Raw genomic sequence first — 57,671 nt, 5'->3', positions numbered from 1 at the left:
GCTCCCATCGTCGTCTGGTGGCCGACGGGCGGACCCGACGACCCGTCGGCGGACCCGATGGGCGCGATGGCCCAGCGCCGCATCACGGACACGACGACGGCGGCCGACCCGGTCGCCATGCTGCACCGCCTCGCCGGCACGTTCAGCCCCGGCGACACCGACCTCGCGTGGGCGCGCGTCACCCTGTGGCGCGGGCTCATCGCGGCGGCGGTGGAGCAGCCCCCGTTCGAGCCCGTCACCGCGGTGACCGTCGAGGGGCAGCAGCAGCACACGTCGCTGGACCTGCTGGCGGCCTGGCTCGGGCAGCGCCTGCGCTGCCCGGCCACGGTCGTGCGCACGGACAGCGACGACGCCATCACGCGCGTCACGCTGGAGCGCAAGAGCGGGCCGATCGTGCTCGACCGTCCCGACGGCCGCGTCGTGGCGATCACGCAGCCCGAGAAGCCGGAGCGCCGCATGGCGCTGCCCATCCGCGCGCTGAGCGAGGCCCTCATCGAGGAGCTGCGGCGCCTCGACCCCGACGAGCTCTACGGCGAGGTCCTCACCAAGGGGCTCGCGCGGGTGGAGACCGTCGGCGCGAAGGCGAAGGTCAAGGCGTGAGCGCGCCGCTCGTCGTCGTCCACCCGGACCCGGCCGTCCTCGCGGAGGCGGCCGCGGCCCGGCTCCTCACCCGCCTGCTCGACGTGCAGTCGGTCCGCACGCCGGTGCACGCCGTGCTGACGGGCGGCACCGTGGGCATCAAGACGCTCGAGGCCGTGTCGGCGAGCCCGCTGCGTGACGCCGTGGACTGGTCCGGGGTGCACCTCTGGTGGGGCGACGAGCGGTTCCTGCCGGACGGCGACCCGGACCGCAACGAGACCCAGGCCCGCGCCGCCCTCGTGGACGCCCTGGTCGCGGACTCCGGCCTGCCCGCCGAGCACGTGCACGCGATGCCGGCCCGCGGCGCCGTGGTCGACGGCGCCACCGTCGAGACGCCGGAGCAGTCGGCCGCGGCCTACGCGGCCGAGCTCGCGGCCTTCGCCGCGCCTCCCGCGACCGGCTCGGCCGACGCGCAGGAGCCGGCCGTGCCGGAGTTCGACGTCCTGCTGCTGGGCATGGGGCCGGACGGGCACGTCGCCTCGCTGTTCCCCGGGCACGACGGGCTCGCGGCGCGCGGAGCGACCGTCGGGGTGCACGGCTCTCCCAAGCCACCGCCGGACCGCGTCTCGCTCACGTTCGACGCCCTGCGCCGCGCGCGCGAGGTGTGGGTGGTCGCGGCCGGCGCCGAGAAGGCGGCCCAGGCCGCCGCGGCCCTCGCCGGCGGAGCCGTGACCGACGTGCCGGCCGCCGGCGCGCGCGGCACCGAGCGCACGCTGTGGCTGCTGGACGCCGCTGCCGCGGCACCCGCCTGACCGGCAAGGTTCACCAGGCGGTGCCGGGCTTCACGACGCACTGAACAGGCTCCGGAGCTCGTCGATGTTGCGCTCGACGTCGAAGTCCCATCCCGAGAAGAAGGCCTCGCGCGACCACCCCTCGTCGGGCTGCGGCACGTCGCCGGCGCTCCACAGGAAGTGCAGGTCGCAGTCGAGCAGCAGGGAGACGACGTACTCGTTGCGCGCGGTGTACCCCTCCTGGTTCAGGACGATCACCGTCTCGACCCGACGGGCATAGATCAGGCTGAGCATCCCCGAGCCCCCGAACCCCGCGATCACCTTCGCCTGCGCGAAGGCCGTCGCCTGCTCCTCCAGCGAGAGCAGCTCGGGGTAGATCACGGTGAACCCGAACCCTCGGAAGAGCTCCTCGACCTCGCCAGTGTTCCGGCACTCGCGCTTCAACCGGCCGGCCGGGCGCGAGACGAAGATCCGCTCCCCCCGCCCCTCGGCGTCCGGCCGCACGAGCGCCCCGGCGAGCCGGTCCCAGGTCGAGATCACCGAGGGATGGATCGAGTAGGGCTCCGTGTAGTGCAGCAGCGGGCTCGCCCCGGCGAGGCGGTCCACCCGCACCGGCCCGTCGACCATGACGATGTCCTCGGCGTCGATCCCGTAGGCACCGAGCAGCCGGCGGTCGAGGGTCGTGATGCGGTCACCGGGGGTGCGCGCCTGGAGGATGACCTTGGCGTCGGGGCGGAGCACCTTCACGCGGTCCCAGCCCCACAGCCGGGCGACGGTCTCCATCATGAGGTGACCGAAGTGCGAGGCCAGGAACGGGTCCAGGTGGAAGTACGTGCCGGGCAGGTGCCTCGTGGCGACATGGCGGGCGGGGACCCGTGCGAAGGCGGCATCGACGTCGTCCGCCCCGGGACTGGTCAGCGTCGCGGCGTACGGGTACCGGAACGACTCCGGCAGGATCATGCCCGCGGCGTGCACGAGCCCGCGGGGGGCGACGGTGACCGGCCCCTCGTACATGCGGACGGTCGCCTCCGGGTACGGCACCGATGTGGCGAGGCCCTCGCCGTCCCGCGGGAGCGCTCCGTGCACCCGCGTGGCCGACTCGAGCGTGCCCGCCGCTCGCCGTCCCACCACCTGTGCGACGACGTCGCCCGACCGGCCCGTGACGACCTTCCCCACCTCGTGCTCGCGCACCTTGAGGTGGTGCACGCCGCGCTTGACCACCGCCGTGTGGGTGGGAGCGAGGGTGGCCGCCTCCACGGACGTCGCGAGGGCCCGGTCACGGGGGTCGGGCAGCTTCTCCACCACCCCCCGACCGACGGCGCCGACCACCCGGTGCACGACGCGGGCGCACGAGTCCTCCAGGAGGCCCGTCCCGCCACGGTGTCGCGCCACGTGGACGCCGCCCTGACGCAGGTTCAGGAAGCCGCGGCGCCACACTCGGGCATGCACGTCCTTGCCGTCCTCGGTGAGATCGATGACGAGGTCGGGAGCGGGGAGCCGCCGGGTCACGCTGGCCCAGGCCGGCAGGCTCGGGACGTCGACCACGGTGACCGAACCGCGCGCGGCGTCACGATCGCGATCCCGCGGGACGCCGACCCGGACGACGGTCACGTCGAACCCGTCGAGGAGCGCTGCGAGCGCCTCGACGGCCGCCATCCCGCCCGAGGTCGGATCGGCGAGGATCATGGCGCGGTGCTGCTGCTCGTCGCGCGGTCCGACCAGCCGCACGGCCGCGTCGACCACGTCGGGCGGGAGCGGGAGCACGACGTCCTGCCTGAGGCCCGGTCGAGGGCCGCGCGAGAGGTCACGTGCCACACGTCGAAGGAACGAACGCACGAGGAACCTCCACGGCTGCACCCGCCGGCCCGACGGCTCGGACGGCATCGCTCGTCGGACAGTAGGCGGCAGCCCCTCCCCCCGCAGCGAACACCGCACGAACACCCGGTGAACCCTTCCGGGCCCGGCACCCGCCGAGAGAGCCGCCCTAGCTCGCCGACCGGTGCCGGTCGGCGAGGAGGCGGCCGGGCGTCTCGTCGTCGAACTCGGCGAAGAACTCCCCCACCCGCTCGGTGAGCTCGCTCATCCCGTCGCACGCGAACAGCGTGGGCTGGTAGTGCGAGATGTCGTACTCCACGGTGCCCATCGAGTAGAAGTCGAGGGGCAGGATCGTGGCGCCGCGGAACTCCTCGATCTCGCCGTACGACGACAGCAGCCCCGCGCCGTACGCGCGCAGCTCCCCGTCCTCGTACATGACGCCGAACTCGATGGTGAACCAGAAGACGTCGGCCACGAACTGGAGGCCCTCGGCCGTCTCGCAGCGCCGCGCCGCCTCGCCCGCCCGGCGCTTCACGTCGGCGATCGCCGGGTTCGCGAGGAGGTTCCCGTGGCCGACGACCTCGTGGATGATGTCCGGCTCGGGAGTGTAGAGGGGCTGCGACCCGTGCCGCAGGTACTGCGTCGAGTGGAAGACGCCGTCGGCGAGCGACCCGTAGAACTGGTCCAGCGGCACCAGCCCCGCGGCCGGGTGCAGGCGGAAGTCGCTGAGCGGCTCCAGGCCGGCGCTCACCTCGTCGAGCTGCGGCACCCGGTCGGTCGGCAGGCCGAGGGCCTCCTTGCCCTCGAGGTACCCGCGGATCGCCAGGCGCTCGTGCTTGGGCGCGAGCTCGGCGCACACGGTGCGCCAGATCTCGTTCTCCGCGTCGGTGTACTCGACGCGGGGCACCGGATCGCCCGGCGACCAGCGCAGCGCGGGTCCGGCGATGACCTCGCGCCGACGCCGGTACTCCGGGTCGTTCGCGCCGGGGTGGTCGTCCGTGAGGTGCACCGTGACGCCGTGCTCGTCCTCGGTGACGGGGGCGTAGAGCTGTCCTTCCTCGAACATGCGGCCAGACTACGCCCGGCCCCACCGTCTCGACAGATGGACATCCGAAGCCGGTGGAGCCTGCTCCGGACCCGGGCCCGCCCCGTCAGCTCGCCTGGCGCAGCCCCGTCCGGCGTGCCCGCAGCGTCGCGAGCGCCTCCTCGAGCAGGGCGGCGCCGTCCTCCTCGGAGCGGCGTTCCTTCACGTACGCCAGGTGCGTCTTGTACGGCTCGTTCCGCACCGGCTCCGGCGGGTTGGCCGCGTCCAGCCCGGCGGGGAAGCCGCAGCGCGGACAGTCCCAGAACTCCGGAGGCTCGACGTCCTCGTTCGCCGAGAAGCTCGGCGTCGTTTCGTGCCCGTTCGCGCACCAGTACGAGACCCGCACCCGGGGTGCCGCCTCGCCGCGCTCGGACTCTCCCAGCGGACCCGCGCCCACGCGCGAGCCCCGGATCGCATGACCGGCTGTAGCCACGTCCTGTCGTCCTCACCTTCGACTCAGTGGGCGTACGCCCACGGACGATCTTCGTGAACCGTCGGGCCGGGCTCGCACCCGGTCCCGTTGCCCCCGCACCGGTCCGGGCCTGCGCCTCGCCGGTGACGGTCGCGGTCGTGCCGGCTCAGCTCACCTTCGTGATGAGACCCAGCAGCACGATCACGACGAACCAGACGAGCGCGAAGCTCACCGTGATCCGGTTGAGGTTGCGCTCGGCGACGCCGGAGCTGCCGGCAGCGCTCGAGATCCCCCCGCCGAACATGTCGGACAGCCCGCCGCCCTTGCCCTTGTGCATCAGGATGAGCAGGGTCAGGAAGGCGCTGGTGATCACCAGGAGAACCTGAAGGATGATCTGCAAAACGTCCACGGTGTCCTCGGCTGTCCTCGTTCGTCGTCCGTCCCGCGGGGCGGGCTTGCGTTCGTCACCCGGCCAGGACGTCGTCCCGGCCGGGTCAAGAGTAAGTGACGAACGCCTCCCGAGGCGAACACCGATGTTTCCATCGGATGACGATCCTCGGGAGGCGTCCGTCCGGCGGGCAGGGCCCGCCGTGGTGGTGCTTCTGGGTGCTCGGTGGCGCTCGGTGGGGTCGCGTCAGGCGACGTGCGACTGGTACCGCGCGATCTTCGCGAACTCGACGGGGTCGAGGCTCGCGCCGCCGACCAGGGCGCCGTCGACGTCGGGCTGCGCCATGATCTGCGCGACGTTGCCCGACTTCACCGAACCGCCGTACAGCACCCGCACGCCCGCGGCGAGCTCGGCGTCGTACAGCTCCGCGAGGCGACCGCGGATCGCACCGCAGACCTCCTGCGCGTCCTCCGGGGTCGCGACCTCGCCCGTGCCGATCGCCCACACGGGCTCGTAGGCGATGACGACCTGAGCGGCCTGCTCCGCCGGCACGTCGGCGAGGGCAGCGTCGACCTGCGCGAGGGTGTACGACACCTGCTCGCCGGCCTTGCGCACGTCCAGCCCCTCACCGACGCACAGGATCGGCACGAGACCGTGCTCGAAGGCAGCGCGCACCTTGGCGTTCACCAGCGCGTCGTCCTCGGCGTGGTACTCGCGGCGCTCGGAGTGCCCGACGGCCACGTACGTGCAGCCCAGGCGGGACAGCATCGGGCCCGAGACCTCGCCCGTGTAGGCGCCCGACGCGTGCGTCGACAGGTCCTGCGCGCCGTAGCGCACCTCGAGCTTGTCGGCGTCCACGAGCGTCTGCACCGACCGCAGGTCCGTGAACGGCGCCAGGACGGCTACCTCCACGGCCTCGTAGTCGTGCTTCGCGTCCTTGAGCGTCCACGCGAGCTTCTGGACCGCGGCGATCGCCTCGGTGTGGTCCAGGTTCATCTTCCAGTTGCCCGCCATCAGGGGCGTGCGGGTGGTGGCCACGATGGGCTCCTCGTTCTCTCGTGCTGGGTGGGAAGGTCGGTCGGCTGTCAGTCCGCGAGGACGGCGAGGCCCGGGAGCTCCTTGCCCTCGAGCAACTCCAGGCTGGCGCCACCGCCCGTGGAGATGTGGCTGAAGCCCGCCTCGTCGAAGCCGAGGGTGCGCACGGCCGCGGCCGAGTCGCCGCCGCCCACGATCGAGAACGCGCCCGCCGTGGTCGCGTCGACGATGCCCGCCGCGACGGCGCGGGTGCCGGCGGCGAAGGCGTCGAACTCGAACACGCCCATCGGGCCGTTCCACACCACGGTCTTCGCGTCCGCGAGCCGCGCGGCGAACAGCGCGCCGGACTCGGGGCCGATGTCGAGACCCATGGTGCCGTCGGGGATCTGGTCCGCCGGCACGGTGCGGTGCGGCGCGTCGGCGGCGAACGAGTCCGCGGCGACGATGTCGGTGGGCAGCACGATCTCCACGCCCGACTCGGCGGCCTGGGCGAGGTAGCCCTTCACGGTGTCGACCTGGTCGGCCTCGAGCAGCGAGGAGCCCACCGAGTGGCCCTGCGCGGCGAGGAACGTGAAGACCATGCCGCCGCCGATGAGCAGGCGGTCGGCCTTCGTCAGGAGGTTCTCGATGACGCCGAGCTTGTCGGAGACCTTCGAGCCGCCCAGGACGACGGCGTACGGCCGCTGCGGGTCCGTCGTCGCACGCGAGAGCGCCTCGACCTCCTTGAGGACGAGGTCGCCGGCCGCGGCCGGGAGCAGCTTCGCGACGTCGTAGACCGACGCCTGCTTGCGGTGCACGACGCCGAACCCGTCGGAGACGAACGCGTCCGCCAGCGCGGCGAGCTCGCCCGCCAGCTCCTCGCGCTCCGCGTCGACCTTCGAGGTCTCGCGGGCGTCGAACCGCACGTTCTCCAGGAGCGCCACCTGGCCGTCGGCCAGGGCCGCGACGGTCTCCTGCGCCGACGGGCCGGTGACGTCGGCCGCGAGGGCGACGTCCTGGCCCAGCAGCTCGCCGAGGCGCGCGGCCACGGGCGCCAGGGAGTAGGCGGGGTTCGGCTCGCCCTTGGGGCGGCCGAGGTGGGCCGTCACGACGACGCGGGCGCCGGCGTCGACCAGGCGCTTCAGCGTGGGCAGCGCCGCCTTGATGCGGCCGTCGTCCGTGATGGTCGTGCCGTCGAGCGGCACGTTGAAGTCCGAGCGGACGAGGACGCGCTTGCCGCGCAGCTCGCCCAGGGTGTCGATGGTCTTCATGGGGCACACCTGTCCGTCAGGGCCCGGTGCGTGCGGCGCGGCCGTGAGGCGTCCGCACGTCCCCGGACCGGGTGATCTGGTCCGTACATGACGACGTCCGCGTGCGCGGCCGGAGTTCGGCGCGCACGCGGACGTCGTGACTCACGCTCGAGCGGTGTCGGGCGCCGGAGTCGTCAGAGCTTCTCGCCGACGTGGACGGTCAGCGCGACGAGCGAGTTGGAGTAGCCCCACTCGTTGTCGTACCAGGAGACGACCTTGACCTGGTTGCCGATCACCTTGGTGAGCTTCGAGTCGAAGATGCTCGTGTGCGGGTTGGTGACGATGTCCGACGACACGATCTCGTCGTCCACGTACTCCAGGGTCCCCTTGAGCGGGCCCTCGGCGGCGGCCTTGACCGCGGCGTTGACCTCCTCGACCGTGACCTCCTTCGGGGCCTCGAAGGTGAGGTCGGTGGCCGAACCCGTGATGACCGGGACGCGCAGGGCGTAGCCGTCGAGCTTGCCCTTCAGCTCCGGGAGCACCAGGGCGACGGCCTTGGCGGCACCCGTGGTGGTCGGCACGATGTTCTGCGCGGCGGCGCGGGCGCGGCGGAGGTCCTTGTGCGGGCCGTCCTGCAGGTTCTGGTCGCCGGTGTACGCGTGGATCGTCGTCATGAGGCCGCGCTCGATGCCGATCGAGTCGTTGAGGGCCTTGGCGAGCGGCGCGAGGCAGTTCGTCGTGCAGGACGCGTTCGAGATGATGTGGTGCGCGGCCGGGTCGTACTGGTCGTTGTTCACACCCATGACGAAGGTCGCGTCCTCGTTCTTCGCCGGGGCGGAGATGATGACCTTCTTGGCGCCGGCGTCGATGTGCGCCTTGGCCTTGGTGGCGTCGGTGAAGAAGCCGGTGGACTCGATGACGATGTCCGCGCCCAGCTCGCCCCAGGGGAGGTTCGCCGGGTCGCGCTCGGCGAGCGCACGGATCTTCTGGCCGTCGACGATGATGTTCTCGTCGTCGAAGTCGACCGACTTCGGGAAGCGGCCCAGCACCGTGTCGTACTTGAGCAGGTGGGCCAGAGTCTTGTTGTCGGTCAGGTCGTTGACGCCGACGACCTCGATGTCCGCACCCGACTCCACGAGAGCGCGGTAGAAGTTCCGTCCGATCCGACCGAAGCCGTTGATCCCGACGCGGATGGTCACGATTGCCCTCCTCAGGGCGCGCCGGTGAGATCCCGGCGCACACGGTTGATGCCGACTTCCGCACGCCGCGAGGGGCGTGCTGATGATTCACGTCGTGACCCCGGAACCACCCGACGTTCTTCCACCGGGCGGTCAGCCTCGGGTCACGTCGTCGTCACCTGACGGAATGAGCCTATACCCGAACGGGCGGTGCCGCTGACCCTCGCCGACACCGTGAGACATGTGGTCTGACCATACGGACGCACCCGTCGCCGACGGGGTCAGAGGTCGAGCAGCTCCGGGCTCAGGCCGGACTCGGTGTCCGGGATCCCGACCTCGAGCGCACGCTTGTCGGCCGTCGACAGGAGGCGCCGGATCCGGCCCGCGACGGCGTCCTTGGACAGCGGCGGGTCGGCGAGCTGACCCAGCTCCTCCAGCGAGGCCTGCTTGTGCGCCAGCCGCAGCTCCCCCGCCTGACGCAGGTGCTCCGGCACGTCCTCGCCCAGGATCTCGAAGGCGCGCTGCACCCGGGCGCCGGCCGCCACGGCGGCCCGCGCCGACCGGCGCAGGTTCGCGTCGTCGAAGTTCGCGAGCCGGTTCGCCGTGCCGCGCACCTCGCGCCGCGCGCGCCGCTCCTCCCAGATCTCGCGGGTGCGCACCGCGCCCATCCGCCGCAGGATCTCCCCGATCGCCTCGCCGTCGCGGACGACGACGCGGTCCACGCCCCGCACCTCGCGGGACTTCGCCTGTACCCCGAGGCGCCGCGCGGCACCGACCAGCGCGAGCGCAGCCTCGGGCCCCGGGCACGTGACCTCCAGCGCCATCGAGCGACCCGGCTCCGTGAGCGACCCGTGCGCGAGGAACGCGCCGCGCCACACCGCCTCGGCCTCCGCGACGCCCGCCGAGACCACCTCGGGGGCCAGGCCGCGCACCGGCCTCCCCCGGGAGTCCAGCAGGCCCGTCTGGCGGGCGAGCGACTCGCCGTCGCGCACCACGCGCACCACGTACCGGTTGTTCTTGCGCAGGCCCCCGGCCTGCACCACGATCAGGTCGCTCGTGTGCCCGTAGAGCTCCGTGATCGACTGCCGCAGCCGCGCCGCGGCCGCCTCGTCGTCCAGCTCCGCCTCGATCACCACGCGGCCCGAGATGATGTGCAGCCCGCCGGAGAACCGCAGCGTCGCCGAGACCTCCGCCTTGCGGCACGACGTCCGGGTCACCTTGATCCGCGCGAGCTCGTCCTTCACCTCTGCCGTCAGCGCCATGGCGTCATCCTGCCACGCGAGGCAAGCACCCTCAGCCGTCGGCCGGCTCCCCGCCGGAGGGCGGTCACACGTCCCCGTAGACGCCCTCGAACACGTCCCGGTAGGCCGCTGCGAGGCGCAGCGGGTCGTGCAGCGCGGTTCCGTCGCCGCGGCGGACCTGACGCATGAGGAGCCTCGCGCCCATGGCCTGGGCGGCGTCGGCGAGCTCGTCCACGTCCTCGACGGCCGACGGGTCGGCCAGCACCGCGTCGACGCGCAGCCCGGGCGCGTGCCGGTGCAGCGCCTCGAGGTGGTCGGTCGCGGTGAGCCCCTGCGTCTCGCCCCGCTCGGCGGCCAGGTTGAGCGTCACGCACACCCGCGCGTCCGTCTCGTGCAGCGCCGTCGCGAGCTCCGGCACCAGCAGGTGGACCAGCACCGACGAGTACCAGGAGCCAGGCCCGAGCACCACCCAGTCGGCGGCGCGCACCGCCTCCACCGCCTCGGGGCACGCCGGCGGGTCCGCCGGCACCAGGCGCAGCTGCTCGATCCGGCCCTCCGTCACGGCGACGCGGCTCTGGCCGACGACGGTGTCGAGCGTCGCGACGCCGTCGCGACGCACGTCCGCCTCGACCACGAGAGGCACCGACGCCATCGGCAGCACGCGACCCCGCGCGCCGAGGAGCCGGCCGACCCAGTCGAGCCCCGCGACGGTGTCGCCGAGCTGCTCCCACAGCGCGACGATCAGGAGGTTGCCCATGGCGTGCTGGTCCAGGCTGCCCGCGGACCGGAACCGGTGCTGCAGCAGGTCGCTCCAGGTGCGGCCCCACTCCGAGTCGTCGCACAGGGCCGCGAGCGCCATCCGCAGGTCGCCGGGCGGCAGCACGTCGAGCTCGTCGCGCAGCCGGCCCGACGACCCGCCGTCGTCCGCGACCGTGACGACAGCGGTCAGCCGGTCGGACATCAGCCGCAGCGCCGACAGGCTCGCGAACAGCCCGTGCCCTCCCCCGAGCGCCGTCACCGCCGGGGCCCCCGGGCTCACGACCGGCGTCGTCACTCCTTCCCCAGGTCGCGTGCCGTGAGCGAAACGCGCTGGCCCGCGTCGCGCAGCCGCTGGGCGATCTCCCCGGCGATCGCGACGGAGCGGTGCTTCCCCCCGGTGCACCCGACGGCGATGGTCACGTACCGCTTCTCCTCGGCCAGGTAGCCGGCGAGGACGGGCTCGAGCGCCGCGACGTACCGGTCCACGAACTCCTGCGCGCCGGGCCGGGCGAGCACGTACTCCCGCACCGGGGCGTCCCGGCCCGTGAGGTGGCGCAGCTCGGTGATCCAGTACGGGTTCGCCAGGAAGCGGACGTCCACCACGTGGTCGGCGTCGAGCGGGATGCCGTACTTGAAGCCGAAGGCGAGCACGTTGATGCGCAGCGCGTCGGGGGCGCCGTCCGCGACGGCGGCGCGCACCTCGCGCGCCAGGTCGTGCACCGACAGCTCCGACGTGTCGATGACGACGTCGGCACGCTCCGCGATCGACGCGAGCGCACGGCGCTCCTCGCCGATGCCGTCGAGGATCCGCCCCTCGCCCTGCAGCGGGTGCGGGCGGCGGACGCTCTCGTAGCGCCGCACCAGGGTGTCGTCGCGCGCGTCGAGGAACAGGATCCGGTAGTTCACGCCGGCGTCGCGCAGGTGCTGCAGCACCCGGGTGAGCTCGGCGAAGTACTCCCGCCCGCGGACGTCGACCACGACGGCGAGCCGCTCGACGGACGAGCCCGCGCGGGTCATCAGGTCGACCAGCGGCACGATCATCATCGGCGGCAGGTTGTCGACCACGAACCAGTCGAGGTCCTCCAGCACGCCCGCCGCGCGCGACCTGCCGGCGCCCGACATGCCGGTGATGATCAGCACCTCCGGCTCGGCCTGCTCCGGGGCGGGGGTCGTGGCCTCGATCTCGGGGATGCCCTGCGGGACGGTGATGGGGTCCGGCTCGCTCATGCGCCCAGCATGCCAGGGCCCGCCGCGTCCTGGCTGGTCGGCGCGCTGCTCCGGTCGGCGGTGGCGTCCGCCGAGGTGTCGTCGGCGGCGTCGGCCGAGGTGGCGTCGGCGCGGGTGGCGGGCTCCGACGCGTCGGAGCTCCCTGCGGCACCGGGGCCGCCGCCGAGCGCCCCGACGACGGCCTCGGCGGTGCGGCGACCCATGCCGCGCACCTGGGCGATCTCGTCGACGCTCGCCGCGCGCAGCTTCTTGACCGAGCCGAACGTGCTCAGCAGCGCCTTGCGCCGCGCCGGTCCGAGGCCGGGGACGTCGTCCAGGACGGACGCCGTCATGCCCTTGCTCCGACGCCGCCGGTGCTGCGTGATGGCGAACCGGTGCGCCTCGTCCCGCACGCGCTGCAGCAGGTAGAGACCCTCCGAGGAGCGCTGCAGGATCACCGGGTAGTCGTCGCCGGGGACCCACACCTCCTCGAGCCGCTTCGCGAGCCCGCACAGCGCGACGTCGGTGACCCCCAGCTCGTCCAGGGCGCGCTGGGCCGCCGCGACCTGGGGCGGGCCGCCGTCGACCACGACGAGGTTGGGCGGGTAGGCGAACCGCTTGCGCTCCCCCGCCTCCCTCGCCTCCTCCGCGGGGACCTCGCCCGACCGAGGGCGGGCGACCTGGGGCGGGCGCCCGTCCTCGTCGCTGTCGTCGAGCTCCACCTCGCCCGACGCCAGCCGGTCGGCCAGGTAGCGGCGGAACCGGCGGGTGATGACCTCGTGCATGGCTGCCGTGTCGTCCCGCGCACCGTCACCCTCGGGACCCCGGACCGAGAAGGTGCGGTACTCGCTCTTGCGCGGCAGCCCGTCCTCGAAGACGACCATCGACGCGGACTGGTAGGTGCCCTGGGTGTGCGAGACGTCGTAGCACTCGATGCGCAGGGGCGCCGACTCGAGGCCCAGCGCCTCCTGGATCTCGCGGAGCGCCTGGCTGCGTGTGGTGAGGTCGCCGGCGCGGCGGGTGCGGTGCAGCGCGAGAGCGTGCTCCGCGTTGGCCCTGACCGTGGCGGCGAGCTCGCGCTTGTCGCCGCGCTGCGGCACCCGCAGCTCCACGCGAGCACCGCGCAGCCCCGTCAGCCAGGCCGTCATCTGCGCCGGGTCGGGGGGAAGCACCGGGACCAGCACCTCGCGCGGGACGGCGTCGCGCGCCTCGCGGCGTGCCGCCGCGCGTCCCTCGGCGTCGAGGTCCGTCGCGTCCGCCGCAGCGCGGGCGTCCTCGACGGCGCCGTACACCTGCTGCAGCAGGTGCTCGACGAGCTCCGCGTCGGTGACGTCCTCGACCTTCTCCACGACCCAGCCACGCTGGCCGCGGATGCGGCCGCCCCGCACGTGGAAGACCTGGACCGCGGCCTCGAGCTCGTCGCCCGCGAGCGCGAAGACGTCGGCGTCGGTCGCGTCGGGGAGCACGACGGCGTTCTTCTCCGTCGCCCGGCGCAGCGCCTGGATGTCGTCGCGCAGGCGGGCGGCCTGCTCGTACTCCATGGACGCGGCGGCCTCGTTCATGCGCGCCGTGAGGCGCCGCTCGAACCGCTGCGTGTCTCCCGCCATGAAGTCGCAGAAGTCCTGCGCCAGCTGCTTGTGCTCGTCGACGCCGATGCGGCCTACGCACGGCGCCGAGCACTTGTCGATGTAGCCGAGCAGGCACGGCCGGCCCGTCTGGTGCGCACGCTTGTACACGCCCGCCGAGCAGGTGCGGATCGGGAAGACCCGCAGCAGGAGGTCGAGCGTCTCGCGGATCGCCCAGGCGTGACCGTACGGCCCGAAGTACCGGGTGCCGGGGCGCTTGGCACCCCGCATCACCTGGGCGCGCGGTACCTCGTCGGCCATCGTCACCGCGAGGTACGGGTAGGACTTGTCGTCCCGGTACTTCACGTTGAACCGCGGGTCGTACTCCTTGATCCAGGAGTACTCGAGCGCCAGCGCCTCGACCTCGGTGCCGACGACCGTCCACTCGACCGACGCCGCCGTCGTGACCATGCTCTGCGTGCGGTGGTGCAGGTGCGCGACGTCCTGGAAGTAGTTCGACAGCCGCGCCCGCAGGTTCTTCGCCTTTCCCACGTAGATCACGCGGCCGTGCGCGTCGCGGAACCGGTAGACGCCGGGCGACGTGGGGATCTCCCCCGGCTTCGGGCGGTAGGTCGCTGGGTCGGCCATGCCGTCAGCCTAGGTCAGGCCACCGACGGTCCCCGTCGCCCTCCGTGCCCCTCTGTGCCCCTCTGTGGCGCGCGGGACCTACTTCATCGTGCCTGCCGACACCGACCCCTGGAGCTGCCGCTGGAAGATCAGGTAGGCGATCAGCACCGGCACGATCGTCACCACCACGGCCGCGAACATCGCGCCGAAGTCCACCGCGTACCCCGCCGACGACACGAACGCCGCCAGGCGCTGGGAGAGCACGTAGTTCTCCTGCGCCGGGTTCAGCGCGATCGGCAGGATGAACTGGTTCCACAGGCCGAGGAAGTTGAAGATCGCGACGGAGGCCATGCCGGGCGTCGCCATCGGCAGCATCACCTGGAAGAACGTCCGCCAGTTCCCGGCGCCGTCGATCGCCGCGGCCTCGGCGATGTCGTCCGGCAGCCCGCGGAAGAACGCGTAGAGGAAGAACACCGTGAACGGCAGCGCGAAGGCGACGTAGACGACGATCAGCCCCGGGAGCGTCCCGAGCAGCCCGGCGTTCTGGAGCACGAAGAACAGCGGGACGATCGCGAGGAAGACCGGGAACGTCAGCCCGGCCAGCATGAGGTAGTAGATCGCCCGCCGGCCGGGGAACTCGAAGCGGGCCAGCACGTAGGCGCACATTGCCCCGAGCAGCATGACGAGCACCAGGGCGGTCCCGACCACGATGATCGTGTTCACGAAGGCGCGGCCGATCTGGGCGTCGACCCAGGCGTTCTCGTAGTTCGTGAAGGACCACTCGGACGGCAGCGAGAACGGCGACGCGAAGATCTCCGCGCTCGTCTTGAACGACCCGATGAACACCCAGATCATGGGCGCGATGACGAGGACGCACCAGATCACGAGGACGGTGTGCGACACGCCCGCGGCGACGCGGTCGCCGCGGCCGGCCGCGCGGGCGGCCCTCGTGCGCGGGACGGCGCGGGCCGTGCGGGGCATCGCCTGGGCGTGGGCGGTCATCGCCGTCCCCTCTCGTTGCGACCGCCGGCGAGGCGGTTCACGGTGAACACCAGCGCGGCGAACACCAGGGTGACGATCGCCATCGCCACGCCCATCGCGCTGGCGTAGCCGAACTTCCCCTCCGTGAAGGCCGAGCGGAACAGCTGCTGGGACATGACGAGCGTGGAGTTGTCCGGGCCGCCCTGCGGGTTGAGCGCCTGGACGTAGACGAACAGGTCGAGGGCGATGATCCCGAGGTAGATGTAGGCGGTCTGCACGTTGTCCCGGATCAGTGGGAGGGTGATGGACCACGACGTGCGCCACCGACCCGCGCCGTCGATCCGCGCGGCCTCGTAGATTTCCGACGGGACGCCCTTGATCGCCGCGATGAACAGCAGCATGTAGAAGCCGACGAACCCCCACACGACGACGAACATCGTCACCGGCATCGCGGTGCCCACGTTCCCCAGCCAGGCGAACGACTCGAAGCGATCGAGCCCCAGGCCGGTGAGGACCCCGTTGACGAGACCGTTGCTCGGGTCGAGGATCAGGCGCCACATGATGCCGACCGCGATGGCCGGGATGACGTAGGGGAAGAGGGAGACGACGCGGTAGAAGCCCGCTCCCCGCACGCCGCGGACCTGTCCCTTGCCCGACCCGCCGACCGTGATGAGGATCGCGAACGTCAGGGCGATGGCGATGGTGACGAGCGGGATGAACAGGCCGAACATCACGCTGTTGCCGACGGCGTTGACGAACCTCGGGTCCTGCAGCAGCGCCGTGAAGTTCGCCAGCCCCACGACGTCGAACTCGGCGCTGAACCCCGACCAGTTCGTCAGCGCGTAGAACGCGGCCTGGACGAACGGCCAGATCACGAAGACGAGGAACAGCGCGAGGGGCAGGCCGAGGCAGACGACGAAGAAGCTCACCGTGTCGAACGACCACCCGCCGGCCCGCCGCCGGCGGGGCCCGGTGCCGGGCCCCGCGGCGGCTCCCTCGTCGGCGGGCAGGATCTGCCCGGCGCCGGGGATGGCGGTCATGACACCTCGATCTTGTCGATCGTGTCGTCGTTCGCGATGCGGTCGGTGATCGCCTGCAGCTCCTTGGTGAGGTCGGCCACCGACTTCTTCCCGTCCAGGAAGGAGTTCCAGATCGGCAGCTGCTCCTGGTTCATGCCGTACGTGTTGACGAAGTTGAACGTGAAGATGTCCGTCCCGGCCGCGCTGAGCATGTCCGTCTGGGACACCAGCGCGGTCGACCCGAACCCGTCGGCGGGGACGATGTCCTTCACGATGGTCGGGGCCAGCTTCGTCTTGGAGAAGTTCGTGGCCGCCTCCTTCGAGAGCATGACCCGCAGGAGCTCCTTGCCGCCTGCCACGCTCTTCGCCTGCGACGGGACGATGAAGGGCTCTCCTGCCGTGGAGTGGAGCGCCGTGGCCGGCATCGCCGGGTTCGCCGTGACCGAGAAGCTCGGCACGCCCTTCATCTGGAAGTCCGCCGCCGTCTGGTCCTTCATCTCGTTCTCGATCCACGACCCCGACGGGTAGAGGAGCGCCTCCTGCTTGTTGCTCCACTGCGCCTGGGCCGCGGTGAACTGCGTCCCCGACCCGCCCGGCTTGAAGTACCCGGCGTCGACGATCTCCTTCATGATCGTGAACGTCGCCTGGAGGGCGTCCTGGGACCAGCAGTCGGGCTCGAGGTTCTCGAGCGCCAGCCGGACCTCGTCGCCGCCCTCCTTGATCGCCGACTCGATCGCGAGGGTCTGGTAGTACGTCGCCGCCTCGGTGCCCCACAGGAAGAGGTACTTCCCGGCCTTCTTCGCCTCCGCACCGAGCGCCTTGGCCTCCTCCCACGTCGCCGGCGGCGTCCAGCCGTTCTTCTCGAAGAGGCTGCCCGAGTACCAGACGCCGTACACCGTGAGCACGTAGTTGAGAGCCGCGAACTTGTCCCCGTAGGTCCCCGGGGCCAGGACTCCCTCGTACAGGGTGTCGCGGATGGTCGTGCCCTCGACGTTCGGCGCGTCGATGACGTCGGTGAGGTCCTCGAGCTGGTCGAGGATCGTGTTGAAGCCCATCGACTGGGCTCCCGAGTTGTCCACCAGGTCGGGCGGGTTCCCGCCCACGAACCGTGGTTGGAGCTCCGTCGCGATCTGCGTGGAGGGCGAGACCTTGACCGAGGAGCCGGCGTGCAGGCCGGCGAGGACCTTGCCCGCGAACTCGACGTAGTCGACGCCGTAGCCGCCGTCGAAGATCACCGCGTCGATCGTGGTGTTCTCCGCCATGCCGAAGGGGTTCTTCGCGTCGGTGCTGCCGGTCGCGGCGCTCGTGGTCGCCTCGCCTCCGCCACCGCCCGTGGCGCATGCCGCGAGCGGGAGGCCGAACGGGACGGCGGCGGCCGTGTACATCACGGCGCGGAGCACCGACCGACGGGAGGGCTGGGGGGTGATCTTGCTCTGGTCAGTGGTGAAGTTGCTGGTCATCGTCGTTGATGCCCTTCGTGTCAGGGTGCGCCCGAGAGCGCCCCGTCAACCGTGCTGCTGTGCCCGCTCGGGCCCTGCGCCGACCTCCTCGTCTCGCGCCGCGTGAGCCGTTACGGCGGGTTCCGCACCGCTCACGGAAATATCTCCCATCCACCACAGGGATGGAGTGGAAAATATTCACGCCAGGTCGCCACGTCAACAGCCGACACGACAGTGTGACCGGACTGGTATAGATCACCCGCGCGCGTGCGGGTGGCCCCTTACGAGGCGGGCGTCGCGAGCCGGACCGGCGCCGGCTCCACGAGGACGGAGAAGTTCACCGACCGAGCGATGAAGCACAGGGCGTGCGCGCGGCGGTGCAGTTCCGCGACGGCCTCGTCGGTGGCCTCCGGCCCGGCGTCGACGGTGACTCGCGGGCGCAGCGTGACGTCCGTGAACTGGCCTTCGCCGCGCGACTCCACCCGCATCGTGCCGGTCGTCTCGTCCACGTACTCGCGGACCACGAGACCGTGCTCGGCGGCGAGGTGCAGGAACCACAGCATGTGGCACTGCGCCAGGCTCGCGACGAACAGCTCCTCCGGGTTGTGCCGCGTGGGGTCGCCCCGGAACGCCGGGTCGGCGCTGCCGAGCAGCGGCGGCTTGCCCGCCACGACCACCGTGTGGTCCCGCGAGTACGACGTGTAGGACGTCGTGCCCGGCCCGCCGCCGGGATCGGTGACGTCGGGCCAGGCGACGGTGACGGCGTAGTTGTGGTGCGCACCCATGGCCACACGCTAGGGCGTCAGGCGGCGCTGCGCTTACCGGGACGCTTGGACGCGCTCTTCCCCTTCGAGGAGGACTTCCCGGTGGTCTTCGCCGTGGCCTTTCCCGTGCCCTTCGCCGAGCTCCGCGCCCGCGGTGCCGACGAGGCCGACGTCGCCGCGGCCGACCGCGCACGGCCGGCCGGAGCCGCGATCGGCACGGCCGGGTGCTCCTCGAGGATCGGCGCGAGGAAGCGGCCCGTGTGGCTGGCCTCCACCTGCGCGACCTCCTCCGGAGTCCCCTCCGCCACGACCGTCCCGCCGCCGGAGCCGCCCTCCGGCCCCATGTCCACGATCCAGTCCGCGCTCTTGATGACGTCGAGGTTGTGCTCGATCACCAGCACGGTGTTGCCCTTGTCCACGAGCGACTGGAGGACGCCGAGCAGCTTGCGGATGTCCTCGAAGTGCAGGCCGGTGGTCGGCTCGTCCAGCACGTAGATGGTGCGGCCCGTGGACCGCTTCTGCAGCTCGCTCGCGAGCTTGACCCGCTGCGCCTCGCCGCCCGAGAGCGTGGGCGCGGGCTGCCCGAGGCGGACGTACCCGAGGCCCACCTCGACCAGCGTGGTGAGGTAGCGCGAGATCGCGGGGAACGCGGCGAAGAACTCCGCGGCCTCCTCGATCGGCATGTCCAGCACGTCGGCGACCGTCTTGCCCTTGAAGTGCACCTCGAGGGTCTCGCGGTTGTACCGGGCGCCGTGGCACACCTCGCACGGCACGTAGACGTCGGGCAGGAAGTTCATCTCGATCTTCAGCGTGCCGTCGCCCGCGCACGCCTCGCAGCGCCCGCCCTTGACGTTGAAGGAGAAGCGACCCGGCCCGTAGCCCCTGACCTTCGCCTCCTCGGTCTCCGCGAAGATCTTGCGGATCCGGTCCCAGACGCCCGTGTAGGTGGCCGGGTTGGACCGCGGCGTGCGCCCGATCGGCCCCTGGTCGACGTGCACCACCTTGTCGAGCTGGTCCATGCCGGTCACCCGGGTGTGCCTGCCCGCCACCTGGCGCGCCCCGTTGAGCTCGTTGGCGAGCACGGTGTGCAGGATCGAGTTCACGAGGGTCGACTTGCCTGACCCCGAGACCCCGGTAACGGCCGTGAGCACCCCGAGCGGGAACGACACGTCGATCCCCCGCAGGTTGTTCTCCCGGGCGCCGACGACCGTGACCTTCCGGCCGGGGTCGGTCGCGCGACGCTCCGCGGGAAGCGCGATGCTGCGCCGGCCGGAGAGGTAGGCGCCGGTCATCGAGCCCTCGGCCTCGAGGAGGCCGGCGTAGTCGCCCGAGTGCACGACGCGGCCACCGTGCTCGCCCGCGCCGGGGCCCACGTCGACGATCCAGTCGGCCGCGCGGATGGTGTCCTCGTCGTGCTCGACGACGATCAGGGTGTTGCCGAGGTCGCGCAGGCGGGTCAGCGTCTCGATGAGGCGACGGTTGTCGCGCTGGTGCAGGCCGATCGACGGCTCGTCCAGCACGTACAGCACCCCGACGAGGCCCGAGCCGATCTGGGTCGCGAGCCGGATGCGCTGCGCCTCGCCGCCCGACAGGGTTCCGGCCGGGCGCTCGAGCGACAGGTAGTGCAGGCCCACGTCGACGAGGAAGCCGAGGCGGGCGTGGATCTCCTTGAGGACCTCGGCCGCGATGGCGCGCTCGCGCTCGCCCAGCTCGAGACCGTCGAGGAAGTGCTTGGCCTGGTCGATGGGGAGGCGGCACACGTCCCAGATGGACTTGCCGCCGACGGTGACCGCGAGGACCTCGGGCTTGAGCCGCGCCCCCGAGCACACGGGGCACGGGACCTCCCGCATGTAGGCCTCGTACTTCTCCTTCGACCAGTCCGACTCGGTCTCCCGGTGCCGCCGCTCCAGGAAGGTCACCGCGCCCTCGAAGCCGGTCGAGTACTGCCGCTCCCGGCCCCACCGGTTCTTGTACCGCACGTGCACCTGGTGGTTGCGGCCGAACAGGATCGCGTCGCGGGCGCGCTGCGGCAGGGCACGCCACGGCACGTCCATGGAGAAGCTCATCTCGTCCGCCAGGGCGGTGAGCACCCGCTCGAAGTACTCCGACGACGTCTGCGCCCACGGCACGACGGCGCCGTCCCGCAGCGTCTTCTCCTCGTCCGGCACGACGAGGTCCGGGTCGACCTCGAGGCGGAACCCGATGCCCGTGCACTCCGGGCACGCGCCGTAGGGGGCGTTGAAGGAGAACGTGCGCGGCTCGATCTCGTCGAGCGCCAGAGGGTGGTCGTTGGGGCACGCCCGCTTCTCGGAGAACTTGCGTACCCGGTCGAGGTCGTCGATGTCGGCGTCGACGAGCTCGACCATGACCAGGCCGCCCGCGAGCCGCAGCGCGGTCTCCACCGAGTCGGTGAGGCGGCGCTGGACGCCGTCGCGGGACACGAGGCGGTCGACGACGACCTCGATGTCGTGCTTGAGCTTCTTCTCGAGGCTGGGCGGGCTCGTCAGCTGCACGACCTCGCCGTCGACCCGGGCGCGGGCGAAGCCCTGCGTCTGCAGCTCGGCGAACAGGTCGGCGTACTCGCCCTTGCGCCCGCGCACGACGGGCGCGAGCACCTGGTAGCGGGTGCCCTCCGGCAGCTCGAGCAGCTTGTCGACGATCTGCTGCGGCGTCTGCGAGCGCACCGGCTCCCCGCACACGGGGCAGTGCTGCGTGCCGGCGCGCGCGAAGAGCAGGCGCAGGTAGTCGTAGACCTCCGTGATCGTCCCGACCGTCGACCGGGGGTTGCGGTTGGTCGACTTCTGGTCGATCGACACCGCGGGCGACAGGCCCTCGATGAAGTCGACGTCGGGCTTGTCCATCTGGCCGAGGAACTGGCGCGCGTACGCGGAGAGCGACTCCACGTAGCGGCGCTGCCCCTCGGCGAAGATCGTGTCGAACGCCAGGGACGACTTTCCCGAGCCCGAGAGCCCGGTGAAGACGATCAGCTCGTCGCGCGGGAGATCCAGCTCGATGTTGCGCAGATTGTGCTCGCGGGCGCCGGAGATGACGAGGCGGTTGCTCACCCCGGCATCCTACGTCGGGGGGCCGACATTCGTACAGGCGTTCTATGCCGTTTGGGGTCTTTTCGTGTGCCTGACCGGTCACACCCGTGCCCCTGGACACCCGGCGACCGCACCCGGCCGGGGTGCTTGGATACCGCCATGTCCGTCTACGCCGTCACGTACGTCTACGTCACCGACCCCGACCGGCTCGCCGAGGTCCGGCCCGAGCACCGGGAGTTCCTCCGCGGCCTGCACGAGGACGGCACCTTGCGCGTGTCCGGCCCGCTGCCCGCCACGCCCGACGGCGAGCCCGGCGGGGCGCTCCTGCTCGTCGAGGCCGCCGACGAGACCGGCGCCCTCGAGCTCCTCGCGGGCGACCCCATGCGGCGCGAGGGGCTGGTCGCGCACCGTGCCGCGCGCGAGTTCGTGCCGGTGATCGGCGGCTTCGCCGGCTGACGCCCGCTCCCACCGCGCGCGAGCCCCGACGGCGTCACCGTCCGGGGCCCGCGCGCTCTCGTCGTCAGCGGCCCGAGGTCTCCGACGGGGAGGACGAGGAGGGCGGCCCGGGCTCCGAGTCCTGCGCCACGGCGTCCGGCGTGCCCGACGACGCCGGCCCCGCCACGTCCGCCGCCGCCTCCGTCGTGCCCTTCGCCGCCACGGCGGCCGTGCGGCGCGTCTTCGCCAGGCTCGCGACCGTCGCGATCGCGATCGAACCGAGGATCACGGCCAGGGAGAGCCAGATCGGGATCTCGGGCGCCCAGGCGACGTGCTCGCCACCGTTGATGAACGGCAGCGTGTTGGTGTGCAGCGCCTCGAGGATGAGCTTGACGCCGATGAACCCGAGGATGACCGCCAGCGCGATCGGGAGATAGACCAGGCGCTCGAGCAGGCCACCGAGCAGGAAGTAGAGCTGCCGCAGGCCCATGAGGGCGAAGATGTTCGCGGTGAAGACGATGAACGGGTCCTTCGTCAGCCCGAAGATCGCGGGGATCGAGTCGAGCGCGAACAGCAGGTCCGTCGAGCCGATGGCCACGAACACCACGAGCATCGGGGTGAACAGCTTCTTGCCGTCGACCACGGTCCGGATCTTGGCGCCGTCGTACTCCTTGCTCACGGGCAGGACCCGCCGCAGGAGCCGGATCGCGACGTTCTCCTTGAACTCCTCCTCGTCGTCGTCCCCGGCCACGAGCTTGATCGCCGTGTAGATGAGGAAAGCGCCGAAGAGGTAGAAGACCCACACGAACTGCTCGAGGATCGCCGCCCCCGCGAGGATGAACGCCCCGCGCAGCACCAGCGCGATGATGATGCCGACCATCAGCACCATCTGCTGGTGCTTCTTCGGCACCGCGAAACGCGACATGATGATGACGAAGACGAACAGGTTGTCCACGCTCAGGGAGTACTCCGTGAGCCAGCCGGCGTAGAACTCGCCGGCGGGGGCCGTGCCGCCGACGGCGAGCATGATGAGGCCGAAGACGAGGGCGAGCGCCACGTAGAAGCCCACCCAGATGCCGCTCTCCTTCATGGAAGGCACGTGCGGCCGGCGCCCGACGATGGCGAGGTCGACGGCCAGCAGCAGGATCAGGGCGGCGAGCGAGGCCGCCTCGAACCAGAACGGCAGCTCGTGGATCATGCGTCTCCTTCAGGAGTGGTGGACGACGCGGCGCCGACCCGGCGCTGCCGGTCTCGACGGTCACGCGCCAGCGAGGCGATGGTCGTGACGGCCAGGACCACCACGATGAAGGACAGGGACACGCTGGTCGGGATCTCCGGGATCGCCTCGACGTGGTGCCCGCCGTTGATGAACGGCAGCTCGTTCGTGTGCAGCGCGTGGATGACGAGCTTGACGCCGATGAACCCGAGGATCGCCGCCAGACCGTAGTTGAGGAAGACGAGCCGGTCCAGCAGGCCGTCCACGAGGAAGTACAGCTGGCGCAGCCCGAGCAGCGAGAACGCGTTCGCGGCGAACACCAGGTAGGTCTCCTGGGTGAGGCCGAAGATCGCGGGGATCGAGTCGACGGCGAACAGCAGGTCGGCGCTGCCGATCGCGACCATGACGATGAGCATGGGCGTGATGTACCGCTTGCCGTCGATCTTCGCGGTCATCTTGTCGCCGACGTACGAGTCGGTCGTGGGGAACAGCCGCCGCGTCAGCCGCAGGACGCCGTTCTCGTGCCACTCCTCGTCGTGACCGGTGCCCGACCGGGCCTGCGCGATCGCCGTCCAGATGAGGAACGCCCCGAAGAGGTAGAACACCCAGGCGAAGTTCGCGATGATCGCCGCGCCGGCGATGATGAACACGGTGCGCAGCACGAGGGCGATCGTGATGCCGATGAGGAGCACACGCTGCTGGTACTCCCGTGGCACCCGGAAGCTCGTCATGATGAGGACGAAGACGAACAGGTTGTCGACGCTGAGCGACTTCTCGGTGATGTACCCCGCGAAGTACTCGCCGCCGTACGTCCCGCCCCACACGATCCACACGATCACGCCGAACACGACCGCGACCGCGACGTACGCGAGCGACCACGTGGCCGACTCGCGCAGCGTGGGGGCGTGCGGGGTGCGCACGTGACCGACGTAGTCGACCGCGAGCATCGCGAGGATCACGACGACGGTGACGATCCAGACCCAGACGGGCACATCCATGGAAACTCCTCCGGTACGTAGCACTGAGCACCGGAGGTCTTCCCCACCCGGAGCGGCTGCGAGCCAGACATCCGGGCCGACGAGGCCGGACCGGCGTCTGTGCCGGACGTGATGACGACCTCACCGTGGGCGGGGTACTCCCCTCCAACCCGGACACCTTACATGACACCCCGGGCGGCTCGTCCGCGCACATCAGAGGACGGAACCGCTGGTCAGCGAGCCTCCCCGGGCGGGCCCCGCACGGGTCAGGCGGTGGCCGCCTGCATCTGCCGCAGCTCCTTCTTCAGCCCGCCGATCTCGTCACGCAGACGTGCCGCGACCTCGAACTGCAGCTCCGCGGCCGCGGCGTGCATCTGGTCGCTGAGCTCCTGGATGAGCTCCGCGAGCTCGCCCGCGGCGGCGCCGGCGAGGCGGTTGCCTGTCGTGGCACCCTCCTTCGGTCCGCCCGGCACGGGCGCTCGCCCCTTGCCCTGGGCCGACGCCGGCGCCTTGCGGTAGCCGCCCGAGAGCAGCTCCTGCGTGTCGATGTCCTCGCGGGCCAGCATGTCGGTGACGTCCGCGATCTTCTTGCGCAGCGGCTGCGGGTCGATCCCGTGCTCGGTGTTGTAGGCCACCTGCTTCGCGCGCCGGCGGTCCGTCTCGTCGAGGGCGTACCGCATCGCGGGCGTGATCTTGTCCGCGTACATGTGCACCTGGCCGGTGACGTTGCGTGCCGCACGCCCGATCGTCTGGATGAGGGACCGCTCGGAGCGCAGGAAGCCCTCCTTGTCGGCGTCGAGGATCGCCACGAGCGACACCTCGGGCAGGTCGAGGCCCTCGCGCAGCAGGTTGATGCCGACCAGCACGTCGTACTCGCCCAGCCTCAGCTCGCGCAGCAGCTCGACGCGGCGCAACGTGTCCACCTCCGAGTGCAGGTACCGCACCCGCACGTCCTTCTCGAGGAAGTAGTCCGTGAGGTCCTCGGCCATCTTCTTGGTGAGCGTCGTGACGAGCACGCGCTCGTCGCGGTCGACCCGCTCGCGGATCTCGTGCAGCAGGTCGTCGATCTGGCCGGTGGTCGGCTTGACGATCACCTCCGGGTCGACGAGACCCGTGGGCCGGATGACCTGCTCGACCACGCCGTCGGACATGGACAGCTCGTAGTCGCCCGGGGTCGCGGACAGGTAGACCGTCTGCCCGATCCGCTCGACGAACTCCTCCCAGCGCAGCGGGCGGTTGTCCATCGCGCTCGGCAGCCGGAAGCCGTGCTCGACGAGCGACCGCTTGCGCGACATGTCGCCCTCGAACATGGCGCCGATCTGCGGCACCGTCTGGTGCGACTCGTCGATGACGAGCAGGAAGTCCTCGGGGAAGTAGTCGAGCAGCGTGTTCGGCGGGGAGCCCTGCTCGCGACCGTCGATGTGCCGCGAGTAGTTCTCGATGCCGCTGCACGTGCCGATCTGGCGCATCATCTCGATGTCGTACGTGGTGCGCATGCGCAGCCGCTGCGCCTCGAGCAGCTTGTTCTGCCGCTCGAGCTCCGCGAGCCGGTCCGCGAGCTCGGTCTCGATCCCGGCGATCGCCCGCTCCATGCGCTCGGGCCCGGCGACGTAGTGCGTGGCCGGGAAGAGGTAGACGCTCTGCTCGGAGCGGATCACCTCGCCCGTGAGCGGGTGCAGCGTCTGGATCGACTCGATCTCGTCGCCGAACATCTCGATGCGGACGGCGAGCTCCTCGTACACGGGGATGATCTCCACCGTGTCGCCGCGCACGCGGAACGTGCCGCGCGTGAAAGCCATGTCGTTGCGCGTGTACTGCATCTGCACGAAGCGTCGGAGCATGTCGTCGCGGTCGACCACGTCACCGACGTCGAGGCGCACCATCCGGTCCACGTACTCCTGCGGGGTGCCCAGGCCGTAGATGCACGACACGGACGCGACGACCACGACGTCGCGCCGGGTCAGCAGCGACGACGTCGCCGAGTGCCGCAGGCGTTCCACCTCGTCGTTGATCGACGAGTCCTTCTCGATGTAGGTGTCCGTCTGCGCGATGTACGCCTCGGGCTGGTAGTAGTCGTAGTACGAGACGAAGTACTCGACGGCGTTGTTGGGCAGCAGCTCGCGGAACTCGGTGGCCAGCTGCGCGGCGAGCGTCTTGTTCGGCGCCATGACGAGCGTGGGGCGCTGCAGCTTCTCGATGAGCCACGCCGTCGTCGCGCTCTTGCCCGTCCCCGTCGCGCCGAGGAGGACCACGTCCTTCTCCCCCGCCTGCACGCGCGACGCCAGGTCCGCGATCGCGGTGGGTTGGTCTCCCGAGGGTTCGTAGTCGGACACCACCTCGAAGGGGGCCACCGCACGCTGCAGGTCGGTCACGGGTCGCATGGCACCACGGTACGGCGCACCCCTGACACGTCACCGGGCGACGGGACGAGCCGGGACAGGGGGGTGAAATTCCGACATTTCTTTTGTAAGGACAGGGTCGTAACCCTAGGGTGGCGCCGTCAGCCAGCCCTCGACCGTGGAGACCCATGCGTACCCTCGCCTCTCGCACCCCCGCACCGTCGGACCGCCCGCGCGTCATCGCGGCGCGCGCGGCCGCCGGCATCGTCGGCACCGTCGGCATCCTCGGTATCGCCGGCGTCCCCGGTGCCACGGCCAGCGCGACGACGACGGCATCGGTGTCCCCCGCGTGCGAGGCCGGCACGCTGCCCGGCCCGCAGACCGGCATCACCGTGGCCGAGGACGGCACGGCCGTGTTCGTCGGGGGCGACTACCGGGCGCACGAGGCGGCGGCCGAGAGCGAGGGTCGCCTCGTCGTGGGCGGCGACGTGACGATCGAGGCCGGCCTCCTCAACCTCGGCCGCGTGGGCGTCGGCTCCGGTGTCGTCCCCGCCCCGGGTGACGTCCTCGTCGCGGGCGGCGACGTGACCGTCGCCGAGGGCTCACGACTCGACGTCAACCACGGCGTCACGGGCGGTGGTGACGTCCGGACGGGCGGGACCTTCGCCGGGGTGGTGGAGCTCAACGGCGGCACGCTCCACCAGCGGGCGGCCGACGCAGCGGGCGCGGCGTCCGCACACCGCACCGCGCTCGACGGGCTCTCGGCCGAGCTCGCGGACCTGGCACCCACCGGCGACCTCGACACCACGGGCGCCTCCCCGCGGCTGGCCGGCGACGGCGTCTCCGACCCCCAGGTGTTCTCGATCACCACCGCCGAGGCCGCCGGCCTCGACACCGTCGTCCTCGCCGACGTGGGCGACAGCGCCGTGGTCGTCAACGTCCGCGGCACGGACGGCCGGCTCGACACCGTGCACACCGCGGCGGGAGACGTCGCGCACCGGATCGACGACGGCGCGGCGCTCGGCGCCTGGGCGCCGCGCGTCGTGTGGAACTTCCCGACCGCCACGTCGCTCGACCTCGCCGGCGGCAGCCAGCTCGTCGGCTCCGTCCTCGCGCCGCGCGCCGACGTGCGACAGGGCGCCCACACGAACGGCCGCCTCTGGGTAGGCGGCGACCTCGACCTCGGGACCGGGGGCAGCGGCATCGAGCACCACAACTACCCGTGGACGGGTGAGTGCGTCGACGTCCCCGCGGTCACCCCGCCCGGCGGCACCACCGAGGAGAACGAGGAGAACGAGGAGGCCGGAGGATCGACCCCGGAGCCGACGACGACGCCCTCCACGCCGTCCACCTCCACGCCGGACGACACCCCGAGCACGCCCGCCGCCCCGGAGGCCGGCGAGACGCCCGCGACGAGCGGACCGGGCTCCGGCGACGACGTGGCTCTTGCCGCCGCCCGGCCGGCGGACGCCGCCGAGCCGACCGCCGCCGCCGGCGGCGCGGAGACCACCGTGCCCACCGCGAACCCCGCGGCGTCCCAGGACGAGCTGCCCCGCACCGGCGCACAGGTCGGTGTCGCCGCGGCCGCGGCCGCCGTCCTGCTCGGCGCGGGCGGTGTCCTTCTCTCCCTGCGCCGCCGGGCCGCGCTGCGCACGAGCCGCGGCTGACGGACGGCCCGCCGGCGCCGTTGCCCTGCTGACCCGGGGCGACGGTGTCGGCGGCCTCACAGGAGGTTCGACGCGCGGACCCGGACTCGCCTCGGTACCGTTTCGGCGAAGTGCCCGACGAGGCGTGGAACTTCCGGGTCGGAGCCAGTGCGCCGGTGGTCCGCGCCGACCTGCAGGAGTGATGCATGACCACCCCGCGCGGCGGCCGCCGCAGCCGTCCCACGACGACCGCCGACGCCACTCCCGTCGCCCGACGCCGACGCCGCGCGGGGGCGACCACCGCCGTCGCGGCTCTGCTCGGCGCGTTGGCGTTCAGCGGGTCCGCCGCCCTCCCCGTGGGCGTGGCGGACGCGGCGCCCCCGGACCTCCTCCCGCCCGCCGCGGGCATCCTGCCCGGCCCCGCCGCGGGCGGCGACACCCCGGGTTCGTGGGGACCGTGCGTGCCCGACCCTGAGTCGGACGACAGCTGCACGGGGTGGCAGTGGCCGCCCGCGACGGCCGGCTCGCAGGGCACCGACAACGCTCCCAACGTCATCGTCGGCGGCGACTTCACCGCGACCGACGGCGCCGCGGAGAGCGAGGGCCTGCACGTCGTCCAGGGCGACGCGCTCTTCGAGCGACGCCCCTACAACGTCGGCGTCGTCGGCGTGGGCTCCCTCGTCACCCCGGCCGACCGTGCGGACATGCTCGTCGTCGGCGGCGACCTCACCGTGGCGAACCCGTCGGTGAACCAGGCCCCCGAGCCAGCCAACGTCATCGTAGGCAGCTCGATCGCCCCGTACCGCACCGGCACGATCCGCGTGGGCGGCGCGCACCAGTTCCGTGACCCGTCGTACGACGCCTCGAGCAGCCCGTTCGGTCAGCTCGGCACCGTCGACTCGGCCCACCAGGACCCGCCGACCCAGTTCCAGAACCAGCTCTTCGACGACGTCGGCGTGATCGACACGGACCACTACACCGACCTCTTCGGCGGGACGGGGAAGATGGCCCGGTACTCCCAGCAGTGCTACGCCGAGCTGAGCACGACCAGCGCGACCTCCGTGGTCAACGCCGGCGGCACCCTCGGCCTCGAGCACGGCACCTTCACCCAGACGGGCGACGACGTCACCCTCACGAGCGACGGCAGCGGCGACCTCGTCGTGTTCGACCTGCCCGCGACCCTCGGTTCCGGGACGACCGGCGTGCAGGTCGACATCACCGGCGTCGCCGACGGGGCGACCGTGCTGATCAACACCCTGGCCGAGGGCCCGGTCCGCCAGGTCGTCGGCAGCGTCACCTGGAACGGCGGCGAGACTTCCCTGCAGGACGTCCGGTCGATCCTGTGGAACTACCCCTTCTCGACCGACCTCACCCTGGGTGGCGGCGCCCAGCTGCCCGGCTCCCTCCTCGTCGGCAGCGCGTCGTCCACCCTCGACCAGAGCTACTCCGGCGTCAACGGGCGTACCTACACGCCCGGCGACCTCGTCCACTCGAACACCCTCGGCGGCTCCGGCAAGGAGTTCCACGCCTACCCGTTCGACGGCGCGCTGGGCTGCGTCCAGACGACCTCCGGCACGTTCGCGGTGTCCAAGGCGCTCGACGGCGACGGGGCGTCCGCGGTCCCGGACGGCACGACGTTCACCGTCGGCTGGGAGGTGACCGGGCCCGCCGGCTCCCCGAACCTGGGCCGCACCGGCACGCTGGAGGTCGAGGCCGACGGGGCGGCGGTCACGGGGCCGTCCGACCTGGCCGAGGGCGACGAGGTCACCCTCTCCGAGCCGACGTTCCCCGGCGTCGACGACGTGGGGTGGGGCGACCCGGTGATCAGCCCGAACCCGGTCATGATCGGAGTCACGGGCACGGTCGTGGACGTCTCCGTCACCAACACGGCGACGCTGCAGCGCGGTGGGTTCACCGTCACGAAGGAGGTCGCCGGCGACCACGGTGCCTCGACCACCGAGTTCACCGGGACGTGGACCTGCTCCGCCCCGAACACGGACGGCGACGCCTCCGGCACGTGGTCCCTCGCGGACGGCGAGGAGCTCGCCCTCGACGGCTTCCCGGCCGGCACCACGTGCGAGGTCACCGAGGACGAGATCAACGACGCCAACGGCACCTGGGAGTCGACGATCGCCCCGGCCGGTGAGCTCACCATCACCGACGGCGAGGCGTCTGCCCAGGTCGTGACGGTGACCAACACGTTCACCAGCACGGTCGGCGCGTTCACGATCACCAAGGAGGTCGCAGGCGGCGAGGGCGGCACGGTCGACGAGTTCACCGTCGACTGGGTCTGCACCGCGCCCGACGGCACGCAGACCGGCGGTACCGTGACGCTCGCGGGCGGCGAGACCTCCGACCCGATCGGCGGCCTGCCCGTGGGGACGACCTGCGCGATCAGCGAGCCCGAGGTCGACGACCCGGCGGGCACCTGGGTCGCCGACATCACCCCGGACGAGATCACGATCGGCAGCGAGGACCCGACCGACGTCGCCGCCGTCACCGTGACCAACACGTTCAGCACGGAGCCGGTCGGCGGGTTCACCGTGACCAAGGTCGTGGACGGCGACGCCTCGGCCGCGACGGTCCGTGAGTTCTCCGGCACCTGGACCTGCTCCGCCGAGAACCTCGCGGGCGACGCGTCGGGCGCCTGGAGCCTCGCGGGCGGCGGGTCCGTCGTCGTCGACGGCTTCCCCGTCGGCACCACCTGCGACGTCGCCGAGGACGACGTCTCCGACGACGCCGGCACGTGGGCCTCGTCGATCGCCCCGGCCGGTGAGCTCACCGTCACCGAGGACGGCGCCGGCGCCACCGTCGTGACCGTGACGAACACGTTCACCCCGACCGTCCCGTCCCCGTCGCCCAGCCCGTCGGAGAGCACGCCCGCGCCCAGCCTGAGCGACTCGACCCCCGCGCCGAGCACACCCACGCCGTCGAGCAGCACCACCGCACCCCGCCCGGACACGGGAACGGGCGGGGGCACGGGCTCGGGTGACGACGGGACCCTGCCCCGCACGGGAGCCCAGGTGGCGACCGCCGTCGCCCTCGCCGCGCTCCTGGTGGGCGGCGGGACGCTCGCGCTGCTCGCCGCCCGCCGACGCCGGGGCTGACCGCCCGGCACGACGGCGCCCGGCCGGGGGCCCCGGCCGGGCGTCGTCGTCGTGGTGACGGTGTGGTCGTCGGGACGTGGCGTCGTCCGGACGGTGTCGCGGTACGGCCGGGAGCCCGTTCAGGCCCGGGAGGCCTCGCCCTCGGACTCCTGCTCCACCTCGCTGCGGAGCCGCTCCCACAGCGCGTCGACCTGCTCCCGCAGCCCGTCCACCGGCCCGGAGCCGTCCAGCACGACGTCCGCGACGGCCGTCCGCTCCTCGTCCGTCGCCTGCGCCCCGACTCGCGCCCGCGCGGCCGACTCGTCGAGGCCGCGCCCGTCGACGAGTCGCGCGACCCGCAGCTCCGCCGGCGCGTGCACGACCACGAGCAGGTGGAAGCGGTCCGCCTGCCCGGTCTCGACCAGCAGCGGGATGTCGTGGACCACGACGGCCCGGTCGTCCGCGGCCCCGGCGAGCGCCTCCCGCTCGGCGGCGAGGCGGCGGATCTCCGGGTGCAGGATGCCCTCGAGCCGCGCACGGGCGGCGGCGTCGTCGAAGACCAGCCGCCCGAGCGCCGGGCGGTCGAGGGAGCCGTCCGCCGCGAGGACGCCCTCGCCGAAGGCGTCCACGACCTCCTCGAGCCCCACCGTCCCGGGCTCCACCACCTCCCGGGCGAGGACGTCGTGATCGATGACGACGGCACCCAGCTCGGCGAGGCGGCGCGCGACGACGGACTTGCCTGCGGCGATGCCGCCCGTGAGGCCGATGCGAAGCATGGGCCCATCCTGCCCCCGGCGTAGGCTTCCCGCCATGAACGTCCGCGGTGCCGGGCCGCGGCGCACGAGGGGGGTGGCATGGCGGGCGGAGGAATGATGCGCTCGTACCTGAAGGACTCGTCGGTCACCGACCGACGTCTGACGGGCCCCACCCTCCGGCGGATCCTCGCCTTCGCCCGCCCGTACCGGGCCCAGCTCGTCGGGTTCGTCGGCCTGCTGGTGCTCAGCGCGGGGGCCGGCGCCGCGACGCCGCTGCTGTTCCGCCGGCTCATCGACGACGGTATCGCCCACGGCGACCGCGCGATCGTCGTGTCGATGGCCGCCGCGGCCGCGGGGATCGCCCTGGCCTCCGCGGCGCTGGCGGTGGCGGAGCGCTGGTTGTCCTCCCGGGTCGGTGAAGGCCTGATCCTCGACCTGCGGACCGCCGTCTTCGACCACGTCCAACGGATGCCGCTCGCCTTTTTCGCACGGGCCCGCACCGGAGCCCTGGTGCAGCGCCTCAACGGCGACGTCCTCGGCGCGCAGCAGGCGTTCACGTCGACGCTGCAGACCGTCGTCTCGAACGGGCTGACGATCACCTTCACCCTGGCCGCGATGGTCGCCATGTCCTGGCGGCTCACCCTCGTGTCCCTCGTCCTGCTGCCCGTGTTCGTCCTCCCGGCGCGCTGGTTCGGCCGGCGCCTCGCCGCGCTCGCGCGGACCGGGTACGACCTCAACGCCGACGCCGGGCAGATGATGAACGAACGCTTCAACGTGGCCGGCGCCCACCTGGTCAAGGTGTTCGGCGACCCGGCGGCGGAGAGCGCCCGGTACGCCGCGCAGGTGCGGCAGCTGCGCGACCTCGGCGTCCGGACGGCCCTGCTGGGGACCTGGTTCCGCGTGGGCCTCACGACCATGGCCTCGGTCGCGATCGCGCTGGTCTACGGCCTCGGCGGGCTGCAGGCCGTCGCCGGCGAGCTCACCGTCGGCACGGTCGTCGCCCTCACCGCGTACCTCGGTCGTCTCTACGGACCGCTCACGGCGATGTCGAACGTGCAGGTCGACGTCATGACGGCGCTCGTCAGCTTCGAGCGCGTGCTCGAGGTGCTCGACCTCGAGCCGGCGCTCGCCGAGAAGCCCGGCGCCGCGGATCTGCGGACCGCGGTGGCCGACCGGGGCGCGTCCGTCGAGCTCGACCACGTGACGTTCCGGTACCCGCGGGCCGACGAGGTCTCCCTCGCCTCCCTGGAGTCGGTGGCGACGCTGCGCTCGGACCCCACCGGCAACACGCTGCGGGACGTGTCCTTCTGCGTGCCCGCCGGTGCGATGGTGGCGCTCGTCGGGCCGTCGGGCGCCGGCAAGACCACCGTCTCGCAGCTCGTCTCCCGCCTCTACGACCCCACGTCCGGCGCCGTCCGCATCGCCGGCCAGGACCTCCGCGACGTCACGGCCGCGTCGCTGCGCGGCACGGTCGGCGTCGTCGCGCAGGAGGCGCACCTCTTCCACGACACGGTGGCCGCCAACCTCCGCTTCGCCCGCCCCGAGGCGACGGACGACGAGCTCGAGCAGGCGCTGCGCCAGGCCCGGATCTGGGACCTGGTGGCCCGGCTGCCCGAGGGCGTGGACACGGTCGTCGGCGACCGCGGCTACCGTCTGTCCGGCGGGGAGCGTCAGCGCCTCGCCATCGCGCGGCTGCTGCTCAAGGCGCCCGACGTGGTCGTCCTCGACGAGGCGACCGCGCACCTGGACTCGGAGTCCGAGGCCGCCGTCCAGGCCGCGCTCGACCAGGCTCTCGCCGGGCGCACGTCCCTGGTCATCGCCCACCGGTTGTCGACGGTCCGCGCCGCGGACGCCATCGTCGTCCTCGCCGAGGGCCGCGTGGTGGAGACCGGGACGCACACCGAGCTGCTCGCCGAGGGCGGCCTGTACGCGGAGCTCTACGCGACCCAGTTCGCCGACGCCGCGGCGACCCCGCCCGACTGACGACCCCGACCGAGCAGCGGCCGCCGGGGCACACCGCGAGCCGGGCCCCTCCTCCCCCGGACCCGCGCCCGGACGCACGACGGCGGCCCGCCACCCCGAGGGGTGACGGGCCGCCGTGGCTACCGGTGGGTCGCGGACGACCCGTGCGGTGTCAGTTGCCGGTGAGCTTCTCGCGGAGCGCGGCGAGCGCCTCGTCCGAGGCGAGCGTGCCCGCGGCCTCCTGCGCCGGCGGGGCCGACGAGTAGGAGGAGGACGAGCTGCTGGAGCCGCCACCGGGGACCGCGTCGTTCACGGCCGCGTCGGCGTCCGCCGCGATGGCCGCACGGACCTGCTCGCGGTGCGCCTCCCAGCGGGCGTGCGCCTTGGCGTACTCCGCCTCCCAGGCCTCGCGCTGCGTCTCGAAGCCCTCGAGCCACTCGTTGGTCTCCGGGTCGAAGCCCTCGGGGTACTTGTACTCGCCGTTCTCGTCGTACTCGGCAGCCATGCCGTAGAGCGCCGGGTCGAAGTCCTCGGACTCCGGGTCCATGCCCTCGTTGGCCTGCTTCAGCGACAGCGAGATGCGGCGACGCTCGAGGTCGATGTCGATGACCTTGACGAACACCTCGGCACCGACGCTGACGACCTGCTCGGGCAGCTCGACGTGGCGGACGGCCAGCTCGGAGATGTGCACCAGGCCCTCGATGCCGTCCTCGACGCGGACGAACGCACCGAACGGCACGAGCTTCGTGACCTTGCCGGGCACGACCTGGCCGATGGCGTGCGTGCGGGCGAAGGTCTGCCACGGGTCCTCCTGCGTCGCCTTCAGCGACAGGGAGACGCGCTCGCGGTCGTGGTCGACGTCGAGCACCTCGACGGTGACCTCCTGGCCCACCTCGACGACCTCGGACGGGTGGTCGATGTGCTTCCAGGACAGCTCCGAGACGTGCACCAGACCGTCGACGCCGCCGAGGTCCACGAACGCACCGAAGTTGACGATCGAGGAGACGACACCGGGGCGCACCTGACCCTTCTGCAGCGTCTGCAGGAAGGTGGAGCGGACCTCGGACTGCGTCTGCTCGAGCCAGGCACGGCGCGACAGGACCACGTTGTTGCGGTTCTTGTCGAGCTCGATGATCTTGGCCTCGATCTCCTTGCCGACGTACGGCGCGAGGTCGCGGACGCGACGCATCTCCACGAGGGAGGCGGGGAGGAAGCCACGAAGACCGATGTCGAGGATGAGGCCACCCTTGACGACCTCGATGACGGTGCCGGTGACGACGCCGTCCTCCTCCTTGATCTTCTCGATCGTGCCCCAGGCGCGCTCGTACTGGGCGCGCTTCTTCGACAGGATCAGGCGACCCTCCTTGTCCTCCTTCTGGAGGACGAGAGCCTCGACGGCGTCACCCACGGCGACGACCTCGCCCGGGTCCACGTCGTGCTTGATGGAGAGCTCCCGGGACGGGATGACGCCCTCCGTCTTGTAACCGATGTCGAGGAGGACCTCGTCGCGGTCGACCTTGACGATCGTGCCTTCCACGATGTCACCATCGTTGAAGTACTTGATGGTGGCGTCGACGGCGGCAAGGAAGTCCTCCTCGGTGCCGATGTCGTTGACGGCAACCTGCGGGGCGGACTTCGTGGTGGAGATGGTCATTGAGTAGATGCTCCGATGCGGACAGGACGTAGTGCGGACAGGGTCTGTGGCGAGGGCACCGGGTTGTCGACGTGATGATCGATCCGCCGGCCGTCGTGACGACGGCGATTCGAGCTCAGGGATGTCCCCGGGCGCACTGCACCGCGGACAATCTTATCGATGGCCAGGCGAGGGGTCAACGCGGCCCCCGTGCCACGATGGCCGGGTGAGCGACAATCCTCCCGCGCCCCGTCCCGTCACGCGCGCGGGGTACGACGACGTCCCCGACGACGCCGGCAACGCGGCAGCGCGCGGGTGGTGGGACGAGAACGCCGACGAGTACCTCGCCGAGCACGGGGAGTTCCTCGGTGACGCGGGCTTCCGCTGGGGCCCGGAGGGGCTCACCGAGGCGGAGGCCGGCCTGCTCGGCGACGTCGACGGCGCCCGGGTCGTCGAGCTCGGCGCCGGGGCCGCGCACTGCTCGCGCTGGCTGGCCGGCAGCGGTGCCCGGGTCGTGGCCACCGACGTCTCCGCGCGGATGCTCGCCGGTGCGGCCCGGCTCAACGCCGCCACCGGTACGCAGGTCCCGCTGGTGCAGGCCGACGCCCGGTCGCTCCCGTTCGCCTCCGCCACCGCCGACGTCCTGTTCACCTCGTACGGGGCGATCCCGTTCGTGGCGGACGCGACGCGAGTGCACGCCGAGGCCGCCCGCGTGCTGCGCCCGGGGGGCCGGTGGGTGTTCTCCGTGACGCACCCCGTGCGCTGGGCGTTCCCCGACGACCCGACCGCGCGCGGCCTCACCGTGCACCGCTCGTACTTCGACCGCCGCCCCTACGTCGAGACCGACGACCTGGGCGACGTCCGCTACGCCGAGTACCACCGCACGGTCGGCGACCACGTGCGCGACGTCGCCGCCGCCGGCCTGCGCCTGCGCGACGTCGTCGAGCCCGAGTGGCCGCACTGGAACAGGGCCACGTGGGGCGGCTGGAGCCCGGAGCGCGGCGCCGTGCTGCCCGGCACGGCGATCTTCGTCACGACCAAGGACTGATCCGCGGCCCCGGCGCCGCTCAGGCCGGGCCGAGCGCCCGGTGCGGCACCCAGCCCGCACGACCGTCCCCGGCCACGCACCAGCTCCACCCGGACTCCGGGTCGTCCGCGGCGACCTCCACGGAGTCGCCCTCGGCCACCGCGAGCTCCTGGGTGTCGTACGCCGTGCGCACCACCGCCACCGGGCGGGCGTCGTCCAGGTATCTCGCGGGCACCCACCCGCTGCCGTCGTCGCCCGTCGTCACGAAGACGAACGCGGGCCAGGTGTCGTCGCGGTCGCCGACCCGCACCTCGTCGCCCGGCGCGACGCGCAGCGGCGGCCGCGACGGTATCTCGTGGTCGGCGACCGCGCGGGCCGGCCCCAGGTCCATCGTCGTCTCCCCGTCGTGTCCGGCGTCTGTCGCCGTGCGCCGCTCGGACCGTCAGTGCCCGGCGTCGTGCCAGGTCGCCCCCGCGCCGACGGAGACGTCGAGCGGCACGTCGAGCTCCACCGCGGAGCCCATCTGCGAGCGCAGCACGTCCTCGGCAGCCTCCCGCTCCCCCGGCGCGACCTCGACGACGAGCTCGTCGTGCACCTGCAGCAGCAGCCGCGACGCGAGGCCCCGCTCGTCGAGCTCACGCTGCACGCCGAGCATCGCGACCTTGATGATGTCGGCGGCGCTGCCCTGGATCGGCGCGTTGAGCGCCATGCGCTCGGCCATCTGACGACGCTGCCGGTTGTCGCTCGTGAGGTCGGGCAGGTAGCGGCGGCGGCCCAGGATCGTCGCGGTGTACCCCGTGGCCCGCGCCTCCTCGACCACGCCGGTGAGGTAGTCGCGCACCCCGCCGAACCGGGTGAAGTAGTCGTCCATCAACGACTGCGCCTCGCCGGTCGGGATGGTGAGCTGCTGCGACAGACCGAAGGCGCTCAGCCCGTACGCCAGCCCGTAGCTCATCGCCTTGATCTTCGAGCGCATCTCGGGCGTGACGTCCTCGGGCGCCACCTCGAACACGCGGGAGCCCACGTACCGGTGCAGGTCCTCGCCGGACCGGAAGGCCTCGATCAGCCCCTCGTCCCCGGACAGGTGCGCCATGATGCGCATCTCGATCTGGCTGTAGTCGGCCGTGAGCAGCGTCTCGTAGCCCTCGCCGACCCGGAAGGCACGGCGGATGCGCCGACCCTCCTCCGTGCGGATCGGGATGTTCTGCAGGTTCGGGTCGGTGGAGCTCAGGCGCCCCGTCGCCGCGATCGTCTGCTGGAACGTGGTGTGGATCCGCCCGTCGGGCGCCACGGACTTCAGCAGACCCTCGACCGTGGAGCGCAGCCGGGTCGCGTCGCGGTGCGCCAGCAGGTGCTCGAGGAACGGGTGCTCGGTCTTGACGTACAGGTCCTGCAGGGACGCCGCGTCGGTGGTGTAGCCCGTCTTGATCTTCTTGGTCTTGGGCATGCCGAGCTGGTCGAACAGCACCTCCTGCAGCTGCTTCGGGCTGCCGAGGTTCACCTGCCGGCCGATCACGTCGTAGGCGTCCGCGGCCGCGTCCGCCACCATCGACGCGAACTGCTTCTCGAGCTCCGTGAGGTACTCGACGTCGGCCGCGATGCCCGTGGCCTCCATCCGGCCGAGCACGGCCGTGAGCGGCAGCTCCAGGTCGGTGAGCAGGCCCGCGGCGCCCCGGTCCTCGAGCTGCCCGGACAGCGCCTGGGCCAGGTCGACCACGGCCGCCGCCCGCACCGCCGCCTGGCGGGCACGCGGGTCCTCGTCGCCGCCGTCGAGCGCGAGGTCGAGAGCGCCCTGCCCCGCGGCGTCGGGCGTCTCCCCCGCGGACAGCTCCCGCCCCAGCAGCCGCACCGTGAGGTCGGCGAGGTCGTAGCCGCGCTGGTCGGGGTAGCAGAGGTAGGCCGCGAGCTCGGTGTCGAAGGAGACGCCCTGCAGGTCGAGGCCGCGCCCGGCCAGCTCGTGCCAGGCGGCCTTGGCGCCGTGCACCACCTTCGGTGCCGCCGGGTCGGCGAGCCACGTCGCGAGCGCCCGCTCGTCCTCCGGCGTCACGTCGGCCAGGTCGACGACCGCCGCCGAGGTCTCCCCGTCATGGTCGTCGGCGAGCGCGACGTCCCACGCGTCCCCGGCGCCCGGCGTCGGCGTCCCCGTGACCTCGAGCCCGAGCGGGCGCCCGGAGCGTGCCGCCAACCAGGCGCCCAGACCGCCCGGCTCGAGCGCGGCGAGCGCGACCTGCACGCCCGCGACCTCGGCCGCCTCGGCGGGCTCCGCGGACGGGTCCGCCGCGAGCAGCCGGTCGCGCAGGGCGCCGAACTGCAGGGTGTCCGACACCCGGTGCACCGCCTCACGGTCGAACCCGGCGAGACCCAGGTCGGCCACCGTCAGCGGCAGCTCCACCTCGTCCAGCAGCCGGTTGAGCTCGCGGTTGAGGCGCACCTGGTCGACGGCCTCCCGGAGGTTCCCGGCCGCCTTGCCCTTCAGCTCGTCGACGTGCTCGAGCAGCGGCTCGAGGCCGCCGTAGGTCGTCACCCACTTGGCCGCCGTCTTGGGGCCGACGCCGGGCACGCCCGGGAGGTTGTCGCTCGACTCGCCCACGAGGGCCGCCAGGTCGGGGTACTGCTGCGGCGGGACGCCGTACTTCTCGGCGACGGCCTCCGGCGTCATGCGCGCCAGCTCGGACACGCCGCGCTTCGGGTACAGCACCGTGACGTCCTCGGTGACGAGCTGCAGCGAGTCGCGGTCACCGGAGCAGACGAGGACGTCGAAGCCCGCCTCGCGACCCTCGCGCGCGAGCGTGGCCAGGATGTCGTCGGCCTCGATGCCCTCACGCTGCAGCGCGGGGATGCGCAGCGCCTCGAGCACCTCCTTGATGAGCGGCACCTGGCCGCGGAACACCTCGGGGGTCGCGTCCCGGTTGCCCTTGTACTCGGGGAACCGCTCGGTGCGGAACGTCACCCGGCCGGCGTCGAAGGCGACGGCGGCGTGCGTCGGCTGCTCGTCGCGCAGCAGGTTCGTCAGCATCGAGGTGAACCCGTAGACCGCGTTCGTCACCTGGCCGCTGGACGTCACTAGCGTGTCCGGCAGCGCGAAGAACGCGCGGTACGCCATGGAGTGGCCGTCGATGAGCAGGAGGCGTGGGCGGGTCCCGGTTCGCGCGGAGGTCGTCACGGGTGCCAACCTATCCCGCATGTCTGACACCACCGCCGAAGCACCCCGGTTCCCCCGCACCCTCGAGGAGTGGACCACCGCCGCGGAGGGGACTCTCATCGAGCGCCTCGGGATCCGGCTCACGGAGGTGGCCGCCGACCGCACCGCCGGGACCATGCCGGTGGCCGGGAACACCCAGCCCGCGGGCCTGCTGCACGGCGGCGCGACGGCGTCGCTCGCGGAGACCCTCGGCTCCGTCGCCGCGCAGCAGCACGCCGGTCCGGGGCGCGCCGCGGTGGGCCTGGAGCTCAACGCGACGCACCACCGCGGGGTGCGGTCCGGGAGCGTGCACGGCGTGGCCACCGCTCTGCACCTCGGGCGGTCGACGGCCGCCTACGAGATCGTCGTCACCGACGACGACGGCCGCCGGGTCTGCACGGCGCGACTCACGTGCATGGTCCTCGACGCCCGCTGAGGTATCGCCGAGGACGGGAGGGCCCGCTCAGGACGGGATGGACTCGCTCGCCGCGTCGCGTCGCGGCACGACGCCCAGCGCGGTCACGTCGTCGCCGTCGACGACGTCGTCGCGCTCGGCCGTCCGCTCGGCCGCCGCACGCAGCGCGGCGTCGCGCTCCGCCTGGAAGGCGCGCAGGTCGACCGGCCCGGTCGGCAGGCCCGCGGCACGCGCCCGGCGGCGACGCGCGACGAGGTCTTCGATCGCCGCGCGGGTCGCCTCACGACGCCCCACGCGGACCGCCGTGCGCGTCGCGCGGGGGTTCTCCTGGACGAGCCGGCGCTGCAGCGTCGCCGTGGCCACCACGCGGTGACCCGACGTGGGAGCGAAGCCCAGCCGGGCGAGGAAGCGGTGCATCCCGCGGGCACCCGGGGCCGGCGCGCAGTAGACGTTCTCGGCGCCCCGCTCCCCCGCCACGGCGGCCGCGGCCGCCAGCAGCGCGTGCCCGACACCGCGGCGCCGGGCCGACGGGCTGACGAACACGGCGTCGACGTACAGGCTCGTGCTCGTCGCGAACAGCAGCGGGTCGATGACGCGCAGCACGGCGAAGCCGCAGATCTCGCCCTCGTGGCGCGCGACGAGCACCTGTCCGCCCGCGCCCAGCAGCACGCTCAGGTGCTCCAGCAGGCGAGAGGCGTCCGAGGGGGCTCCCTGCACGGCCGACGGCGACTCCTCGGCGGCACGCTCGGCCAGGCGCGCGACGTCGATCATGTCGTCCTGCTCGACCGGCCGGACCTCGACCGCTGCACGCATCGGCACCTCCTCGACGAAATGACCGTCCCTCCCCCGGGCGCGGCGGGGGCCTTCCCACCCGTGCAGGGGACCCGCCCCGGCAGCCCCGGGGTCACGGTCGTTGAAGCATGAATATCACAGATTGGTCACGACACCCAGGCGACGATAGCGACCCGGCCGCCCGCCGCACAATGGGCAGTGGCCCGGTCGCAGGACTCCTCCTGCGACCGGGCCACCGTGGTGCGGATCAGGCTCCGCCGACCTGCTCGATGACGGCGTCCGCGACCTCGCGCATCGTGAGGCGGCGGTCCATCGACGTCTTCTGGATCCAGCGGAAGGACTCCGGCTCGCTCAGACCCATCTTGGTCATCAGCAGGCCCTTCGCGCGGTCCACGCGCTTGCGCGTCTCGAACCGTTCGGTGAGGTCGGCGACCTCGGCCTCCAGCGCCCCGATCTGCTGGTAGCGGGAGATCGCGATCTCCACCGCCGGCAGCAGGTCCGCCGGGGTGAACGGCTTGACGACGTACGCCATCGCGCCGGCGTCGCGCGCCCGCTCGACGAGCTCGGTCTGGGAGAACGCGGTGAGCAGGACGACGGGGGCGGCGTGCGCCTTGCCGATCCGCTCGGCCGCCGAGATGCCGTCGAGCTCGGGCATCTTGACGTCCATCACGACGACGTCGGGCTTCAGCTCGGTGGCGAGCCGCACCGCGGTCTCGCCGTCGCCCGCCTCGCCGACGACGTCGAAGCCCGCCTCGCGGAGCGTCTCGACGACGTCCATCCGGATGAGGGCCTCGTCCTCGACGACGACCGCGCGACGCGCGGGTCGCTCCGGCGTCTTCGGGGCTTCGGGCTCCTGGTCGATCAGGGGCGGCAGGTCGAGCGGCACCGTCGCCTCGGGCTTCGCGTCGTGGGGCTTCTCGTCGGTCACCCGTCCATCCTAGTGGTCGTGAGGGACCGCCGCGTCCCGTGCCGGGTGTGACGAGGGCGACGGGTCGCGCCGCCGACCAGCGGTCGGACGGTTCGGCCCCCGCCCCGCGCGCGTGGTTGGATGGGCGGCGCGCCCCGGTAGCCCAACCGGCAGAGGCAATCGGCTCAAACCCGATCCAGTGTGGGTTCGAATCCCACCCGGGGCACCCCTGCGTCCACGCCGCCCCGCGTCCACCGACGCCCGCGATCCCGCCCCGCGCGCGAACCCTTGCCGCTGCCCTGCGATGTCGGTAACTTTCAGGAGCGAGCCCTTCTGAGGCAAACCTTGACCACCCGCACGTGTCCGGCGTCGCCGCTCCCCCGCAACGAGGCGAGGGGGCGACGAGCCCACCGCGACGGCGACGACGCCGACGCCCCCTGGCAGGACGACCGACCCGGGCCGCGACGGCGCGGCCGGCGCCGTGTCCTGCACCAGCACGAGGCAGGAAGGACCCTGACGATGCGCAACGACCACCCCGCCGTCGGCTCAGCCCCGCCGGAGAGCCAGGAACGGCCGGAGCCACGAGGCCCGCGGCTCGGCCGACGGCAGCTCCTCACCGGCACCCTCCTGGGCGCCGCGAGCGCCCCGTTCGCCGCGTCCGCCGCCCAGGCGGCACCGCGCGCCACCACGCCGGCGGCGGCCGGCGTCCCCGCCCGGTCCGTCGTCCCCGGCGCCGACCGCGCGCACGCCGACGGCTGGTCGGTCCTCGCCGGCGAGCGGGTCGGCGTGATCACCAACCCGACCGGGGTGCTGCGCAGCCTGCGCAACGTCGTCGACGAGATGCACGCGTCGGGCGCGGTCGACCTCGTCGGCGTCTTCGGGCCCGAGCACGGCTTCCGCGGCACGGCCCAGGCGGGCGGCTCGGAGGGAACGTTCGTCGACGAGCGCACCGGCCTGACCGTCTACGACGCCTACGGCGCCGGCGTGGCGAAGATGACCGAGCTGTTCCGTGCCGCGGACGTCGAGACCGTCGTCTTCGACATCCAGGACGTCGGAGCCCGCTTCTACACGTACATCTGGACGATGTGGACGGCCATGCAGGCGGCCGTCGCGACCGGCTCCCGCTTCGTCGTCCTCGACCGTCCGAACCCCGTGGGCGGCACCGCCCGCGGGCCGATGATGGCGGCCGGGTACACCTCGGGCGTCGGCGCGAAGGAGATCGTGCAGGCCCACGGCATGACCGTCGGGGAGCTCGCCCGGTTCTTCGACGGCGAGTTCCTGCCCGACGTCGCAGGGGCGCGCCTGGACCGGCTCGACGTCGTCGAGGTCGCCGGCTGGCGCCGGGACGTGACGTTCGCCGGCACCGGGCTCGACTTCGTCATGCCCAGCCCCAACATGCCCACCCCGGACACGGCGCTCGCCTACCCGGGGACCTGCATGTTCGAGGGCACGAACCTGTCCGAGGGGCGCGGCACCACCCGACCCTTCGAGCTGATCGGTGCGCCCTACGTCGACCACCGGTGGGCGGCCGCGCTCACCGAGGCGGGGCTGCCGGGCGTCCTCTTCCGGGAGGCGTACTTCAACCCCACGTTCAACAAGCACGCGGGCACGGTCTGCGGCGGCGTGCAGGTCACGGTCGACGACCCCGCCCGGTTCGACCCGGTGCGTACCGGCGTCGCGATGCTCGTGACCGCGGCGGGGCTGTACCCCGAGTTCGCCTGGCGCGAGGACTCCTGGGACCCGGCGCGGCCGTTCTGGATCGACAAGCTCACCGGCTCGCCGCGCCTGCGGCAGCAGATCGACGCCGGGGCCACCACGGACGACGTCGTCGCCGCGTGGCAGGACGAGCTCGCGGAGTTCGACCGTCGGCGCCAGCAGTACCTGCTCTACCGCGGGCCGCGCTCATGAGGGGCCCGGAGCGCCCGAGGCGGCGTGCGGGGGTCGCGGCCGGCCTGGTCGCCGGGCTCCTCGTGGTCCCGGTCGTCCAGGGGGTGTCCGCCGCGGCCGACGACGGAGGCCCTGCCGTGCGGTTCATGCCGCCGTCCACCACGCTCACGACGGCCGACCCGGCCGACGTCGGGCTGGACCCGGCACCGATCGAGGCCGCCGTCGCGCAGGTCCGCGCGCACGAGGTGCCCGCCGGCTCCGCGCGGTACCCGCTCTACCCCGGCGCCGTGGGCCTCATGGGGCACGACGGAGCGATCGTCCGGACCGACGCCAGCGGCTGGGCCGTCGCCTACGGCGACCAGGGGGCGCCCCTCCCCGACGACCAGCGCGTGCCGATGCGCGAGGACACGATCTTCGACCTGGCCTCGGTGTCGAAGCTGTTCACGTCGATCGCCGTCGTCCAGCTGGTCGAGGAGGGGCGCGTCGGCCTCGACGAGCCCCTCGCCACCTACCTGCCCGAGTTCGCGGCCGGCGGCAAGGAGGAGGTCACGGTGCGCCAGCTGCTCACCCACACCTCCGGCTTCGTCGCGTGGTTGCCGCTGTGGAGCGCATACCCCGACCGCGAGTCCCGGATCGCGGCGGTCATGGCGCAGCCCCTCGACGCGCCGCCCGGCACGCGCTACCTGTACAGCGACCTCAACCTCATCAGCCTCGGCGTGCTCGTGGAGCGCCTCCGGGGCGAGCCGCTCGACCAGGCCGTGGCCGACCGCATCACCGGCCCGCTCGGCATGACCGACACCGGGTACAACCCGACCGCCGTGGACCGTACGGCGGCCACGGAGTACCAGGCCAGCCCGGCGCGCGGCGTCGTCCGGGGCGAGGTGCACGACGAGAACGCCTGGTCCCTCGGCGGGGTCGCCGGGCACGCGGGCGTGTTCTCGACCGCCGGGGACCTGGCGGTCCTGTCCCAGGCGCTGCTCAACGGCGGCCGGTACGGCACGGCGCGCATCCTGTCCCCTGCGTCGGTGCGTCTCATGGTCACCGACGTCAACGGCGCCTTCCCCGGCGACGCCCACGGGCTCGGCTTCGAGCTCGACCAACGGTGGTACATGGACGCGATGTCGGGGCCGCGCACGGCCGGGCACACCGGCTACACGGGGACGTCGATCGTCATCGACTTCGACACGCACTCGTTCGCGATCCTGCTCACCAACCGCGTGCACCCGTCGCGCGACTCGGGCAGCATCAACCCGGCCCGCCGGGAGTGGGCGCACGGCCTCGCCCACGCCCAGGGCGTCGAGCCGCACCGCGGCAACGACGCCTGGTTCTCGGGCGACGAGGACGCCACGACGTCGACCCTCACCACCTCGCTCGACGTGCCCGCGACCGGCGGCCGGCTGGCGTTCGACCTCTACCTCGACACGGAGGAGACGGACCTGCTGCACCTGGAGACCTCCGCCGACGGCGGGGCGACCTGGGCGCCGCTGCCGTTCACCGTCCGCGACCGCGGCCCGGTCGACCGTCCCGACGGCACGACGTCGGGCTCGGGCACGCGCCGCTGGGCGCAGGCGAGGGCCCCGCTGCCGCCCGGCGACCTGGAGCTGCGCTGGCGCGTCGTGACCGACCCGCTGTACCTGGGCCGCGGAGTCCTGGTCGACGACGTCGTCGCGCGCGCGAAGGGCGCCCTCCTGCTCGACGGGGAGGCGTCGCCCGAGGCGTTCCGCGCGGACGGGTGGCGGCTCGTGAGCCGCTGATCGGCGCGGGTACGACGACGCCGGGGGCGTGTCACGTGCTGCGCTTCGCGTGCGCTCAGACGTCGGAGTGGCTGCCGACCTGGTGCACGAGGATCGAGTTCGTCGTGCCGGGCACGCCCACGGGGGCGCCGGAGACGATCACGACGCGGTCGCCGGGCTCGGCGAGCCCGTTGGCGCGGAGCGTGGAGTCGACCTGGCCGACCATCGCGTCGACGCTCTCGACCTTCGGCACCTGGTAGGTCGTGGTGCCCCAGGTGAGCGCGAGGACGTTGCGCACGCTCTCCTCCGGCGTGAACGCCAGCAGCGGGATGCCCGAGCGCAGGCGCGACATGCGCTTGGCCGAGTCGCCCGACTGGGTGAACGTCACGAGGTACTTCACGCCGAGCGAGTCGCCGATCTCGGCGGCCGCGCGGGTGATGACGCCGCCGCGGGTGTGCGGCGAGGAGCCCAGCGGCGCGATCCGCTCGCGGCCCATCTCCTCCGTGGCCTCGATGATCCGGGCCATCGTCTGGACCGTGATGATCGGGTAGTCGCCCACGCTGGTCTCGCCGGACAGCATGACCGCGTCCGCGCCGTCGAGCACCGCGTTGGCGCAGTCGGACGCCTCGGCGCGCGTCGGCGTCGGGCTGGTGGTCATCGACTCCAGCACCTGGGTCGCGACGATCACCGGCTTGGCGTTGCGGCGGGCCAGCTCCACGATGCGCTTCTGCACCAGCGGCACCTGCTCCAGCGGCATCTCCACGGCGAGGTCGCCGCGGGCCACCATGAAGCCGTCGAAGGCCGCGACGACCTCCTCCAGGTTCTCCACGGCCTGCGGCTTCTCGATCTTCGCGACGACGGGGACCGTGCGGCCCTCCTCCGCCATGATCGCCGCGACGTCGTCGTAGTCCTTCGCGGACCGCACGAACGACAGCGCGATGATGTCGGCGCCCATGCGCAGCGCCCAGCGCAGGTCGTCCGTGTCCTTCTCCGACAGCGCCGGCACGGAGACCGCGACGCCGGGGAGGTTGATGCCCTTGTTGTTCGAGACCGGGCCGGCGACCTCGACGGTCGTCACGACGCGCGGGCCCTCCACGGCGGTGACCCGCACGCGCACCTTGCCGTCGTCGATGAGGAGCGGGTCGCCGACGCGGGCGTCCTGCGCCAGCCCCTTGTGGGTCGTCGAGACGAGCTCCTTCGTGCCCTCCACGTCCTCCGTGGTGATGGTGAAGGTGTCGCCCTCGTTGAGGTAGTGCTTCTGGTCGCCCGCGAACCGGCCGAGTCGGATCTTCGGGCCCTGGAGGTCGACGAGGACTGCGACGTTGCGGCCGGACTCCTTCGCCGCCTCTCGCACACCACGGTAGACGGCCTCGTGCTCCGCCTGCTCCCCGTGGCTCCGGTTGATCCGGGCCACGTCCATGCCCGCGTCGACCAGCTCACGGAGCTTGGTCGGGGACGCCGTCGCGGGTCCGATGGTGCACACGATCTTCGCTCTGCGCATGTCTCCAGCCTCGTCGTCGATCCGCCCCGGCGCGAGCCGGGGCGGCGCCCGGGTGCCCGAACGGCACCCGGGTACTGCTTCGTCGTTGTTCTTCTTATCCTCGCAGCGCGACCGTCCGCGGGCCGACCGGCGCGGGCAGCTCGGAGCTGCCCTGCAGGTAGGCGTCCACGGCGGCCGCCGTGGCGCGACCCTCGGCGATCGCCCAGACGATCAGCGACTGCCCGCGGCCCGCGTCACCCGTCGCGTACACGCCGGGCAGGCTGGTGGCGTAGTCGTCGCCGCGCCGCACCAGCCCGCGCGTCGTGAGCTCCGCGCCGGTCTGGGTCACCAGCTCGTCGGTCTCGGGGCCGGTGAACCCCATGGCGATGAGGACCAGGTCCGCCGGGATCTCCCGCTCGGTGCCCTCCTTGGGCACCCGCCGGCCGTCCGGCAGGTACTCGGTCTCCGCGACCTTCAGGGCCCGGACGTTCCCGTCCTCGCCGCCCACGAACTCTACCGTCGAGGCCAGGTAGCTGCGCTCCCCGCCCTCCTCGTGGGACGTCGAGACCTCGAAGACGATCGGGTCGGTCGGCCAGGGCTGGCTCGCGGGCCGCTCGAGCGGCGGCTTCTTGCCGATCGCCAGCGTGGTGACGCTGGCCGCACCCTGCCGCAGCGACGTGCCGAGGCAGTCCGAGCCCGTGTCGCCGCCGCCGATGATCACGACGTGCTTGCCCGCGGCCGACGGCGCCCCCTCGACGGGGTTCCCCGCGGCGGCCTTGTTGGCCGGGGTGAGGAGGTCCATCGCGAAGTGCACGCCGCCCAGCTCACGGCCGGGCAGCGGGAGCTCGCGCGGCACGGTGGCGCCGGTGGCCACGACCACGGCGTCGAACCGGCGGCGCAGCGCGTCCCAGGTGATGTCGCGGCCGATGGCCACGCCGGGGCGGAAGCGGGTGCCCTCGGCCTCCATCTGCTCGAGGCGCCGGTCGATGTGGTGCTTCTCGAGCTTGAAGTCGGGGATGCCGTAGCGCAGCAGGCCGCCGATCGCGTCGTCCCGCTCGTACACGACGACCGTGTGGCCGGCGCGCGTGAGCTGCTGGGCGGCGGCCAGCCCGGCCGGGCCGGAACCGACGACGGCGACCGTCGAGCCCGTGAGGCGCTGCGGGACCTGCGGCGTCACCAGGCCGCGCTCGAACGCCTCGTCGATGATCGAGACCTCGACGTTCTTGATCGTCACCGCGGGCTGGTTGATGCCCAGCACGCAGCTCGTCTCGCACGGGGCCGGGCAGACGCGCCCGGTGAACTCCGGGAAGTTGTTGGTCGCGTGCAGGCGCTCGATCGCGTCGGCCCACTGGTCGCGCCAGACGAGGTCGTTCCACTCGGGGATGAGGTTCCCGAGCGGGCAGCCCTGGTGGCAGAACGGGATGCCGCAGTCCATGCAGCGGCCCGCCTGCTCCTTGAGGAACGGCTGCCCCTCCTCGCGGTGGGCGTGCGTGTCCTTCCAGTCACGCAGCCGCACCTCGACGGGGCGGTTCGGCGGGAGCTCGCGCTCCCGCACCTTCAGGAATCCGCGGGGGTCAGCCACGCGCCACCTCCATGATCTGCTCCCACATCGCCGGGTCGAAGTCGTCGCCCTCGCCCAGCGTCTTCCCGGCGGCCTCGGCGTCGGCCAGCGCGGCGCGCACGCGGGCCCAGCCCGCGGGCAGGACGCGCGAGAAGCGCGCCCGTGCGCCGTCGTCCTCGAGGAGCTCGGCCGCCACGGGCGAGCCGGTCTCCTCCAGGTGCCGCTCCAGCAGGCCCCGCACGACGTCCCAGTCGGCGTCGTCCAGCGCGCCCACCTCGAGCTCGCCGCTCGTCACCGCCTGGATGTTCATCGCGACGTCGCGCAGGTTGAGCACGTACGCCACGCCGCCCGACATGCCGGCGCCGAAGTTGCGGCCCGTGGGGCCGAGCACCAGCACCGTCCCGCCGGTCATGTACTCGCAGCCGTGGTCGCCCACGCCCTCGGTGACCAGCGTCGCGCCGGAGTTGCGCACGGCGAACCGCTCGCCGACGCGCCCCCGCAGCAGGATCTCGCCCGACGTCGCGCCGTAGCCGATGACGTTGCCCGCCACGACGTTCGCGGCGCCCTCGAGCACCGCGGACCGGTCCGGCCGCACGACGATCCGGCCGCCCGACAGACCCTTGCCGACGTAGTCGTTGGCGTCGCCGTACAGCCGCAGCGTGACGCCGCGGGGCAGGAACGCCCCGAGCGACTGACCGGCGGAGCCCGTGAGCGTCACGTCGATCGTGTCGTCCGGCAGGCCCGCGCCGCGGTACCGCTTGGTCACCTCGTGGCCGAGCATCGTGCCGACCGTCCGGTTGACGTTGCGCACCGGCAGCTCGATCTTCACGGGCAGCGCGTCCTCGAGCGCGGGGCGCGCCTGCTCGATCAGCCGGTTGTCCAGCGCCTTGGCCAGGCCGTGGTCCTGGGTCGCCACCTGGTGCAGCGTGGTGCCCGGCGCCGGCTCCGGCACGGCGAGCACCGGCGCGAGGTCCAGGCCCTGCGCCTTCCAGTGGTCGACGGCCTTGCGGGTGTCGAGGGCCTCGACGTGCCCGACGGCCTCCTCGATCGACCGGAAGCCAAGGGACGCGAGGTGCTCGCGCACCTCCTGCGCGATGAACTCGAAGAAGTTCACGACGAACTCCGGCTTGCCCGTGAACCGCTTGCGCAGCTCCGGGTTCTGCGTCGCCACGCCGACCGGGCAGGTGTCCAGGTGGCAGACGCGCATCATGACGCAGCCCGAGACGACCATCGGCGCCGTGGCGAAGCCGAACTCCTCGGCGCCGAGCAGCGCGGCCACGACGACGTCGCGCCCCGTCTTCATCTGCCCGTCCACCTGCACGACGATGCGGTCGCGCAGGTTGTTGAGCACGAGGGTCTGCTGGGTCTCGGCGAGGCCGATCTCCCAGGGCGTGCCCGCGTGCTTGAGCGACGTCAGCGGGCTCGCGCCCGTGCCGCCGTCGTGCCCCGAGATGAGCACGACGTCCGCGTGCGCCTTGGACACGCCCGTCGCCACGGTGCCGACGCCGAACTCGGAGACGAGCTTGACGTGGACCCGTGCGTCCGGGTTGGCGTTCTTGGCGTCGTGGATGAGCTGCGCCAGGTCCTCGATCGAGTAGATGTCGTGGTGCGGCGGCGGCGAGATGAGGCCGACGCCGGGCGTCGAGTGCCGCGTCTTGGCGACCCACGGGTACACCTTGGGCCCGGGCAGCTGGCCGCCCTCGCCCGGCTTGGCGCCCTGGGCGAGCTTGATCTGGATGTCGTCGGCGTTCGTGAGGTACTCGCTCGTCACGCCGAACCGGCCCGACGCGATCTGCTTGACCCGCGAGCGGCGCTCCGGGTCGTACAGGCGCTCCGGGTCCTCGCCGCCCTCGCCGGTGTTGGACCGGCCGCCGAGGCGGTTCATGGCGATCGCGAGCGTCTCGTGCGCCTCCGCGGAGATCGACCCGTACGACATCGCGCCGGTGTTGAACCGCTTGACGATCTCCTCGACGGGCTCGACCTCGTCGATCGGCACCGGCTCGCGGTCGGGCGTGAAGCGCAGCAGGCCGCGCAGCGTCATGAGCCGGCGGGACTGCTCGTCCACGCGCCGCGTGTACTGGCGGAAGATGTCCATCCGCCCGGTGCGGGTCGCGTGCTGCAGCCGGAAGACGGTCTCGGGGTCGAAGAGGTGCTCCTCCCCGTCCCGGCGCCACTGGTACTCGCCGCCGCTGGTCAGCCGCTGGTGGGCCGCGTGGTTGCCCGACGCCGGGTACGCCTCCGCGTGCCGCGCCGCCACCTCGGCCGCGATGACGTCCAGGCCGATGCCGGCCAGGCGGCTCGTCGTGCCGGTGAAGTAGTCCTCGACCAGCTCGTGCGAGAGACCGACGGCCTCGAAGATCTGCGCCCCGCGGTAGGACATGATCGTCGAGATGCCCATCTTGCTCATCACCTTGAGCACGCCCTTGCCGAGCGCGGTGATGAGGTTGGCGACGGCCTTCTCGGGCGTGACGGCGAGGTAGCCGCGCAGCGCGAGGTCCTCCACCGTCTCCATCGCGAGGTACGGGTTCACCGCGGCGGCGCCGTACCCGATGAGGAGCGCGACGTGGTGCACCTCGCGCACGTCGCCGGCCTCCACGACGAGTGAGATCCGGGTGCGCGTGCCCTGGCGCAGCAGGTGGTGGTGCACGGCGCTGGTCAGCAGCAGCGACGGGATCGGCGCGAGCTCCGAGTCGGAGTCACGGTCGGACAGCACGACGTGCGTCACGCCTGCCGCGATGTCCGCGTCGACCTGGGCGAAGATCTCCTCCAGCCGGGCCTGCAGCGCCTTGCCGCCGCCGGACACCTCGTAGAGGCCGCGCACGATGCCGGCGCGGAACTCGCCCTCCAGCCGCGGGTCGCGGTCGATGCGCACGATCTTGGCGAGCTCGTCGTTGTCGAGCACCGGGAACGGCAGGTCGAGCTTGCGGGCGTGGCTCGCGACCTCCTCGAGGAGGTTCGGCTCCGGCCCGATCGTGCTGTCGATCGCCGTGACGAGCTGCTCGCGGATCGAGTCGAGCGGCGGGTTCGTCACCTGGGCGAACATCTGCGTGAAGTAGTCGAACAGGAGCCGCGGCCGGCTCGACAGGACGGCGATCGGGGTGTCCGAGCCCATGGCGCCGAGCGCCTCGGCGCCCGTGTCGGCCATCGGCGTGAGGAGGATCTTCAGCTCCTCGGTGGTGTACCCGAAGGCGCGCTGCCGCCGCTGCACGGACGCGGGCGAGTGCGCGACGTGCTCGCGCTCCGGCAGCGAGTCCAGCGTGATCGTGTTGCCGGCGATCCACTCGCCGTAGGGGCGCTGGGCGGCGAGCTGCGACTTGAGCTCGTCGTCCTCCACGATCCTGCCCTGCGCCGTGTCGACGAGGAACATGCGGCCCGGCTCGAGGCGGCCCTTGCGCACGATCGTGGCGGGGTCGAGGTCCAGGACGCCGGCTTCCGACGCGAGGACGACGAGGCCGTCCTCCGTGACCCAGTAGCGACCCGGTCGCAGGCCGTTGCGGTCGAGGACGGCACCGATGAGGGTGCCGTCGGTGAACGTGAGGCAGGCGGGGCCGTCCCACGGCTCCATGAGGTTCGCGTGGTACTGGTAGAACGCGCGCCGGGCAGGGTCCATCTCGGCGTGGTTCTCCCACGCCTCCGGGATCATCATCAGCACCGCGTGGGGCAGCGAGCGGCCGGACAGGTGCAGCAGTTCCAGCACCTCGTCGAAGCTGGCCGAGTCGCTCGACCCCTCCGTGCACACGGGCAGCAGGGGCGTCAGGTCGCCGAGCACCTCGCTGGCCATGGTGCTCTCGCGGGCGGCCATCCAGTTGCGGTTGCCGCGCACGGTGTTGATCTCGCCGTTGTGCGCCACGAGCCGGAACGGCTGCGCCAGCGGCCACGACGGGAAGGTGTTCGTCGAGAACCGGGAGTGGACCAGCGCGATCTCCGACGCGTAGCGCGGGTCGCTCAGGTCGGGGAAGAACGGCTCGAGCTGCGCCGTCGTGAGCATGCCCTTGTACGTGAGGGTGCGGCTCGACAGCGAGGCGAGGAACAGGTCGAGCTCGTTCTGCGCGCGCTTGCGCAGGCGGTACGTGCGCCGATCGAGCTCGAGGCCCGACAGCTCGCGCGACGGGTCCGCCACGACGACCTGCCGGAACAGGGGCATCGAGGCGCGTGCCGTCGGGCCGACCAGGTCGGCCGTGACCGGCACGTCGCGCCAGGCGAGGACGTCGAGCTTCTCCTCCGCGGCGATCGCCTCGAACCGGCGCGCGGCCGCGTCGGCCTCGGCGACGTCCTGGGGCAGGAACGCCATGCCGATGGCGTAGTGGCCGGCGGGCGGGAGCTCCGCGGCGACGACGTCGCGCACGAAGGCGTCCGGGATCTGCGTGAGGATCCCTGCCCCGTCACCGCTGTTCTCCTCGGCGCCCACCGCTCCGCGGTGGTCGAGGTTCAGCAGGGCGGTCAGGCCCGCGTCCACGATGTCGCGGCCGGGCGTCCCGCGCAGGGTCGCGACGAACGCGACACCGCACGCGTCGTGCTCGGACGCGGGGTCGTAGAGGCCCTGGGCCGAGGGCCGCGCGACCCGATGCTGCGGCGTGGTCATCAACACCGTCCTCCTGCACGCCCGCACGCGGGCGCGTCATGCTCAATGGTGGTCGGGACATCGTCGGCCCGTCGGAAACATAGGCGGCCCCGCCCGGGTGGTGCCCCGGTCGGAGTCGCCTCAGTCGCGGTCGGCCGGTCCCCGGTCGGGGCCGGACGCGTCCGCGTCCGCACGGTGCGGTCCGCCGCCGCTGTCGCGGCGGTCGTCCCGGCCGGAGGCGCCTGCGGCGGCCCCGGCGTGCGCGGTGCTCGTGGTGTCAAGCTCAGTGTCGTCGTGCATGTCGTCCGGCTCCTGTCCGCCGCGGGTGCGGCCGGGCAGCTCCACCCCGTCCTCACGGTCCGGGTAGCGCCGACCGATGACGACGAAGGCGACGAGGGCACCCAGGCCGACGACGATCGACGTCCACACGTTCAGACGCAGCCCGAGCACGTGCTCGGCGGTGTCGATGCGGAGCATCTCGATCCACACCCTGCCCAGAGTGTAGAGCGCGACGTAGGCCCAGAATACCCGCCCATGACCGAGCCTGTACCGGCGGTCGAGCCAGACGAGAAGTGCGGCCGCCCCGAGGTTCCAGAGCATCTCGTACAGGAACGTGGGGTGGAAGAGCGTCCCCGCGACGAACGACGTGCCGGTCTGGGCGTTGAGGCGCTCGATGACCTCCGGGGAGACCTCGAGGCCCCACGGGAGCGTCGTGGGGGCGCCGAACAGCTCCTGGTTGAACCAGTTGCCGAGCCGACCGATGGCCTGCGCGACGAGCAGGCCGGGGGCCAGCGCGTCCGCGAACGAGCTCAGGCGCACGCCCTTGCGGCGGCAGCCGATCCACGCGCCGACGGCGCCGAGCGCCACGGCACCCCAGATCCCGAGCCCGCCCTCCCAGACGTACAGGGCGCGTACGGGGTCGCCGCCCTCGCCCCAGTACGGCTCGGGCGTGCTGATCACGTGGTAGAGCCGCCCGCCGACGATGCCGAAGGGGACGGCCCAGAACGTGATGTCGAGGACATCGTCGGCGTCCCCGCCGCGCGCCACCCAGCGTTTCGTCGTGATCCAGACCGCGACGACGATGCCCGCCAGGATGGCGATCGCGTAGGCGCGCACGGGCACCGGGCCGAGGTACCACGTGTGCTGCGACGGGCTCGGGATGGCCGCCTGCACCGACGCCGCGGACGCCAGCAGGGTCGTGGTCACGCGCCCGCCCCCGGCCCCCCGCGGGCGCGGCGCACGCCGTCGGCCAGGTCCGCCACGGTCGCCCGCAGCGTGCCGAGCCGGTCGGCCCACGGACGGTCGGCCAGCAGCGGGCGCACGAGCGCGGAGCCGACGATGACGCCGTCGGCGAACCGGCCCACCTCGGCGGCCTGGTCGCCCGACGACACGCCGAGCCCCACGCACACGTGCTCGGCCCCCGCCGCGCGGGTGTCGGCGACGAGCTGCTCGGCCCGGTCGCCCACCTGGTCGCGGGTGCCGGTCACGCCCATGGTGGACGCCGCGTAGACGAAGCCCCGCGACGCGCGGGCGGTGAGCGCCAGCCGCTCCGGGGTCGAGCTGGGGGCGACGAGGAACACGCGGTCGAGGCCGTGGGCCTCGGACGCCGCGATCCAGTCGGCGCCCTCGTCGGGGATGAGGTCGGGGGTGATGAGGCCGGCGCCCCCGGCGGCGGCGAGGTCGCGCGCGAACGCGTCGACCCCGTACCGCAGCACCGGGTTCCAGTACGTCATCACGAGGGCGGGCACCCGCCCGCCGGAGTGCTCGGCCACGGCCTCGACGACGCGCAGCACGTCGCGGACCCGGGTGCCGGCGGCGAGCGCGGCCTCCGCGGCGCGCTGGATCACCGGACCGTCCATCACCGGGTCGGTGTACGGCACGCCGATCTCGACGACGTCGGCGCCCGCGTCCACGGCCGCCAGGACGGCCTCGATCGAGCGCTCGACGTCCGGGAACCCGACGGGCAGGTAGCTGACGAGAGCCGCCCGGCCCTCGTCGCGCAGGGCGTCCAGGCGGGCGCCGGTGGCCGACCTCGCGGACGGTGCCGCCGCGGGCGAGGTGTCGGTCGTGGTGCTCACTGGTCCCCCTCCGGCGTGCCGTCCGTCTGTCCCTCGTCGAGGAGCCCGAACCACCGCGCCGCGGTGGCCACGTCCTTGTCCCCGCGACCGGAGAGGTTCACCAGGATCACCTGGCCCGTCCGGCCGGCCGCCGCCGCCTCGCGGCCGAGGCGCATCGCGCCGGCGAGCGCGTGCGCGGACTCGATCGCCGGGATGATCCCCTCGGTGCGGCACAGGAGGCGGAAGGCCTCCATGGCCTCGTCGTCCGTCACGGGCTCGTAGGTGGCCCGCCCCAGGTCGTGGAGCCAGGAGTGCGCGGGACCGACGCTCGGGTAGTCCAGCCCGGCCGAGACGGAGTGGCTCGGCAGGGTCTGGCCGTCGTCGTCCTGCAGCAGGTAGGAGCGGGCACCGTGCAGCACGCCCGGCGCGCCGCCGGAGAACCGGGCCGCGTGCCGGCCGGACTCGACGCCTTCTCCCCCGGCCTCGAAGCCGTGCAGGGACACGCCCTCGTCGTCGAGGAACGCGTTGAAGATGCCGAGCGCGTTCGACCCGCCGCCCACGCACGCCGCGACGGCGTCGGGCAGGCGGCCGGTGCGCTCGAGGATCTGGGCGCGCGCCTCCTCGCCGATGATGCGGTGGAACTCGCGCACCATCTCCGGGAAGGGGTGCGGCCCCGTGACCGTGCCGAGCAGGTAGTGCGTGCTCTCGACGTTCGCGACCCAGTCGCGCAGCGCCTCGTTGATGGCGTCCTTGAGGGTGCGCGACCCGATGGTCACCGGCACGACCTCGGCGCCCAGCAGGCGCATCCGGGCCACGTTGAGCGCCTGGCGCTGCGTGTCCTCCTCGCCCATGTACACGACGCACTCGAGGTCGAGCAGGGCGGCCGCGGTCGCCGTGGCCACGCCGTGCTGCCCGGCGCCGGTCTCGGCGATCACGCGCGTCTTGCCCATGCGCTTGACCAGCAGCGCCTGCCCGAGCACGTTGTTGATCTTGTGCGACCCGGTGTGGTTGAGGTCCTCCCGCTTGAGGAAGACCCGGTGGCCGGCGTCCGCGCCCCCGCAGTGCTCCGCGAACCGCGGCACCTCGGTGAGCGGCGAGGGACGCCCGGTGTACTCGCGGTGCAGTCGGGCCAGCTCGTCGGTGAACGCCGGGTCGCCGAGGGCCTTGCGGTACTCGGTCTCGAGCTCGTCGAGCGCGGCGATGAGCGCCTCGGGGACGAAGCGGCCGCCGAACTCGCCGAAGTACGGGCCTTCGACGTCCGCGAGCCGCCCGAGCACCTGGTGCGCCAGGGTCTCGGTCAGGGCCTCCCGTACGGGCTGGTCGGGCACGGGTCCTCCGTCTCTCGTCGGCACCGCTCGGCGATCTGCACGAGGGGTCGTCAGAGGGTACCGGTCGCCCGGACCTCCGCCGACCGCCGTCCAGGAGTCGTCGGGACGAGGTGCCGTGTGGTGTTGTGCCGTGGTCGTGTGACGCGCTGCGGTGGTTACGGCTGGGCCGCCGGACGCACCGACCACAGGGCCGGGTGCTGCCCGGCCGCGACCAGGTCGGCCACCGACCGGCGCGGGGCGCCGTCGGTCACGAGCGCCTCGCCGACGAGCACCGCGTGCGCGCCGGACCGGGCGTAGTCGAGCACGTCGTGCGGGCCGCGGACGCCGGACTCGGCGACGCGGACGACGTCGTCGGGGATGAGCGGCGCGAGCCGCGCGAAGGTCGTGCGGTCGACCTCGAGCGTCTTGAGGTCGCGGGCGTTCACGCCGACCACGCGCGCCCCGGCGTCGAGCGCACGGTGCACCTCGTCGGCCGTGTGCGCCTCGACGAGCGCCGTCATGCCGAGCGAGTGCACGCGCTCGATCAGCGACGTCAGCACCGTCTGCTCGAGGGCCGCGACGATGAGGAGCACGAGGTCGGCCCCGTGGGCGCGCGCCTCCCACACCTGGTACGGCGTGACGACGAAGTCCTTGCGCAGCACCGGCACGTCCACCCGGGCGCGGACGGCGTCCAGGTCGGCGAGGGAGCCGCCGAACCGCCGCTGCTCGGTGAGCACGGAGATCGCGCTGGCCCCGCCGCTGGCGTACTCCTCGGCCAGGGCGGCCGGGTCGGAGATCGGTGCGAGGTCGCCCTTGCTGGGGCTCGACCGCTTCACCTCGGCGATCACGGCGACGCGATCCTCCGAGAGCAGCCGGCCGCAGCACTCGAGCGCGCCCGGCACTCGGGCCGCGCGCTCCTTGAGCTCGTCGAGCGACGTCCGCGCCTGGCGTACCGCGAGGTCCTCACGGACCCCCGCGACGATGTCCTCCAGGACCGTCATGGTCTGCCTCCCCGTCCCCAGACGCCGCACCGACGCCTGCCAGCCATCGTAGGCCCGTCCGCGGGCCGGTCCGGACACGTCTCCGAGCGTGAGACGACGACGGCGCGCCCCCTCGTCGGGTGCGCGCCGTCGTCGTGCCGGCGGACGGCCGGGTCCGCCGCCGGAGAAGGCTCAGTGACCGGAGGAGGTCCGGCGCGGCGTCACGCCGTCCTTGGGCTGGCCGAGACCCATGTTGCGCAGCACGAGGCCGAGCACGAGCGAGGCGGCCACGATCACGGCCCCGACCCAGACCACCGCGTCCGCGACGCCGGGCAGCATCCCCACGGCGCCGACGGCCACGCCCAGCATGATGCCGATCATCGCCGTCCACGCGGCGGTCGTGTGGCCGTGGTTCGTGGGCGGGACGGCCGGGGGCAGGTAGGCGACCTCGGCGTTGCGGTTTTCGGTCATGGGAATGTGATGCCCTTTCGTGACGTGGTGCGCGGTCCAGCCTAGCGGTCCGCGGACGGGTCCGTGCCCCGGGAGAGTGCGTCCCACGCGTCGTGGGGGTCGTGCTG

At 72.7% G+C, this 57,671-nt stretch carries 44 protein-coding genes and 1 tRNA gene (2 of these 45 cut by a window edge); 11 read left to right on the top strand and 34 right to left on the bottom strand.

Translation table 11 applies throughout. The features are described from left to right. On the top strand, positions 1–600 hold the 3' portion of the coding sequence (gene opcA / locus ACQP60_RS05435) for a glucose-6-phosphate dehydrogenase assembly protein OpcA (protein ID WP_429729153.1). It extends 351 nt beyond the left edge of the window; 600 of the gene's 951 nt are visible here — the last part of the coding sequence; its start codon lies beyond the left edge, outside the window; it ends in the stop codon at positions 598–600. Then, positions 597–1,391 carry a 6-phosphogluconolactonase gene (gene pgl, locus ACQP60_RS05430; protein WP_429729151.1) on the top strand — a complete coding sequence of 265 codons (795 nt, stop codon included), beginning with the start codon at positions 597–599 and terminating at the stop codon, positions 1,389–1,391. The genes opcA and pgl overlap by 4 nt, the downstream gene beginning before the upstream one ends. Before the next feature lie 30 nt (positions 1,392–1,421). On the opposite strand, the gene ACQP60_RS05425 is transcribed toward pgl, so the two are convergent. From ACQP60_RS05425 to uvrA, 16 genes are all read right to left on the bottom strand, one after another. Continuing rightward, positions 1,422–3,134 carry a glycosyltransferase family 61 protein gene (locus tag ACQP60_RS05425; RefSeq protein WP_429729149.1) on the bottom strand — a complete coding sequence of 571 codons (1,713 nt, stop codon included), beginning with the start codon at positions 3,132–3,134 and terminating at the stop codon, positions 1,422–1,424. Positions 3,135–3,354: 220 nt separating this feature from the next. Then, positions 3,355–4,251, bottom strand: a complete 897-nt coding sequence (locus ACQP60_RS05420; RefSeq protein WP_429729147.1) for a phenylalanine 4-monooxygenase — start codon at positions 4,249–4,251, stop codon at positions 3,355–3,357. A gap of 85 nt (positions 4,252–4,336) precedes the next feature. After that, a complete protein-coding gene (locus ACQP60_RS05415; protein ID WP_429729145.1) occupies positions 4,337–4,702 on the bottom strand; it encodes an RNA polymerase-binding protein RbpA in 366 nt (121 codons plus the stop codon). Positions 4,703–4,847: 145 nt separating this feature from the next. Next, positions 4,848–5,090: a preprotein translocase subunit SecG gene (gene secG / locus ACQP60_RS05410; RefSeq protein ID WP_380326827.1), complete on the bottom strand. Its 243-nt coding sequence runs from the start codon at positions 5,088–5,090 to the stop codon at positions 4,848–4,850. Positions 5,091–5,315: 225 nt separating this feature from the next. Further along, positions 5,316–6,083, bottom strand: coding sequence for a triose-phosphate isomerase (tpiA, locus tag ACQP60_RS05405; RefSeq protein WP_429729959.1), 768 nt, complete (start codon positions 6,081–6,083; stop codon positions 5,316–5,318). A 71-nt stretch (positions 6,084–6,154) separates the two neighbouring features. Next, positions 6,155–7,354, bottom strand: a complete 1,200-nt coding sequence (locus ACQP60_RS05400) for a phosphoglycerate kinase (RefSeq protein ID WP_429729143.1) — start codon at positions 7,352–7,354, stop codon at positions 6,155–6,157. A gap of 173 nt (positions 7,355–7,527) precedes the next feature. Then, entirely contained in the window at positions 7,528–8,532 is a 1,005-nt protein-coding gene (gap, locus tag ACQP60_RS05395) for a type I glyceraldehyde-3-phosphate dehydrogenase (protein ID WP_429729141.1), read from the bottom strand. Between the two features lie 260 nt (positions 8,533–8,792). Beyond that, positions 8,793–9,773 (bottom strand): DNA-binding protein WhiA, encoded by a 981-nt coding sequence (gene whiA, locus ACQP60_RS05390; RefSeq protein WP_429729139.1) that lies wholly within the window; start codon positions 9,771–9,773, stop codon positions 8,793–8,795. A gap of 64 nt (positions 9,774–9,837) precedes the next feature. Beyond that, positions 9,838–10,791 (bottom strand): gluconeogenesis factor YvcK family protein, encoded by a 954-nt coding sequence (locus ACQP60_RS05385; RefSeq protein WP_429729137.1) that lies wholly within the window; start codon positions 10,789–10,791, stop codon positions 9,838–9,840. A gap of 11 nt (positions 10,792–10,802) precedes the next feature. Beyond that, positions 10,803–11,738 carry an RNase adapter RapZ gene (rapZ, locus tag ACQP60_RS05380; RefSeq protein ID WP_429729136.1) on the bottom strand — a complete coding sequence of 312 codons (936 nt, stop codon included), beginning with the start codon at positions 11,736–11,738 and terminating at the stop codon, positions 10,803–10,805. Next, a complete protein-coding gene (gene uvrC, locus ACQP60_RS05375; protein ID WP_429729134.1) occupies positions 11,735–13,930 on the bottom strand; it encodes an excinuclease ABC subunit UvrC in 2,196 nt (731 codons plus the stop codon). Before uvrC ends, rapZ begins: the two co-directional genes overlap by 4 nt. A gap of 78 nt (positions 13,931–14,008) precedes the next feature. After that, on the bottom strand, positions 14,009–14,911 hold the full coding sequence (locus ACQP60_RS05370; RefSeq protein WP_429729133.1) for a carbohydrate ABC transporter permease: 903 nt from the start codon (positions 14,909–14,911) through the stop codon (positions 14,009–14,011). Further along, positions 14,908–15,930, bottom strand: coding sequence for a carbohydrate ABC transporter permease (locus ACQP60_RS05365; RefSeq protein ID WP_429729131.1), 1,023 nt, complete (start codon positions 15,928–15,930; stop codon positions 14,908–14,910). The genes ACQP60_RS05370 and ACQP60_RS05365 overlap by 4 nt, the downstream gene beginning before the upstream one ends. Continuing rightward, positions 15,927–17,369, bottom strand: a complete 1,443-nt coding sequence (ngcE, locus tag ACQP60_RS05360) for an N-acetylglucosamine/diacetylchitobiose ABC transporter substrate-binding protein (RefSeq protein ID WP_429729129.1) — start codon at positions 17,367–17,369, stop codon at positions 15,927–15,929. The genes ACQP60_RS05365 and ngcE overlap by 4 nt, the downstream gene beginning before the upstream one ends. Positions 17,370–17,629: 260 nt before the next feature. Next, positions 17,630–18,133, bottom strand: coding sequence for an OsmC family protein (locus tag ACQP60_RS05355; RefSeq protein ID WP_429729127.1), 504 nt, complete (start codon positions 18,131–18,133; stop codon positions 17,630–17,632). 17 nt (positions 18,134–18,150) lie between these two features. Further along, positions 18,151–21,177, bottom strand: a complete 3,027-nt coding sequence (gene uvrA, locus ACQP60_RS05350; RefSeq protein WP_429729126.1) for an excinuclease ABC subunit UvrA — start codon at positions 21,175–21,177, stop codon at positions 18,151–18,153. A gap of 138 nt (positions 21,178–21,315) precedes the next feature. Between uvrA and ACQP60_RS05345 the strand changes: the two genes are divergently transcribed. Continuing rightward, positions 21,316–21,612, top strand: coding sequence for a YciI family protein (locus ACQP60_RS05345; protein ID WP_429729124.1), 297 nt, complete (start codon positions 21,316–21,318; stop codon positions 21,610–21,612). 64 nt (positions 21,613–21,676) lie between these two features. Here the strand turns inward: ACQP60_RS05345 and ACQP60_RS05340 are convergent, their stop codons facing one another. The 3 genes from ACQP60_RS05340 to uvrB form a co-directional block, all read right to left on the bottom strand. Next, on the bottom strand, positions 21,677–22,789 hold the full coding sequence (locus ACQP60_RS05340; protein WP_429729122.1) for a TerC family protein: 1,113 nt from the start codon (positions 22,787–22,789) through the stop codon (positions 21,677–21,679). Beyond that, positions 22,786–23,805: a TerC family protein gene (locus ACQP60_RS05335; RefSeq protein ID WP_429729120.1), complete on the bottom strand. Its 1,020-nt coding sequence runs from the start codon at positions 23,803–23,805 to the stop codon at positions 22,786–22,788. The genes ACQP60_RS05340 and ACQP60_RS05335 overlap by 4 nt, the downstream gene beginning before the upstream one ends. 245 nt (positions 23,806–24,050) lie before the next feature. Beyond that, positions 24,051–26,165 carry an excinuclease ABC subunit UvrB gene (gene uvrB / locus ACQP60_RS05330; protein WP_429729119.1) on the bottom strand — a complete coding sequence of 705 codons (2,115 nt, stop codon included), beginning with the start codon at positions 26,163–26,165 and terminating at the stop codon, positions 24,051–24,053. Between the two features lie 146 nt (positions 26,166–26,311). On the opposite strand from uvrB, the gene ACQP60_RS05325 reads away from it, so the two are divergent. Both ACQP60_RS05325 and ACQP60_RS05320 read left to right on the top strand, forming a co-directional pair. Next, entirely contained in the window at positions 26,312–27,790 is a 1,479-nt protein-coding gene (locus tag ACQP60_RS05325; protein WP_429729117.1) for a choice-of-anchor A family protein, read from the top strand. Positions 27,791–27,975: 185 nt separating this feature from the next. Then, positions 27,976–30,876 carry a DUF5979 domain-containing protein gene (locus tag ACQP60_RS05320; protein ID WP_429729116.1) on the top strand — a complete coding sequence of 967 codons (2,901 nt, stop codon included), beginning with the start codon at positions 27,976–27,978 and terminating at the stop codon, positions 30,874–30,876. A 119-nt stretch (positions 30,877–30,995) separates the two neighbouring features. Here ACQP60_RS05320 and coaE read toward each other — a convergent pair whose 3' ends face one another. Then, positions 30,996–31,631, bottom strand: a complete 636-nt coding sequence (gene coaE / locus ACQP60_RS05315) for a dephospho-CoA kinase (protein WP_429729114.1) — start codon at positions 31,629–31,631, stop codon at positions 30,996–30,998. Between the two features lie 78 nt (positions 31,632–31,709). Here coaE and ACQP60_RS05310 point away from each other — a divergent pair, with 78 nt between their 5' ends. Next, positions 31,710–33,593 (top strand): ABC transporter ATP-binding protein, encoded by a 1,884-nt coding sequence (locus ACQP60_RS05310; RefSeq protein ID WP_429729112.1) that lies wholly within the window; start codon positions 31,710–31,712, stop codon positions 33,591–33,593. A gap of 151 nt (positions 33,594–33,744) precedes the next feature. Here ACQP60_RS05310 and rpsA read toward each other — a convergent pair whose 3' ends face one another. Then, positions 33,745–35,226 (bottom strand): 30S ribosomal protein S1, encoded by a 1,482-nt coding sequence (rpsA, locus tag ACQP60_RS05305; protein WP_429729111.1) that lies wholly within the window; start codon positions 35,224–35,226, stop codon positions 33,745–33,747. Between the two features lie 205 nt (positions 35,227–35,431). On the opposite strand from rpsA, the gene ACQP60_RS05300 reads away from it, so the two are divergent. Further along, complete coding sequence (locus ACQP60_RS05300) at positions 35,432–36,253, top strand: class I SAM-dependent methyltransferase (RefSeq protein WP_429729109.1); 822 nt, start codon at positions 35,432–35,434, stop codon at positions 36,251–36,253. A 19-nt stretch (positions 36,254–36,272) separates the two neighbouring features. On the opposite strand, the gene ACQP60_RS05295 is transcribed toward ACQP60_RS05300, so the two are convergent. Together ACQP60_RS05295 and polA are read right to left on the bottom strand one after the other, a co-directional pair. Beyond that, positions 36,273–36,623 carry an SH3 domain-containing protein gene (locus tag ACQP60_RS05295; protein ID WP_429729107.1) on the bottom strand — a complete coding sequence of 117 codons (351 nt, stop codon included), beginning with the start codon at positions 36,621–36,623 and terminating at the stop codon, positions 36,273–36,275. 51 nt (positions 36,624–36,674) lie between these two features. Further along, positions 36,675–39,416 carry a DNA polymerase I gene (gene polA, locus ACQP60_RS05290; protein ID WP_429729105.1) on the bottom strand — a complete coding sequence of 914 codons (2,742 nt, stop codon included), beginning with the start codon at positions 39,414–39,416 and terminating at the stop codon, positions 36,675–36,677. On the opposite strand from polA, the gene ACQP60_RS05285 reads away from it, so the two are divergent. Next, positions 39,415–39,849, top strand: a complete 435-nt coding sequence (locus ACQP60_RS05285) for a hotdog fold thioesterase (RefSeq protein WP_429729104.1) — start codon at positions 39,415–39,417, stop codon at positions 39,847–39,849. The genes polA and ACQP60_RS05285 overlap by 2 nt on opposite strands. Before the next feature lie 27 nt (positions 39,850–39,876). On the opposite strand, the gene ACQP60_RS05280 is transcribed toward ACQP60_RS05285, so the two are convergent. Together ACQP60_RS05280 and ACQP60_RS05275 are read right to left on the bottom strand one after the other, a co-directional pair. After that, the gene (locus tag ACQP60_RS05280; protein WP_429729102.1) at positions 39,877–40,641 is read right to left on the bottom strand and encodes a GNAT family N-acetyltransferase; all 765 of its coding nucleotides are present in this window, start codon (positions 40,639–40,641) and stop codon (positions 39,877–39,879) included. 226 nt (positions 40,642–40,867) lie between these two features. Continuing rightward, positions 40,868–41,494 (bottom strand): ANTAR domain-containing response regulator, encoded by a 627-nt coding sequence (locus tag ACQP60_RS05275; RefSeq protein WP_429729957.1) that lies wholly within the window; start codon positions 41,492–41,494, stop codon positions 40,868–40,870. 185 nt (positions 41,495–41,679) lie between these two features. Here ACQP60_RS05275 and ACQP60_RS05270 point away from each other — a divergent pair. The 3 genes from ACQP60_RS05270 (at position 41,680) to ACQP60_RS05260 (ending at position 45,168) form a co-directional block, all read left to right on the top strand. Further along, positions 41,680–41,753: transfer RNA gene (locus ACQP60_RS05270), tRNA-Leu, on the top strand. Positions 41,754–42,046: 293 nt separating this feature from the next. Then, the gene (locus tag ACQP60_RS05265; RefSeq protein WP_429729100.1) at positions 42,047–43,435 is read left to right on the top strand and encodes an exo-beta-N-acetylmuramidase NamZ family protein; all 1,389 of its coding nucleotides are present in this window, start codon (positions 42,047–42,049) and stop codon (positions 43,433–43,435) included. Then, complete coding sequence (locus tag ACQP60_RS05260; protein WP_429729098.1) at positions 43,432–45,168, top strand: serine hydrolase domain-containing protein; 1,737 nt, start codon at positions 43,432–43,434, stop codon at positions 45,166–45,168. The genes ACQP60_RS05265 and ACQP60_RS05260 overlap by 4 nt, the downstream gene beginning before the upstream one ends. A gap of 55 nt (positions 45,169–45,223) precedes the next feature. Here the strand turns inward: ACQP60_RS05260 and pyk are convergent, their stop codons facing one another. The 9 genes from pyk to ACQP60_RS05215 all read right to left on the bottom strand — a co-directional run. Beyond that, positions 45,224–46,648 (bottom strand): pyruvate kinase, encoded by a 1,425-nt coding sequence (pyk, locus tag ACQP60_RS05255; RefSeq protein WP_429729096.1) that lies wholly within the window; start codon positions 46,646–46,648, stop codon positions 45,224–45,226. A 94-nt stretch (positions 46,649–46,742) separates the two neighbouring features. Next, entirely contained in the window at positions 46,743–48,209 is a 1,467-nt protein-coding gene (locus ACQP60_RS05250) for a glutamate synthase subunit beta (protein ID WP_429729095.1), read from the bottom strand. Then, the gene (gene gltB / locus ACQP60_RS05245; RefSeq protein WP_429729093.1) at positions 48,202–52,770 is read right to left on the bottom strand and encodes a glutamate synthase large subunit; all 4,569 of its coding nucleotides are present in this window, start codon (positions 52,768–52,770) and stop codon (positions 48,202–48,204) included. Before gltB ends, ACQP60_RS05250 begins: the two co-directional genes overlap by 8 nt. A gap of 120 nt (positions 52,771–52,890) precedes the next feature. Then, the gene (gene lgt, locus ACQP60_RS05240) at positions 52,891–53,955 is read right to left on the bottom strand and encodes a prolipoprotein diacylglyceryl transferase (RefSeq protein WP_429729091.1); all 1,065 of its coding nucleotides are present in this window, start codon (positions 53,953–53,955) and stop codon (positions 52,891–52,893) included. Beyond that, positions 53,952–54,827 (bottom strand): tryptophan synthase subunit alpha, encoded by an 876-nt coding sequence (gene trpA / locus ACQP60_RS05235; RefSeq protein ID WP_429729089.1) that lies wholly within the window; start codon positions 54,825–54,827, stop codon positions 53,952–53,954. The genes lgt and trpA overlap by 4 nt, the downstream gene beginning before the upstream one ends. After that, a complete protein-coding gene (trpB, locus tag ACQP60_RS05230) occupies positions 54,824–56,134 on the bottom strand; it encodes a tryptophan synthase subunit beta (RefSeq protein ID WP_429729087.1) in 1,311 nt (436 codons plus the stop codon). Before trpB ends, trpA begins: the two co-directional genes overlap by 4 nt. A 155-nt stretch (positions 56,135–56,289) precedes the next feature. Beyond that, positions 56,290–57,114 carry an indole-3-glycerol phosphate synthase TrpC gene (gene trpC / locus ACQP60_RS05225; protein WP_429729085.1) on the bottom strand — a complete coding sequence of 275 codons (825 nt, stop codon included), beginning with the start codon at positions 57,112–57,114 and terminating at the stop codon, positions 56,290–56,292. A 171-nt stretch (positions 57,115–57,285) separates the two neighbouring features. After that, on the bottom strand, positions 57,286–57,564 hold the full coding sequence (locus ACQP60_RS05220) for an HGxxPAAW family protein (protein ID WP_429729083.1): 279 nt from the start codon (positions 57,562–57,564) through the stop codon (positions 57,286–57,288). A gap of 41 nt (positions 57,565–57,605) precedes the next feature. Further along, positions 57,606–57,671 carry the final stretch of a Trp biosynthesis-associated membrane protein gene (locus ACQP60_RS05215; RefSeq protein ID WP_429729081.1) on the bottom strand. Its footprint extends 621 nt past the window's final position, so 66 of the gene's 687 nt are visible here — the last part of the coding sequence; its start codon lies off the right edge, out of view; it ends in the stop codon at positions 57,606–57,608.

Source organism: Isoptericola variabilis (assembly GCF_050311655.1).
Taxonomy (GTDB): domain Bacteria; phylum Actinomycetota; class Actinomycetes; order Actinomycetales; family Cellulomonadaceae; genus Isoptericola; species Isoptericola variabilis.
The sequence above is the reverse complement of the archived record's forward strand: the minus strand, read 5'-3'. Positions and strand labels throughout refer to the sequence as shown.

Excerpts from the sequence above, each read along its gene's own strand:
- ACQP60_RS05260 (WP_429729098.1), top strand. The coding sequence starts at position 43,432 with ATGAGGGGCCCGGAGCGCCCGAGGCGGCGTGCGGGGGTCGCGGCCGGC.
- ACQP60_RS05295 (WP_429729107.1), bottom strand. The coding sequence starts at position 36,623 with ATGGACCTGGGGCCGGCCCGCGCGGTCGCCGACCACGAGATACCGTCG.
- ACQP60_RS05370 (WP_429729133.1), bottom strand. The coding sequence starts at position 14,911 with ATGACCGCCCACGCCCAGGCGATGCCCCGCACGGCCCGCGCCGTCCCG.
- ACQP60_RS05355 (WP_429729127.1), bottom strand. The coding sequence starts at position 18,133 with ATGGGTGCGCACCACAACTACGCCGTCACCGTCGCCTGGCCCGACGTC.
- rpsA (WP_429729111.1), bottom strand. The coding sequence starts at position 35,226 with ATGACCATCTCCACCACGAAGTCCGCCCCGCAGGTTGCCGTCAACGAC.
- ACQP60_RS05285 (WP_429729104.1), top strand. The coding sequence starts at position 39,415 with ATGTCTGACACCACCGCCGAAGCACCCCGGTTCCCCCGCACCCTCGAG.
- ACQP60_RS05310 (WP_429729112.1), top strand. The coding sequence starts at position 31,710 with ATGGCGGGCGGAGGAATGATGCGCTCGTACCTGAAGGACTCGTCGGTC.
- ACQP60_RS05400 (WP_429729143.1), bottom strand. The coding sequence starts at position 7,354 with ATGAAGACCATCGACACCCTGGGCGAGCTGCGCGGCAAGCGCGTCCTC.
- uvrB (WP_429729119.1), bottom strand. The coding sequence starts at position 26,165 with ATGCGACCCGTGACCGACCTGCAGCGTGCGGTGGCCCCCTTCGAGGTG.
- ngcE (WP_429729129.1), bottom strand. The coding sequence starts at position 17,369 with ATGACCAGCAACTTCACCACTGACCAGAGCAAGATCACCCCCCAGCCC.
- gltB (WP_429729093.1), bottom strand. The coding sequence starts at position 52,770 with ATGACCACGCCGCAGCATCGGGTCGCGCGGCCCTCGGCCCAGGGCCTC.
- uvrC (WP_429729134.1), bottom strand. The coding sequence starts at position 13,930 with ATGGCCGACCCAGCGACCTACCGCCCGAAGCCGGGGGAGATCCCCACG.
- polA (WP_429729105.1), bottom strand. The coding sequence starts at position 39,416 with ATGCGGGATAGGTTGGCACCCGTGACGACCTCCGCGCGAACCGGGACC.
- ACQP60_RS05320 (WP_429729116.1), top strand. The coding sequence starts at position 27,976 with ATGACCACCCCGCGCGGCGGCCGCCGCAGCCGTCCCACGACGACCGCC.
- trpC (WP_429729085.1), bottom strand. The coding sequence starts at position 57,114 with ATGACGGTCCTGGAGGACATCGTCGCGGGGGTCCGTGAGGACCTCGCG.
- ACQP60_RS05420 (WP_429729147.1), bottom strand. The coding sequence starts at position 4,251 with ATGTTCGAGGAAGGACAGCTCTACGCCCCCGTCACCGAGGACGAGCAC.
- ACQP60_RS05365 (WP_429729131.1), bottom strand. The coding sequence starts at position 15,930 with ATGACCGCCATCCCCGGCGCCGGGCAGATCCTGCCCGCCGACGAGGGA.
- coaE (WP_429729114.1), bottom strand. The coding sequence starts at position 31,631 with ATGCTTCGCATCGGCCTCACGGGCGGCATCGCCGCAGGCAAGTCCGTC.
- ACQP60_RS05340 (WP_429729122.1), bottom strand. The coding sequence starts at position 22,789 with ATGATCCACGAGCTGCCGTTCTGGTTCGAGGCGGCCTCGCTCGCCGCC.
- ACQP60_RS05265 (WP_429729100.1), top strand. The coding sequence starts at position 42,047 with ATGCGCAACGACCACCCCGCCGTCGGCTCAGCCCCGCCGGAGAGCCAG.
- ACQP60_RS05335 (WP_429729120.1), bottom strand. The coding sequence starts at position 23,805 with ATGGATGTGCCCGTCTGGGTCTGGATCGTCACCGTCGTCGTGATCCTC.
- ACQP60_RS05280 (WP_429729102.1), bottom strand. The coding sequence starts at position 40,641 with ATGCGTGCAGCGGTCGAGGTCCGGCCGGTCGAGCAGGACGACATGATC.
- whiA (WP_429729139.1), bottom strand. The coding sequence starts at position 9,773 with ATGGCGCTGACGGCAGAGGTGAAGGACGAGCTCGCGCGGATCAAGGTG.
- ACQP60_RS05220 (WP_429729083.1), bottom strand. The coding sequence starts at position 57,564 with ATGACCGAAAACCGCAACGCCGAGGTCGCCTACCTGCCCCCGGCCGTC.
- tpiA (WP_429729959.1), bottom strand. The coding sequence starts at position 6,083 with ATGGCGGGCAACTGGAAGATGAACCTGGACCACACCGAGGCGATCGCC.
- ACQP60_RS05345 (WP_429729124.1), top strand. The coding sequence starts at position 21,316 with ATGTCCGTCTACGCCGTCACGTACGTCTACGTCACCGACCCCGACCGG.
- ACQP60_RS05325 (WP_429729117.1), top strand. The coding sequence starts at position 26,312 with ATGCGTACCCTCGCCTCTCGCACCCCCGCACCGTCGGACCGCCCGCGC.
- rapZ (WP_429729136.1), bottom strand. The coding sequence starts at position 11,738 with ATGAGCGAGCCGGACCCCATCACCGTCCCGCAGGGCATCCCCGAGATC.
- pyk (WP_429729096.1), bottom strand. The coding sequence starts at position 46,648 with ATGCGCAGAGCGAAGATCGTGTGCACCATCGGACCCGCGACGGCGTCC.